We start from the raw sequence: 49,328 nt of genomic DNA, 5'->3' as shown, positions 1-49,328 counted from the left end.
GCGACCGCCCGTCAGCTCGCCGGCCGGGCGTGCGGTCCATTCGGGAACGCCCAGGATCTCACCGAGGGTGCGGTCGTCGCCTTCCATCACGCAGCCGCCCGCATGGAAGCGCCAAGAGCGCCCGGAGACGGGTCGCGCGGATCGGGCGAGGGATGGGAGCGGATCGAGGCGAGGCCGACCGCGAGGGCGGTACGCGTCACAACCGAGACCTTCACACCAGCGGCGCGGGCCTCACCATCAAGGGCAGCCCGCAGATCGCGCGGGAGACGAAGGGTCAGAAACTCGTTTTAGGTCGAGCGCACGTTGTAACTCCCAGAGAAGCATTCGATGAGTAATGCACGGTCAGACTGGATGTGTCGCAAGTCTATTTCAAGGCGCCGCGCCTGTCGTATCTTGCGTTTTCTGCATCTCTGCTGTTGATCGATCAGGACAACTTGTCGCAGTTATTCGGCCGGCGGCCACGGGCCTTTGTGCCCGAGAGGGGGCAGCGAGACCCCGAGCGCGGCAATAGATCCCGGAGCATCAGCCCCCGCCCGATCCGCACGGGCGGCAGCGAGCCGCTTCCTATGCTCTGTGAAGCTCGGAGGGAGGTTCCTGAAAACCTCGGGCAAGTTGCTGAGAACCCGCTTCTCGGCATCGTGTCGAGTGGCTTCATCCTCTCGGATAGTCTTTCCCGACCGAGCCTCGGCGGCACGTATCTCATAAGAAAGCATATACCAGATCATATAGGCGTCATCGCCGCCGACCATTTCGAGCATGTGGTCTTCGACTAAGCGAACACCGTCGGAGAAGGCAGAAGCCGCTACGGACTTATAGCTCTCCATTGCGGCTTCGATCACCGAAACCAGCTCAAAAGAGCGATCAAGCCGCAATTCTATTTCCTGTGACAGCGATCGTCCCGACTCCGCGGCGGCAGCGTCTAGGCGCTCACGCACCGCAGGCGCAACGCGCACCATCAGCGGCGCGCGGACATTCCCGGCCTCCGGCTTAGCTCTCGTCGCCATCAAAGCTCCTCCTGTCTCTCGCGCGCCTCCTGCCTCCTACCAACGCCGCGACGCGATGTAAACGCTAGCAGTTGCCTGGGCGCCCTAGATACCCCAAGGGCGTGAGGCCCTTGCGGTCTCGGCACAGGCGATTTAGGGTAAAAAATACGCTGGCGTTTACGAATTGATGGAGGCGAGCATGTACGAGCCCTTGAAGACGGCCATCGACAACGGAACAGGCGTCAGCGTCCCGCTTCTGGCGAAAGCCCTCGGGGTGTCTCGGAATGCCATCTATCGCGCGATCGACCGCAAAGAGATCCACGCCACCAGCATCGGCCGGCGCGTCGTGATCCCTGCGGATGTGGCTGCCCAGGTGGCCGGCATGAAGCCCGAGCCGATCGCCGCCTAACCCCGCCCATCCCGGCGGGCGCGTCCCGCTGGATCACCGCGCCGAGCCGTCCGGCCGGCGCTTATCAGCAGGAAACAGAAATGAGAAACCCCGCGACGCGCGGGGCGAACGCAGGGCTCTCGAATGCAGCTGTGGCGGCTTGCGATCAGAGAGATACGGCGGTTCGTCCCCTTCGACAAGACTTATTCATCGCCCGACGCTTCGGCCTCCCGCCTGCCACGGCTGGAGCCCTTGCCGATTTGGCGTTTCCTTCTCGCGACGACTGGCGGTGCCGCGCATGACGGGAACCCCGCGCACGGTCGCCACCATCCAGAAGAATAATTTTGCGGAAGTGCGTGTGCAGCTCGTGCGCCCGGGCGGCGGTCCTCCCTTGGTGGACCTTCGCGTCTTCGATTTGTCAAAGCCTCAGCGCGGCGATCCCTTTCCCACCAAGGCAGGGTTCTGCCTCACGTTGGATCGGGTGCCGGCTTTGATCGAGGCGCTTCACGCAGCCGAGCGGGAGGCATCACGATGAACGCGCTCTCCGCCACGCTCGACCCGGTACTGCCGAACGCCTTCGACTCTGAGCAGGGGCTCCTTGGCGCGATCTTACACCACAACGATGCAATCGATCGGGCTCGGGAGTTCGTCCAGCCGGACGACTTCTCCGACGCGGTGCACCAGCAGATTTTCGCCGCGATGGTCACCCGCAGAGATGCCGGCGAGGCGATCGACCTCGGTCTGATGAAGGCTGTCCTCGGCGATGCCGATCTCGGCGGCATCACGGTCGGCCAGTACCTCATCAACCTGATGCACGGTGCCACCACCGTCAGCAATGCCCCGAGCTACGCCCGTTTGATTACCCAGGCCGCTCGGATGCGGACCGTGATTGAGACGGCGCAGATCGGCATCGCCGCGATGACGGGCAGCACCGTCCACGATCCGGCAGAGACCGCCGGCAACATGATCGAGGCACTGGACGCAGTAGCCAGTGCAGCGCTCGCCGAACACGCGCGCCGCGTCTCATTGGGTGCCAGTGCTGCCAACGTCCTCGCCCGCGCCAATCAGGTTCGGCAAGGGGCTGCGCCTCGCGGAGTCCCCTACGGCGTTCCGAGGCTTGACGGAGCGACCCTGGGGATGCGTGGCGGACAGCTCGTGATCCTCGCCGGGCGGCCGGCAATGGGCAAGACAACGGTAGGCCTGCACGTCGCCATTTCCGCAGCCCGGCATTCCGGCCCGGTCGGCTTCTTCTCCATGGAAATGGATGCCAGCGAACTCAGCGAGCGCGTCATGGCCGCCGTCGCCTACGATCCGCGGGCGCAGGACGTGATCTCCTATCGAGCCATCGCCGACGCCAGCAGTCTCTCGAACGAAGCGATGGAGCGGCTGATCAAGGCACAGCGCACCTGTGCCGGCATCCCGCTCTGGATCGAGCCACAGGCCGGGCTCACCCTCGCGCAGATCGCCGCCAGAGCCCGGCAAATGCGCCTGCAGGCCGAACGCCAGGGCAAACCGCTCGCGGCGATCGTCGTGGACCATATCGGCCTGATCCGCCCCTCCAAGCGCTACTCGGGCAACCGGGTGCAGGAGATGACCGAGATCTCGTCCGGCCTGAAGGGGCTGGCGAAGGAACTCGGCATCCCCGTAGTCGGCCTGTGCCAGCTCAACCGCGAGGTGGAGAAGAGGCCGGACAAGCGCCCCCTTCTGTCCGATCTGCGAGATAGCGGTTCGATCGAGCAGGATGCCGATGTCGTCCTTGGGCTGTTCCGGGAGTCCTACTACCTGGAGCACAAGGTCGGCCGGACGGACGAGGAGGATATCTGCCTCTCTAATTGTCAGAACGAGCTTGAGATCGAGATCCTGAAGCAGCGCTCGGGGCCGACGATCCGGGTCACCTGCTTCTGCGACATCGCCTGCAACGTGTTGGCGGAGGTAACTCGATGAGTTCCTTCCCAACGATGCCGGTAGGCGTGGACCGCTACCTCGCCGACACCGCGCACCTCACCCTTGAGCAGCAGGCCGTGCATTTCCGCCTGCAGATCTATGCTTGGCGCTCGCCCGGCTGCCGGCTGCCCGACGACGACGCCAAGTTGGCCCGTATGCTGGGCATTACCGGGAAGCGCTGGGCCAGTCTCAAGCCCGCAGTCACGGCGCTTTGGACCCTGAGCGAAGGCCTTTGGGCCAACGAACAGGTTACCCGCGAGCACGAATTCGTTGAGGGAAAAATCGAGAAAAGGCGTTCCGCCGGGAAGCTCGGTGGCCGACCTAAGTCATTGCCGGACAACGATCCAGGCAAAGCAAAAGGTTCTGAAAACGAAAAGCAAACGGAAAGCAAAACGAAAGCAGCTACAGCTACAGCTACAATACCCCCTAAGGCCCCCAAGGGGGCGGACCCGGACGGCTTCGCCGAGTTCTGGCAAGCCTATCCGAAACGGGATGGCGACAATCCCCGGAAGACGGCCGTTCGGGCCTACGCCAAGGCGGTCCGTGATGGGGCCGAGCCGGCAGCGATCCTTCGTGCCGTTCGAGCCTATGCCGCCGAGCTTCGGACGAAGGGCAGGATCGGAAGCGAGTTCGTCGCCCAGGCTACGACCTGGCTCAATCAGGGTCGCTTCGAACGCTTCACTCAAGGTCCTGAGGCTCAGGAGGGAGGCGAGGGGCCCGATCAGCGCGCCCGGCTCGCCAAGGTGCCCGATAGCGAATGGCGGAACCGCCTGAGCGTCTGGAAGAGCCGTGGCGGGCACTGGCCCTACCAGCATCTCACCGAGCCGCCCGACGACCCGCGGACGAAGGTGCCGGACCACGTCCTCGCCGAGTTCGACATCCAGCATCTCACTGAGCGGCCGACGCTCGCCCTGATGACGAGGACAGGCTGATGGCCGCCGGCCTTAAACCGTTCGCCAAGCTTCGTGGTCGAGGGCGCACGTAGATGCCGCGCCGCGCTGCCAGCGTCACACAGGCCGATATCGCGCGCGCAATCCGGGCAATGCAGGCGGCCGGGTTGCCGGTGCTCCGCGTGATCGTGCGCGCCGATGGAATTGCCGTGGAAACGGTGGCCGACAGCTCCGAGGCCTCTGTGCCCGAAACTGAGCGGGTTGCGGACAGGGACCGTGTAGTGATCCTATGACCATCGAGATGCCGCGCCCGCGCCCGCCCTTCCTGCTCCGCGAGACGAGCCGCCATGGAAACGTGGTCTGGTACGTGCGGCGCGGTGCTGGTCCGCGGATCAGGCTTAGAGCCGAGTATGGGTCGACCGCGTTCTGGGAAGAGTACCGCGCCGCAGTCGACGGCCGCGCCCTGGTCGAGCCCGCCACGCCTGCCCCGGGTGCCGGCACGCTGAAGTGGCTGATCGAGCGGTACATGCTCCACAGCGCTTGGACGAAGGACCTGTCCATCGCAACGCGCGGCCAGCGCAGCGGCATCCTGAAGGCGACGGTTGCCATCGCCGGGCACGAACCGGTATCGGCGATCAACAAGCGGTCGATCCAGGAAGGCATGGAGCGCCGGCGCGAGAAGCCCCACGGCGCCAACAACTGGCTCAAGACGATGCGAGGGCTCTTCGCATGGGCTGTCGAGCACGGCCACGCTACCAGCGACCCCACGCATGCTGTGAAGCTCCTCGGCGGCCCGAACGACCGCAACGGCTTTCACACGTGGACCGAGGAGGAGGTGGCGCGCTTCGAGGCGCGATGGCCACTCGGCACGCGGGAGCGCGTCGCCCTCGATGTCCTGCTCTACACCGGACTGCGGCGCGGTGATGCCGCACGGATCGGCCGGCCGCACCTACGCAACGGCGTCCTGCGCCTCGCAACGGAGAAGACCAGCCAGGACGTGTCGATCCGGGTGCTACCCGCATTGGCGGCGACGCTCGCGGCAGGCCCTGTCGGCGACCTCACGTTCATCGCCGGCGAGCGCGGCCGTCCCATGACGAAGGAGAGCTTCGGCAACTGGTTCCGCGAGGCGTGCCGGGTGCCGGCGTTCCTGGCACCGCCCACGGCCTGCGCAAGGCGGGCGCGAGGCGCGCGGCGGAGGAGGGCGCCACAGAGGCTGAGCTGAATGCCTGGTTCGGATGGGCAGAGGGCAGTCGGGAAAGCGCGACCTACGTACGCGGCGCCAACAGAGCGAAGCTCGCCGAACGGGTCGCGGAGAGGGCTGCGGCGCGAATGTCTATCCCCGCACCACCTGACCCGGTGCGGGGTTCAGGGCGAAAAGATCAACCTGAAGAATGGCTTGAAAGGGTGATGGCTCCCCGAGCAGGACTCGAACCTGCGACAAGGCGATTAACAGTCGCCTGCTCTACCAACTGAGCTATCGGGGATCACGGGGGGTGCTCTACACAGCGCCGTTGCGGGGCGCAAGGGCCTCGGGCGGATGTTTCGCATTTCGCGGGCGGCGCGCAGGGCGGCGCGCAGGAACCCGCGGCGGCGGCGTTGCGCCCGGGCCACACGGACCCGTGCCGGGGAGGGCGCCAGACCGCGGAACGCGGGCGGACAGCCGCTCGCGGCGCGCGAGACGCATGGCGCAGGCGGTGGATCGCGAAGGGAAGGATCGATCGGGAAACGACGGTCGCGGGGTCGTGCGATGGAGGCCTCGCCCGGAATCGAACCGGGGTGCAAGGATTTGCAGTCCTCTGCGTAACCACTCCGCCACGAGGCCTCGTCGCTCCGGCGCCGCCGTCGAAACGGGGCGCCCGCAAGATCCCGTGCCGGGCGGCCGGCGCGGGGTGAGGGGTCTCTAGCAGACGAGGCGGGCGCTGAGCAACGCCCGCGAGGCGGTATCTCAGGGCAATCGCTCGAAAGCCCTGGCCTTGGTTTCTGACGCCCTCGATCGCTGGCGATCGACAGCTCGCGAACCTCAGGCCTGCCACACCCGCGGCAGCGGGACGCCGCGGTAGCGCACGAGCAGGCGGGCGGCGAGGGCGCGCAGCGGCCCGAGATCGGCGGCGAGCAGCCGGATCGCGAGGTGGCCGTTCCAGGCGCTCGCGCCGGCCTCGACGCCGGCGCCGTCGTTCGCGCCGCCTTCCGCCAGCAGGCCGCGAACCTCGTCCAGGCGCGCCTCCGCCCCGGGGGAAAGGTCGAGCAACGTGGCGCAGGCCCCGGCGCCGCCGCCGATCGCGGGCCGCGCGAGGCGGGCGGCGATCGGGCCGTCGAGGCGGAGGCTGTCGGCGTAGACGAGGCGCCCGGCCCGCCGGATGCGCCAGACGTCCTCGAACAGCCCCGCCTCCACCCGCTCGCCGCGGGCGGCACGGCCGAAGGCCACGGCCTCGAACACCAGTAGCCCGGCATCGGGCGCGAGGTCGGCCTCGAAGCGGCGCCGCAGGCGGGCGCGGTCGAACAGGATCGTCTCCTGCGGCAGCCAGGCGAGCCGGGCGCCCGGGCCGAGGTCGACGCGGTTCGCGATTCCGCTCACCGGCCCGTCCGAGCGGTAGACCTTCTCCGCAGCGGTCGTGGTCATGACGAGGTCGGCGCCGGCCTCCAGCGCGACCGCGACCGCGAAGTCGTCGCCGCAGGCGATGCCGCCGGCGGTGTTGACCAGGATCGCCTCGGGGGTGCCGCCATGCGCGCGCGGGAAGCGCAGGCGCGAGGGGCCGGATTCGGCAAGGTCCGCGACCCGCGTCGCCGTCCCCACCCCGTCGGCCGCGACGCGCAGCATCACCCGGCCGACCGAGCGCTGGCGCAAGGGCGGGCTGGCCGCGCCCGGCGCGGCGGCGCCCGCAGGGTCGGGTCGGGCCTGGCCCTCGCTCATCCGCGCGTCGCGGGCGCCGGCACCGCGGCGATCGGCGGGGTCGGGCGGTCGAGGATGCGGCGGCCGAACAGGCTGGCGACCAGTTCCACCAGCACGCGGGCGCTGCGGCCGCGCTCGTCCAGGAACGGGTTGAGCTCGACCACGTCGAGCGAGCCGACGAGGCCGGAATCGTGCAGCATCTCCATGATCAGGTGCGCCTCGCGGAACGTCGCCCCGCCGGGCACCGTGGTGCCGACGGCCGGCGCGAGGCCGGGATCGAGGAAGTCGATGTCGAAGCTGACATGCAGGTGGCCCGAGGCCGCCGCGACCCGCTCCAGGCTGCGCCGGAGCGGCGCCACCACGCCGAACTCGTCGATGTGGCGCATGTCGGTGACCTCGACGTTCCGCGCGGCCACGAGCGCCCGCTCGCCGGCATCGATCGAGCGCAGGCCGAACAGGTGGACGCGGGTCGGGTCGAGGGCGGGGCGGCCGGGGTCGGCGAACAGGTCGGACAAGCCGGGCTCGCCGCAGAGCGCCGCCAGGGGCATGCCGTGCAGGTTCCCCGACGGCGAGGTCTCGGGGGTGTTGAAGTCGGCATGCGCGTCGAGCCAGAGCACGAAGAGCGGCCGGCCGGTCCGCGCGCAGTGGCGCATCGCCCCCTCCACGGTCCCGAGCGACAGGCTGTGGTCGCCGCCGAGGACCACGGGCAAGTCGCCCGCATAGAGCGCGGCCTCGACCCGCCGGGCGAGCGCGCGGGTCCAGGCGGCGACGGCCGGCCTGCCGACGGCGTCGGCCGGCCCGTCGGGCACCACGTCGCCGTGGTCGGCCACCGCGTGGCCGAGGTCGCGCAGGGTGCGGACGAGGCCGGCGGTGCGCAGGGCGGCCGGGCCCATCACGGAGCCGGGCTCGCTGGTGCCGACCTCGGTCGGCACGCCGAGGATCGCGATACGTTCCGGCCCGTCCATTCCCACCCCGTTCCTGCGGCGTCCTGCCGGTCGCCGCGCCTCATGACAGGCTTCGGCGACGAACCCGTGTCCGGGCACTCGCCAAGGGCTTTAGCCGGGAACGGCCCTCGACACGAAGGCCCACGGGCAAGCCGCGAGCCAGGGGCTGCCGCGGCCGGCGCGGAAACGGGGAAACGCGCCGGGGCGCGGGCGGTTGGGAGGGACGCCGACCGCGACGCATCGAAGGAGATCGCCCATGCGGGACCGTTTACAGGCCTCCCCTCGCCGAACCGCCGCCTGCCGAGCCTTGGCTTCTGCCGCGGCGATCCTGCTCGCGCCCGCGGCCTTCGCGCAGACCACGCCGGTGGCGGGAGCCGCCCGCGTCACCGCGCACATGGAGGTGGTCGGCGCGGACGGGGCGCATGTGGGCACGGTCGACACGGTCGAGGACGGGACCATCGTCCTGGCCGGGACCGACCGGGATGCGGGCGGGCGGCCTCACGTCATCCCGATCGCGTGGATCGGCACGGTGGACGGCAAAGTGCTGCTGACGAAGCCGGCGGCCGAGGCGAAGGCGCAATGGGATCGGGTCGGCAGGCCGGGCGGCGACCCGAAGCGCTGAAGCTCCGCCCTTACTCGGCGACCGCCTCGGTGACCTGGACGCGGCCGGCATCCTCGATGATCGCGGCGGCTGCCGCCTTGGCGAGCATCGCGTAGCCGCGGTCGGCCATGTGGAGGCCGTCGGCGGAGAAGAGCTGGTTGTGGGTCAGCTTGCCGTCGCGGATCCAGCCGCGCATCAGGTCGGCGCGGCGGATCACCGGCACGTCGAGTTCGTCGCCGATCTCGCGCACGGCGTCGCGGAAGCGGTCGGAGCCGGGGGTGGCGTCGAGCTTCGGGCACCATTGCGGCTCCATCAGAACCACGTCGATGCCGGCCTCCTGCATGCGGCGCACGGCGCTCACCGTCGCCTCGCGGAAATGCTCGATGGACACGCCGCGAAGGGGGTCGTTGCTGCCGGTCTGCCAGATCACGAGCTGCGGCTCGGCGGCGATCACGTCGCGGTCGAGGCGGCGCAGCATGTCGTCGACGTGCTCGCCGCCGATGCCGCGGTTCAGCACCGTGATGCTGGCGGCGACGCTCGGCAGGGCGGCGCGCAGGTCCGCCTGCAGGCGGGCGGGGTAGGCGTTGGCCGGCGTGCTGGCGCCGATGCCCTCGGTGGAGGACGAGCCGAAGGCGACGATGCGCAGCGGCGCGCCGATGGCGATCTGCCGGGCGACGTGCGGCAGGTCGATCTCGGCGCCCGCGTCGTGGAAGCCGAAATCGAACGGAGCCGGGAGGAGGTCGGCGTAGGCGAGCACCGCGCTCGGCAGGACGAACAGCCCGGTGAGCAGCGCGACGCCGCGAATCAAGCCCCGCAGGGGTTTCGTGACGCGGCGGGCGGACACGGTGTTCGGCACGGGCACCATCGGAGCGTTCGGGCTAGCAGGGATCGAATACGATCCTACGGGACCGATCGAAAGGTCCCGTCTGCAACACCTGTTGAATTCCGATTGAATTCGTAACGCAAAATTAAGGCTGAATTCCGGTGATGCCGTCTCCGCCCGCCCGCGCCCTGCCGCCCGACTCGGTCAGTTCGCCGGCGGCGTGAGCACGAGCTTGCCCACGAACGGCGCGTTCTTGTTGGCGGTGCTGGTGCAGGCGAAGTCGTGGTTTCCGGCCTCGAGCGTCCGCACGCGCAGGGTGCCCTGGCCGTCGCGCTTGACCAGGTAGCCCTTCTCGCTGGCGACGTGCACGAGGTCGCCGTCGGCGTGGAGCACGTGGCCGTTCTCGAACAGGCCGTCCGCGGTGATCGTCACCGGCGTGTCGGCGTGGCTGACCACGTGCAGGGCGACGTCGGTGTTGGCGGGCAGGCGCAGCTCCGCCGGGGCGCAGACCGGCTTGCCGTTCTCGGCGGTGATCGTCAGCTCGACCGGCGGCATCACGGAGCTCGACGGCGCGGGCAGGGGCTTGCCTTGGGTAAGGGGCTTGCCTTGGGCATGGCCGGAGACGGTCCCGAGGAGGAGGATGGCGGCCGCGGCGAGGTCGCGTCGAAGAAGCTGCATGAAGGTCTATCCGGAGAAGCGTGAGCGGCAGGCGGCGCGCGGTCGCGCCGCCTCGGGATAGGAGTGGAATGGCAGCCGGGGCATGCGAGTTCCGGCACGCGACGCCGCACCGGCGGCTCGCGGAGCGGTCCGGCGGAACCGGCCTCGACCGCGCGGCGGCCGGTGCATCAGCACCGCGTCGCTGCCGTGGACGGCCTCTCCGTCGTCGGCATGCTCCTGCTCTGGACCGGGGCTCGGTCCGCTCCTCCGGCATCGCCCAGGACACCGCATCCCTCGCCGACGCGATCGCCGGACCCGCCGCGGCGCGGCCGCTTCCGATCGCCCGCCGAGACGGCCAAGCCCCGGCGAGGGCCTACCCGACGATCACCCGCCGGTCGCCGGCCCGGCGGGTGAAGCCGGTGGCGTCGAGGTGCTCCAACAGCGGGATCGAGAACTTTCGCGAGATCCCGAGCGCCGCTCCGGCCTCGCGGGCGAGGAAGCCGGATTCCGGGCCGGTCGCCTCGGGGAAGGTGGCGCGGAGCTTGGCCCGCGCCTCCTCCACCGCCGCCTTGTGGAACAGCACGGCGCGGCGCTGCACCCGGTCGACGGCGCGGATCACCGTGCCGGCGCCGACGAGGTAGGTCAGCGCCTCGCGGCGGCGCACGTCGCGCCCGACCGCCTCCGCCTCGTCGGGCGGCGTGAGGCCGGCTTGGCGGAACAGGGCCTCGAGGCGCCGGGCGACCTCGCTCTCGTTGCGGGCCGGGTTGAACCCTGCGCGGCGGAAGAGGGCGGCGCCCTGAGTGCCCCCTGATGCGACGTCGCCGGTGGCGACGAGGTCGCGCAGCGCCGCGGCGGCCACCGGCTCGGCGAGTCCGAGCGCCCTGACGATCCGCTCGACCGGCAGGCCGTGCTCCATCGGCTGGTCGCGATGGTGCCCGTCCAGCACCGCCAGGATCGCGTCGCGAAGGCTCGCGAAGGCCGGTCCGCCGAGGATGCGCTCGCCGACCTCGCGGGCGCCGAGCGACGGCAGCAGCGCCCGCACCCGGTCGGGCGCCGCGCCGCCGACGCGGGCGAGGTCGCCCAAGGCGGCGCCGGCCGCCCCCGCTTGCGCGAGGCGGATCGCCAGAGCCTCGGCCGGCCCGCCTTCGGCAAGCGCCGCGAGGTCGGCGAGCACGCGGGGGTCGTGGCGTTTGCGGCGGCGGCTTTCGGGATCGAGCACCCGCCCGCCGGCCACCGTGGTCGCGGGTGAATCGCGGCGCAGGATGAACGGCTCGCGCGCCGGCACGGTGACGGCGGCGTCGAGGTGGAGCTGCGCCGGCGCCGTCGCGCCGGGCTCCAGCGCGTCGCGGTCGAGGAGGCGCAGGCGCGCGCCGACCTCGCTGGTGCCGAACAGCAGCCGCAGGGCCGTGCCTCCGGGAAGCGGGTCGCCGCCCGGGCTCGCGATGAGCGAAACGTCGAGCCAGCGCGACGACGCCAGGAGGTCCGGCGGCGCGAGTGCCTGCCCCCGGGCGATGTCGGACAGGCCGACGCCGCGCAGGGCCACCGCCGTCCGGCGACCGGGCTCGGCCGTCGTCACGGCGCGGCCGTGGATCTGCAGGCCGCGCACCGTCGCCGTGGCGCCGCCCGGCACGATCGCGACCGCGTCGCCGACGGAGAGGCGCCCGCGCCGGAGCGTGCCGGTGACCACCGTGCCGAAGCCCGCCCGCGAGAACACCCGGTCCACCGGCAGGTAGGGGAAGCCGTCGTCGGCCCGCGGCGGAGCCTCGTCGAGGAGGGCCGCCAGCGCCTCGGACAGGGCGGGCAGGCCGGCGCCGGTCAGCGTCGAGGTCGCGACGACGGCCGGCGCCTCGAGGCCCGCCCGCGTGGCCGCCGCCGCGACCTCGGCCGCGCGCTCCGCCAGCCGCTCCGGCGCGACGAGGTCGGACTTGGTGAGCGCGACGACCCCGCGGCGCACGCCGATCAGCCGGGCGATCTCGAGGTGTTCGAGGGTCTGGGGCTTGATGCCCTCGTTGGCGTCGACCGCCAGCAGCACCGCGCCCATGCCGGTGGCGCCCGAGATCATCGCGCGGACGAAGCGCTCGTGGCCGGGCAGGTCGACGAGGTCGATCTCGCCGTCACGCCCCTCGGGCGCGAGGAGGGCGAAACCCGGCACGATCGAGACGCCGCGGGCCTTCTCTTCCTTCAACCGGTCGGTCTCGATGCCGGTGAGCGCCCGGACCAGCGCGGTCTTGCCGTGATCGACATGTCCGATCACGCCGACGAGGAGTGTCTTCATCGCTTGCTCGTCACCGTCCCGACCGGGCGTGCTTCCAAAATCGCTGCCGCCGCGCGGCGTTCGTCCGACGACATGGCCGCGCACGCACCGGACATGCAAGCCGTTCCCATGAACGGCCACGTCGCGCCACCTGATCCCGCGACGCGCCCGCCGGGCAGGACCCCACCGCAGTCGATTGCGCACGATAGGTTATCGCATCAGGCTTTTGCACGAAGCGCAGGCGCCACCAAGGGCGAACTTCGCGGATGCGGCGCGGGGTGCGGCACCCTGGCCCCGCGCGTGCTACAGGGCTGCGGACCGCGACGGATCGGAGGAGAGTCCGGTGCGTTCTCGCGGTGACGGGGCTACGGCCCGAAACCAACGGACGACACGCTACATGGACACGCCGCGCGAGATCGAGCTGAAGCTGGACTGCACGGGCCCCGACCTCGCCGCCCTCGGCGCGCACCCGCTCCTGCAGGGGCACGGTGAAGGGCAAGCTGACGGGCACGGCGAAGCCGGAGCCTCCGAGCCGAAGCTTCTCGCGGCGACCTATTACGACACCGAGGACGGGGCGCTGCGCGCCGCCGACCTGACGCTTCGGGTGCGGCGGACGGGGGACACCTTCGTCCAGACGGTGAAGGCGGGCTCGGGCGCGGCCGGACTGTTCGACCGGGCGGAATGGGAGAGCCCGGTCGCCGGCGAGGCGCCCGATCCGTCGGCCTTCGCCGGCACGCCGGTGGCCGACCTCATCGCCGAGGCGAAGGCGCCGGCGCTGGTGGCGCAGTTCCGAACCGTGGTGATGCGCTCGGTCCGGCCGGTGACCTACGGCGCCTCGCGGATCGCGGCGACCCTCGACGAGGGCCGGGTCGAGACGGAAAAGGGCGACGCGCCCCTGTGCGAGCTCGAGCTGGAGCTCGAATCCGGCAACCCCGCCGACCTGTTCGCGCTGGCCCAGGCGCTCGCCGAGACGGTGCCGCTGCGCGTCGGCGTGCTGTCCAAGAGCGCCCGCGGCTTCGCCCTGCGCGACGGCAAGGCCGCACGGCCGAGCAAGTCCGACATGTCGCCGCTGCCGAAGGACGCGACCGGCGGCGAGGCCTTCCGCCACATCGCGCTCGGGTGCCTGCGGCACCTGCGCCTGAACGAGGACGTCTGGCGGCACGCCCGCGACCCGGAGGCGCTGCACCAGATGCGGGTGGCCCTGCGGCGGCTGCGCACCGCGCTCTGGCTGTTCCGGCCGATGCTGGCGGGCGACGACCGCGCGACCGCGCTCGGCGACGAGATCAAGCGCGTCACCGAGCCGTTCGGCCGGGCGCGCAACCTCGACGTGTTCCTCGAGAGCACCCTGCCCGAGGAGATCGCCCGGCGGCCGGACGAGCCGGGGCTCGTCGCCCTGCGCGAGCGCCTGGAGACCGAGCGCGACCGGGCGCACGACGCCGTCGGCGCGATCCTGGCCTCGCCCGAATGGCGCGGCCTGCTCCTCGACCTGCTCGCCTGGATCGAGGTCGGCCCGTGGCGGGAGGGCGCGGGCAAGCTCCGCGACGCGCCTGCCCGCGAGCTCGCCACGGAGGTGCTGGAGCGCCTGCGCCGGCGGATCGCCAAGCGCGGCCGGCACATCGAACGGCTCGACCCGGAGGCGCGCCATCGCGTGCGCATCGCCGGCAAGAAGCTGCGCTACGGTGCCGAGTTCTTCGCGGGCCTCTACGGCGGCCGGAAGGCGCGTCGGCGCCACAAGGCGTTCGCCGCCGCGCTGTCCGACCTTCAGGACCACCTCGGCGGCCTCAACGACCTCGCCACCGCGCACGCGGTGATGGCCGGCCTCGCCGACGAGTCCGGCCCCAAGCCGGACGCCCTCGACGGCCAGGCCCTGTTCGCCGCGGGCCTCGCCACCGCCGACGCCGAGGCGAAGGCAGGCGACCTGCTCGCGGGCGCGGCCGAGGCCCACGGCGCTCTGACCGACCTCAAGCCGTTCTGGCGCTGAAGCGGCCGGCCCACGGCACCTCGACGAGGCCGGACCATGCGGGCCGGGCGCGCCCGTTGGGGGTAGGCGCGCCCGGCCCGACGGTCGGCCGGCATCCGGACCGGGAGGCCGGGCGACGGGGCATCATCGCGCCTGCGTTTTTCTCGATCATGTCCGTTCGACGCGGGCCGTCATCGGTGCAACACGGACCGCCCGGGTTCTGTTATCCCCCCGACGCATCGGCGACCCCAAAGACCCGGTTCCCATGAGCTTCCTGAAAGACATCTTCGGCCGCCTGACCCAGGCGGTGACGGCCTATGCCGGCGACAAGGGCTTGATGCTGGCGGCGGTCTCGGCCGCCGCCAACGTCATCGTCGCCGACGGCGAGGTGGCCGGCGCCGAGTTCGAGACGGCTTTGGCCGGCCTCAAGGCCAACCCGATCCTCGAGAAGGGCTACGACACCCTGATGCTCGAGGCCGAGCTCTACGACGGGATCGCCCGCGCCCGGACGCGGGCGGGCCGGGCGGAGAACCTGCGCCACGCGTCGGCGCTCGCCGACCGGGCGCAAGCGCTTCGCGAAAACGTCTTCCTGATCGCGGCCGACGTCGCCGACCAGGACGGGATCAGCGGCATCGAGGCGGTGGCGCTGGCCGAGATCGCCGCCGCGCTCGGCGTCGACGGCGACGCGCTGCTCGGCGCCTCGCCGGTGCGCCGCCCGGTGCCGTGATCCCGGGCGGCGGCCGGACGGGCACGATCCTTGCCGGCCGCCGGGCCGTCACGCGGGCATCGTGACACGAGACACACACGCGAACACGGAGGCCAGGATGGCCGGCACGGCGAAGACCCATAACCTGCGCGTCGACGGCTCGCGCCTGTGGGCGACGATCGCGGAGACGGCGCGGTTCGGCGCGACGCCGGCCGGCGGGCTCAACCGCCTCACCCTGTCGCCGGAGGACGGCCAGGTCCGCGACTGGTTCCGGGACGCCTGCCAGGCTGCAGGGCTCACGGTGCGGGTCGACGCCCTCGGCACCCAGTACGCCCTGCGGCCCGGGCGCGACGCGAGCCGCCTGCCCGTCGCCTTCGGCTCGCACCTCGACACCCAGCCGACCGGTGGCCGCTTCGACGGCATCCTCGGCGTGCTGGCCGGGCTGGAGGCGATGCGCGCCCTGAACGACGCCGGCATCGAGACCGAGGCGCCGCTGCTGCTGGTCAACTGGACCAACGAGGAGGGCTCGCGCTTCGCCCCCGCGATGATGGCGTCCGCCGCCTATGCCGGCGACTTCACCACCGACGAGATCCTGGACAAGACCGACGCGGCCGGCATCACCGTCGGCGATGCGCTCGACGCGATCGGCTATCGCGGGACCGACGCCGTGGGCGACCAGGCGATCGGCGCCTTCGTCGAACTGCACATCGAGCAGGGGCCGATCCTGGAGGCCGAGGGCCTGACCGTCGGCGTGGTCGAGGGCGGGCAGGGCATCGCCTGGTTCGACGGCACGATCACCGGCTTCGAGGCGCATGCCGGCACCACGCCGATGCCGCGCCGCCGCGACGCGCTGCTCGGGCTGGCCGAGATCGCGCTCGCGGTCGAGCGGATCGCACGCGCGCACGCGCCCACCGCCGTCGCGACCGTCGGCGAGGCCGTGATCGGCGCCCCCTCCCGCAACGTGGTGCCGGGGCTGGTGCGCTTCACCCTCGACGTGCGCGACCCGAAATCGGAGGTCCTCGACGCGATCGAGGCGGAGCTGCGCGCGAGCCTCCCCGCGATCGCCGAACGGCGAAACCTCGCCGTCGACCTCGCGCGGATCTGGCGCAAGGAGCCGGTGCCGTTCGATCCGGGCGTGATCGCGGCGGTGGATGCCGCGGCCGAAAGCCTGGGCCTTTCGCGCCGCCGCATGGTCTCGGGCGCCGGGCACGACGCCTGCAACCTCGCGGGCCGGGTCCCGACCGCGATGATCTTCGTGCCGTGCAAGGACGGCGTCAGCCACAACGAGTCGGAGTCGGCGACGCCGGCCGACTGCGCCGCCGGCGCCGACGTGCTGCTGCAGACGGTGCTGACCCTCGCCAACGCGCCGAAGGCCTGATCCGTGGAGGCCCCGACCCGGCAGGCGTTCGCCCCCCGCATCCAGCGGCGGCTCGACGCGCTGGCCCAAATCAGCGCCGAGCCCGGCGCGATCACCCGCCTCTACCTCACCCCCGAGCAGGCGCGGGCCGAGGCCCTGGTCGCCGGCTGGATGCAGGAGGCCGGGATGCGGGTGCACCGCGACGCCGTCGGCAACCTGATCGGCCGCGTCGAGGGCCGCGAGCCCGGCGGCCCGGCCCTGGTGATCGGCTCGCACCTCGACACCGTGCGCAACGCCGGCCGCTACGACGGGCCGCTCGGCGTCGTCGCCGGGATCGCTTGCGTCGCGGCGCTGCTGCGCGAAGGCCCTCCGCCGGTCGCGATCGAGGTGGTGGGCTTCGCCGACGAGGAGGGCGTGCGCTTCGCCGCCACCCTCACCGGCAGCCGGGCCTTCGCCGGCCATCTCGACCCGGCGGCGCTCCGCACCCTCGATTCCGCCGGCACGACGCTCGCCGCCGCGATGCGCGAATACGGCCTCGACCCGAAGGCGGTGCCGGGCGCGGCGCGGCGCCCGGACGAGATCCTCGGCTACGTCGAGCTCCACATCGAGCAGGGGCCGATGCTGGAGCGCGAGGGGCTGCCCGTCGGCCTCGTCACAGCGATCAGCGGGGCGAGCCGCCTGGAGATCACCCTGTCGGGCGAAGCCGGCCACGCCGGCACCGTCGCCATGACCGAACGCCGCGACGCGCTCGCGGGCGCCGCCGAATGCATCCTGGCGATCGAGGCGCGCTGCCGCGGCGAGGAACACCTCGTCGGCACCGTCGGGCGCATCCAGGCGCTGCCCGGCGCGGTCAACACCATCCCGGGCCAGGCCAAGTTCAGCCTGGACCTGCGCGCGCCCGACGACGCGCAGCGGCACGCCGCCCTCGCGGACATCGACGGCGCCTGCAAGCGCATCGCGCTCCGCCGCCGGCTCGGCTTCGGCATCGCCCTCCTGCACGAGGCGGAGGCGGTGCCCTGCGACCCGGGCATGACGGCGCTGGTCGAGGCGGCGATCGTCGCCGAGGGCCATCCCGTCCTGTCGCTGCCGAGCGGGGCCGGCCACGACGGCATGGCGGTGGCGGCGATCGCGCCGATCGCCATGGTCTTCGTGCGCTGCCGCGGCGGCGTCAGCCACAACCCGGCCGAGTTCGCGAGCCTGCCCGACATCGAGGCCGGGACCCGGGTGCTGCTCGGGACGGTTCGCGGGTTCCTGGCGCAGCGGGCGGGATAGCGCCGCGGATCAGACCAGCCCGAGGTCGGCCGGCGCCGCGTCCGCGAACACCCGCCGGAGGCTCGCCGGATCGAGCCCGTAGAGGCGCCGCAGCAGCCCGGCGAGCAGGCTGCGGTAGTCGGTGAGCACCGGGTGATCCCGGTTCTGGAACAGGTGCGCCTCGTCGGACCGCACCTGCGGCCCGGCGATGCGGCCGCCGCGAACCCCGCCGCCCAGCACCCAGTAGACGCTGCCGTGCCCGTGATCGGTGCCGCGGTTGCCGTTCTCGCGGAAGGTGCGGCCGAACTCGGAGAGCACGACCACCACCGTGTCGGTCCAGACGGGGCCGACCTCCTCGACGAAGCCCGACAGGCCGCGGCCGAGCTCGCCGATCCGGTCGGCGAGGTAGCCGGTGGCCGCGCCCTGGTTCACGTGCGTGTCCCAGCCGCCGACGTCGACGAAGCCGAGGTTGAACTGTTCGCGCATCAGCCGGCCGATGCGCCGGGCCGAGAGCTCGAAGCCCTTCGGCGAGACGGCGCCGCGATCCGCCTCGGCCTGATGCTCCGAGACCGACTGGTAGACCGCGTCGCGCACGCGGAACCCCTCGGCCACCGCCGCGCCAAGCGGCGTGTCGCGGTACATCGCCGTGATCAGCCCGGCCTGGCGCGCGTCGACGCCGGGCTTGGCGACCCCGTTGATCGCGATGTTGGGCACCGTCTCAGGCCCGCGGAAGATCAGCGGGATCTGCTCGGTGAAGGCGATCGGCCGCACCCGCGTCAGCTCGGCGGCGAGCCGCGCCATGAAGCCCGAATTGTAGTCGCGGGCGGCGCCGACCGTCTGCCCGAGCTCGATCGTGTCCTGGGTCTCGAAATGGCTGCGCGTGAGGTCGTCGGTGCCCGAAAACGGCACGAAGGCGGCCTGCCCCTTCGCGTAGAGCGGCAGGATCGTGTCGCGCAAGCTCGGGTGCAGGCTCCAGTCGGCGTCGAGCGCCAGGGCCGCCGCGGGGTTGGCCGGGTTTGGCCGCGCCACCGCGAGGGTCGGCCGGGCGCGGTAGTAGAAGTCGCCGCCCGTCGGGATCACGACGTTGGCCGCGTCGTAGGCGCCCCGCAGGAACACCACGAGCAGGCGCGCATCCGCCTTCGGCGCGGCCCAGACCCGGCCGGCGACGGTCGCGAGCCCGAGCGCGAGGGAGGCTCGGATCAGGTGGCGGCGGTGCGGGTCGCGCGGGTCCATGGGCGGCCTTCAGCGCATGAATTCGGGGGCGGACAGGAACAGGGTGTTCCAGTCCTGCGGGGAGACGGCGCGGGCGAGGGCGTCCCGGGTCGGGGCGCCCAGCGTCGCCGACAGGGTCGAGAAGTACAGCCCGTTCTGGAGGAGCGGGAAGGCCGGCTCATCGGGCAGGCCGGGGGCCGGCTTGAACAGGCCGGCGGAGCCCGACCCGATCTGCCGGGCGATCTCGAAGCGCGTCGTCATCTGCCCCGGCCCGTTCCAGGCGGCGGCGCCGAGCGGGTAGCCGTCCGGCGTCGAGCGGTTGAACAGGCCCTCGCCGAGGCGGTTGAGCCAGCCCTGGACCGGCAGGGTGTTGCGGATCGTCCGGTCGTCGTAGGCGAGGCGCACGGCCGAGAGCACGTACCGGACCGGGTCCTTGAACCCGCCCCCGAGGGAGGCCGCGAACTCGGGCGCGTGGACCAGCGCGTCGAGCACGGCGGCGATGTCGCCGTCGCTGCGGGTGAAGACCTGCGCCAGCCGCGCCACCAGGGCGTCCGGGGGCGGGGCCCCCAGGACATAGGTCGCGAGCGCCGCCGACACGGCCCGCGCGGTGGCGGGCGCGCGGGCGATCAGGTCGAGGGCCTCGACGACCTCCGGCCAGCCGCGGCCGCGGATCGCGTGGCCGAGGAAGACCTTGTCACCGTAATCGTGGCGGTTCGGGTTGAATTCGAACAGGCCGGCGCGGACGAGGTCGGCCTGCCGTTCCGGCTTCAGCTTCGGGTCCTCGGGGCGGGCGTCGATGCCGACGCCCGTGAGGATGCGGGCCAGCGCCTCGACGTCGCCCTGCGTGTAGCCGGAGCCGACGCCCATTGTGTGCAGCTCCATCAGCTCGCGGGCGTAGTTCTCGTTGAGATGGCCGGCGGCGTTGTCGGCGTTGTCGAGGTAGCGCAGCATCGCCGGGTGCCGCAGGGTCGCCTCCAGCAGGTCGCGGAAGCGGCCCAGCGCGTGCGGGCGGATCGCCGCGTCGACGTAGTCGCCGACCATCGCCCGCAGGTTCGCCTTGCCCTGGTGGACGTTGAAGCGGTTGAGCCAGAACCAGGTCATGCGCTCGCGCAGCTGGTCGGGGCTCGCCAGCGCCCGCAGGATCGTCGCCGCGGCGGCGTCCCGGGCCGTGGCCGACAGCGCCGCCTGGTAGGCCTGCTGCGCGGCCTTGCGCGCCTCCGGGTCGGGCTCGGCGTTGGCGGCCTTCGCCTGCGCGTCGAAGGCGGAGATCCGCTCGATCAGCGTGCCCTTCGGCGCGAGCGCGTCGACCTGCGCCTGGGCGGCCTCCGGCAGGCGCGGGCTTACGAGGGGATGAAGCTGCTCCTTGAGCCAGCGCTCGCGGCCCTTGGCGCGCAGCTCCGCATGGCTCGCGGGCGAGACGCCCCAGGTCAGGGCATCGAGGAAGGCGGCGTCGCGAAGTGCGGCGTCGGTCGCCGGCGCCGCGCGGGCTGCGACCGGCGCGACGGCCAGGAGCGTCGCGAGCGTCAGACAGGACGCGCCAAGGGCAGGGCGCACGATCGAATCCCCCTCGTTCCCGCCCGATCCAGCGACCCGATTGTGGCGCCGATGCGGTCGCGGGCCGCGGGGCCTATTCCAGCGGGCCGACCGCGGCCTCCACCGCCGCGACCACCGCCCCCGAGCGCACCAGAGCGAGCGCGGCCTCCATCTCGCTCTGGTACCAGCGGTCGCCGGACAGGGCCGGGGCGATGACCTTGCGCACCGCGTCCAGCGCCGCCTGGGTGCCGGAGCCGAGGGGATGCTCCCGGGCCACGTCGGCAACGAGGGAGAGCGCCTGGCAGGCCATCAGGATCTCGCCGGCGACGATGGTCTCGACGTTGGCGACGATGGTGCGGGCCTTGCGCGCGCACCAGGTCGAGTTCGAGACGTGGTCCTCGGCGTTCGACTTGCCGGGGATCGAGTCGACCGAGCCGGGCATCGACAGGGTCCGGTTCTCCATGACGAGGGCCGACATCGTGCATTGCACGGTGGCGAAGCCCGTGTTGAGGCCCTTCTTGCCGGCGAGCAGGTTGCGCGGCAGGCCGTAGCTCATGGTCGGGTCGACGAGGCGCGCGAGCCGCCGCTCCGAGATCGAGCCGAGGTCGGTGGCGGTGATGGCGAGCAGGTCCATCGCCTGCGCCACGTAGGCGCCGTGGAAGTGCCCGGCCGAGATGCAGGTGTAGTGGTCGGCCCCGTCGGCGAAGATCAGCGGGTTGTCGGTGGCCGCGTTGATCTCGGTGCCCATGATGCCGTCGACGTAGGCCAGCGCCTCGCGCACCGGCCCGTGCACCTGCGGCGCGCAGCGCAGCGAGTACACGTCCTGCACCCGCGGCGGCGGGGCTTGGCCGGGCGCGCGGGCCTCGTCGGGGAACACCGTGACGCGGGCGCCTTCGGTGCAGCGCTCGGAATCGCCGATCATCCGCAGCACGTTGCGGGCCGAGGCCGCCTGGCCCTTGTGCGGGCGGGCGGCGTGGACGCGGGGATCGAAGGCGGCCTTCTCCGCCCGCAACGCCTCGAGCGTCAGGGCGAGCGCGACCTCGGCGGCCTTCAGCACCCGCTTCATGTCCTCGAGCGCCAGCACGCCGACGGCGAGCGACACGGTGGAGCCGTTGATCAGAGCCGAGGCGTCCTTGGCCTCCAGGGGGAATTCGGCCGGAAGGCCCGCCAGCGTCAGCGCCTCGCGGGCCGGCATGCGGCGGCCCTCGTAATAGGCCTCGGCCTCCGCGAACCCGCAGATCGCCCCGGCCAGGTGTGCCAGCGGCGCGAGGTCGCCCGACGCCCCGACCGAACCCTTGGACGGGATCACCGGCACGATCCCGGCGTTCAGGCAGGCGAGCAGCCGGTCGACGACGGCGACGCGCGGCCCGGAGAAGTTCGAGGCGAAGGCGTTGGCGCGCAGCAGCATGGTGGCGCGCACCGCCTCCGCGTCGAACGGCTCGCCCATGCCGGTGGCGTGGGCGTAGACGGTGAGCCGCTGGTAGGCCTGCATCTCGTCCATGCGCACGCGCTGGTCCTTGAACAGGCCGACGCCGGTGTTGAACGAATACATCAGCGGCGCGTCGTCGGTCATGAAGTGCGCGTCGATGTAGTCCCGCGCGCCGACGAGGTTCTTTCGCGCGCCCTCGTCCAGGACCGCCTCGGCGCGGTGGCCGGCGGCGTCGGGGCGGGCGACCGCGAGCACGTCCGCTGCGGTGAGGGTGCGGCCGTCGATGGTGGTCGTCGTCATGGGCTGTCTCTCGAAGGGGGGCTTTCCCGGCGGGGGAGCACGAACCGGGCCGTCACGGCGCCGGATGGCGGGCGATCCAGTGGCGGGCGACGTCGAGGCGGCGGGCGAGCCAGACGCGGTCGTGGGCGGCGACGTGGTCGAGGAAGCGGGCGAGCGCCGCCATCCGCCCCGGCCGGCCGACGAGGCGGCAATGCAGGCCGACCGACATCATCTTGGGCGCCGTCGCACCCTCGGCGTAGAGCACGTCGAAGCTGTCGCGGAGGTAGGCGAAGAACTGGTCGCCGGAATTGAAGCCCTGGAGGCTGGCGAACCGCATGTCGTTGGCGTCGAGGGTGTAGGGCACCACGAGGCCGTTGCGCCCGGCCTGCGTCAGCCAGTAGGGCAGGTCGTCGGCGTAGGAATCCGACAGGTAGGTGAAGCCGCGCTCCAGGCCGAGCTCCAGGGTGTGGACCGAGGAGCGGCCGGTGTACCAGCCCTCGGGCCTCGTCCCCGTCACCGCCGCGTGGATGCGGATCGCCTCGTCCATCGCCGCCGCCTCGTCCGCGCGGGAGGCGTCGCGCATGTCGATCCACTTGAGGCCGTGGCTGGCGATCTCCCACTCGGCCTCCCGCATCGCCGCGACGGCCTCCGGGTTGCGCATCAGCGCATGCGCCACGCCGAACACGGTGACGGGTATCCCGCGGGCCGTGAACAGCCGCCACAGCCGCCAGAACCCGGCGCGCGAGCCGTACTCGTAGAGCGATTCCATGTTCATGTGGCGCTGCCCCGGCCAGGGCTGCGCGCCGACGATCTCGGACAGGAACGCCTCGGACGCGGGGTCGCCGTGCAGGATGCAGTTCTCGGCGCCCTCCTCGTAGTTCAGCACGATCTGCACCGCGACGCGGGCCTCGCCCGGCCAGTCGGCCCGAGGCGGGTTGCGGCCGTAGCCGACGAGGTCGCGGGGGTAGGCAGGGTCGCGGGAATCGGTCAACGGATCTGCTCGGGTGGTCGCCAGGCTCCCTCGACGCAAGGACGCGGCCGGGGCCGCCGTCAACCCCGCCCGCGGGATCCGGCCCGAATCCCGCTTGAAGCCGGCGCCCGCCGTGCCCCCTCGGCGCGGCGCCGGAAAGCCGTGAAACCAGGACCGCCGATGCGCACGATCCCGATCGAACCGGTGGACGAGGCCGCCCTTCGGCCCTTCGCCGACCTGCTGGTCGCACCGGACAGCGGGCCGCGGCAGGACCATGCGAGCCCGATCGAGAACTTTCGCGTGGGCGTGGCCGCCAACCTCGCCCTGATCCGCAGCGAGCCGTTCGCCGGCCTGATGCCCCTGACCCGCCTGGAGCGGCATCCCCATTCGAGCCAGGCCTTCCTGCCGCTGGCGGTGGAGGCCTACCTCGTCGTCGTGGCGCCCGACCGCGACGGGCGGCCCGACGAATCCGCGATCCGCGCCTTCCGGGTCCCGGGGCATGCCGGCGTCAACTACCGCGCCGGGGCCTGGCACGCGCACCTGACGACGCTCTCGACCCCCGGCACCTTCGCGATGCTCGTGCACGAGGACGGCACGCCGGAGGATTGCGTGTTCGCCGCCATCGGGCCGGTGACCCTCGGCCCCGATTGATCGATCTGCGCCCGCATGATGCGCAGCGTCAGCCAAATGATTATAAAATAGGCAAATCCGCTCGATCGGATCATGCCTGCGAAATGGGCAGGCGCGATACTAAGCCCCTTACGCGCCGGGTTTGGCGCAACCCTTGCCCGCCGACCCTGCCCCGCTCGGCCCACGCCCTTTCGATGAGGATGCCCGATGACGACCCGCGACGCACCGCTGCCGGATCTCGATGCCTTCGCCTCCGCCAGCGCCGCACTTCTCGGCTTGAGCCTCGATCCCGCCTGGGTCGCGCCGGTGACGGCCAACCTCCGGGTGCTGGCCGCCGCAGCCGACCTCGTCGGCGGCTTCCCGCTGCCCGACGAGGCCGAGGCCGCCCCGGTCTTCGAGGCCTGAGGCGATGGAGCAGAGCACCGACTGGAGCCGGGCCGAGGCCGGTTCGATCGCCGCCGGCGTCGGGCAGGGGCGTGTCCGGGCGCGCACCGTGATCGAGGCCGCGCTGGCGCGGATCGCCCGGATCGACCCGGCGATCAACGCCTTCACCGACGTGACCGCCGACCGGGCGCTGGCCGCGGCCGACGCCCTCGATGCGCGGACGGCCGCCGGCACGCCGCCGGGGCCGCTCGCCGGCGTGCCCTTCGCGGTGAAGAACCTGATCGACTGCGCCGGCCTGCCGACGCGGGCGGGCTCGAAGATCAACCGCGAGCGGGCGCCGGCCGGGCGCGACGGCGCCCTGGTGCGCCGCCTGGAGGCGGCGGGCGCGATCCTCGTCGGCGCGCTCAACATGGGCGAGTACGCCTACGACTTCACCGGCGAGAACGTGCACGACGGCGACAGCCGCAACCCGCACGGGGCCGGCCACATGACCGGCGGCTCGTCGAGCGGCTCGGGCGGGGCGATCGCCGCCGGCCTCGTGCCGCTGACGCTGGGCTCCGACACCAACGGCTCGATCCGGGTACCGTCGGCCTTCTGCGGCTGCTTCGGCCTGAAGCCGACCTACGGCCGCCTGACCCGGGCCGGCAGCTTCCCGTTCGTCAACAGCCTCGACCACCTCGGGCCGATGGCGCGCAGCGTCGCCGACCTGGCGCTCGCCTACGACGCGATGCAGGGTCTCGACCCGGACGACGCGGTGGCGACGGCCCGTCCGGCGGAGCCGGTCCTGCCGGGGCTGGATTCCGGCCTCGGCGACCTCCGGATCGCCGTGGCCGGGGGCTACTTCGCGCGCGGCGGCGACCCGGAGGCGTTCGCGGCGGTGCAGGTGGTGGCCCGGGCGCTGTCCGCGACGCGGGTCGTCGAGATCCCGGAAGCCGCCCGCGCCCGGGCGGCGGCCTACCTGATCACCGCGGCGGAGGGCGCGGCGCTCCACCTCGACCGCCTCCGGACCCGGCCGGAGGATTTCGATCCGGCGGTGCGCGACCGCCTCATCGCCGGGGCGATGCTGCCGGCGCCCTTCGTCGAGCGGGCGCAGCGCTTCCGCCGCTGGTACCGCGGCGCGGTGGCCGACCTGTTCGCGGACGTGGACGTGATCCTGGCGCCGTCCACCCCGTGCCGGGCGCCGCCGCGCGGCCAGACGCACTTCACCCTCGACGGCGTCTCGCTGCCGGTGCGGGCCAACATCGGCGTGTTCACGCAGCCGATCTCGTTCATCGGCCTGCCGGTGGCGGCGGTGCCGGTCTGGCTCGACGGCGGGCTGCCCCTCGGGGTGCAGGTGATCGCCGCGCCCTGGCGCGAGGACGTGGCCTTGCGGGTGGCGCGGGTGCTCGAACGGCTCGGCACCGTCCGCGCCCCGATCGCGGAGCTGGTCTGATGGTGATCGACGATTGGGAGGTGAAGGCCGAGGTCGAGGCGGCGTTCCGCGCCTACGAAACCGCGCTGACGACGAACGACGTGCCGGTGCTCGAGGCGCTGTTCCGCGACGACCCCCGCACCATCCGCTACGGCGGGGGCGAGAACCTCTACGGCATGGACGCGATCCGCGCCTTCCGCCGGGCGCGCTCGCCCGTGGGCCTGGAGCGGACCCTGTCCGAGACGGTGATCACCACCTACGGGCGCGATTTCGCCACCGCGATGACCCTGTTCTTCCGTGCGAGCGCGCCGGGGCGGGTCGGCCGGCAGAGCCAGACCTGGGTGCGGTTTCCCGAGGGCTGGCGGGTGGTCGCCGCCCACGTGAGCCTGATCGACGGGTAGGGCGGCCCCGCCCGCCTGAATAAACAATCAGGGCTTCCGGCCGGTCTGGCCGCGCGCTTGCATGGAGCCGGGCGTCCTCTGCGGCGCCCGGTCACGGGTGGCCGCCCCACGGAGCAACCCCGCCCGACATGCCGTTCCGCTCGATGAAGACCTTCACCGCCCGCGCGGCCTTCGCCGGCTCCCTGATGCTGTCGGCCCAGGCCGCGATGGCCCAGGGCACGCTGCGGATCGGCATGACCGCCTCCGACATCCCGCTGACCACCGGCCAAGCCGACAACGGCGGCGAGGGCATGCGCTTCATGGGCTACACGGTCTATGACGGGCTCATCAATTGGGACCTGTCCTCGGCGACCAAGCCCTCCGACCTCGTGCCGGGGCTGGCCGAGAGTTGGGCGGTGGACGCCGCCGACAAGACCAAGTGGACGTTCAAGCTGCGGCCCGGCGTGAAATTCCACGACGGCTCCGACTTCACCGCCGACGCGGTGGTGTGGAACCTCGACAAGCTGCTGAAGAACGACAGCCCGCAATACGATCCGCGCCAGTCGGCGCAGGGGCGCACCCGCATCCCGGCGGTCGCGAGCTACAAGGTCGTCGACCCGACGACCGTGGAGATCGTCACCAAGGCGCCCGACGCGACGCTGCCCTACCAGATCGCCTGGGTGATGATGTCCTCGCCCGCGCAGTGGGAGAAGCTCGGCAAGTCCTGGGACGCCTTCGCCAAGACCCCGTCCGGCACCGGCCCGTGGAAGCTGACCCTGTTCGCCCCCCGCGAGCGCGCCGAGATGGTCCCCTTCAAGGAGTACTGGGACAAGGCTCGGGTCCCGAAGCTCGACAAGCTCGTGCTGGTGCCGCTGCCGGAGGCCAACGCCCGCGTCGCGGCGCTCCGCTCCGGCCAGGTCGACTGGATCGAGGCGCCCGCGCCCGACGCCGTCGCCTCGCTGAAGGGCGCCGGCTTCACCATCGTCACCAACACCTATCCCCACAATTGGACCTGGCACCTGTCCCGCGTCGAGGGCTCGCCCTGGAACGACGTCCGCGTGCGCAAGGCCGCCAACCTCGCCATCGACCGGGACGGCCTGAAGGAGCTGCTCGGCGGCCTCGCGGTGCCGGCGACCGGCTTCTTCCCGCCCGGCCACCAGTGGTTCGGCCACCCGACCTTCCAGGTGAAGTACGATCCGGCCGCCGCCAAGAAGCTGCTGGCGGAGGCCGGCTACGGCCCGAACAAGCCGCTCAAGACCAAGATCGCGATCTCGGCCTCGGGCTCGGGCCAGATGCAGCCGCTGCCGATGAACGAGTTCGTGCAGCAGAACCTCGCCGAGGTCGGCATCCAGGTCGACTACGAGGTGGTCGAGTGGAACACGCTGATCAACATCTGGCGCGCCGGCGCCAAGGCCGACATCTCGCGCGGCGTGACGGGCATCAACTACTCGTACTTCATCCAGGACCCCTTCACCGGCTTCATCCGGCACCTGCAGTGCAACTTCGCCCCGCCGAACGGCACCAACTGGGGCTACTACTGCGATCCGGCGATGGACAAGCTGTTCGACCAGGTCCGCAACACCTTCGACAAGGCCGAGCAGACGGCCGTGCTGGAGAAGGTCCACGAGAAGTTCGTCGACGACGCGCTGTTCATCATGATCACCCACGACGTGAACCCGCGGGCGATGAGCCCGAAGGTGAAGGGCTTCGTCCAGGCGCAGAACTGGTTCCAGGATTTTTCGAACATCACCATGGCGACGGGGAAGTGAACCACGGCTCTTCCCTCCCCTGAAGCGGGGGAGGGCGCTTCGCGCATCATGACCTGGGATCGGAACAAGGAAACCCGAATCCGATGCTGCTCTACATCCTCAAGCGCCTCGTCGCCGTGACGCCGGTGGCGTTCGGAGTGAGCCTCGTCTGCTTCCTCCTGGTCCACCTCGCGCCGGGCGATCCCTTGAGCGCGATCCTGCCGGCGGACGCGACGCAGGCGACCATCGACGAGATGCGCGCCGCCTACGGCTTCGACAAGCCGCTGCCGGTGCAGTACGCGATCTGGCTCTGGCACGTGCTGCACGGCGACCTCGGCGTCTCGATCGCCACCGGCCGGCCGGTGCTCGGCGAGGTCACCCGCGCGGTGGTCAACAGCCTGATCCTCGCCTCGGTGGCGACGCTGATCGGCTTCACCTTCGGCACCCTGTTCGGGTTCGTCGCCGGCTATCACCGCAACTCGATCCTCGACCGGGTCGCCTCCGCGATCTCGGTCTTCGGCGTCTCGGTGCCTCATTACTGGCTCGGCATGGTGATGGTGATCGTGTTCTCGGCCAACCTCGGCTGGCTGCCGCCGACCGGGGCGGGGCCGGACGGCTCCGGCAACTGGCGGCCCGACTTCGAGCACCTGCGCTTCATCATCCTGCCCGCCGTGACGATGTCGGTGATCCCGATGGGCATCATCGCCCGCACCGTGCGCGCGCTCGTCGCCGACATCCTCGCCCAGGACTTCGTCGAGGCCCTGCGCGCCAAGGGCCTCGACGAGGTCGGGGTGTTCAAGCACGTGGTCCGCAACGCGGCGCCGACCGCGCTCGCGATCATGGGCCTGCAGCTCGGCTACCTGCTCGGCGGCTCGATCCTGATCGAGACGGTGTTCGCCTGGCCCGGCACCGGCTTCCTGCTCAACGCCGCGATCTTCCAGCGCGACCTCCCCCTGCTCCAGGGCTCGATCCTCGTGCTGGCGATGTTCTTCGTCGCCCTCAACCTCCTCGTGGACGTGATGCAGACCGCACTCGATCCGCGCATCGAGCGGGCCTGATCCGATGACAGCACCCGTCACCGCCGCCACCATGGCCCTCGACGGGGGCATCGCCCCCGCGGCGTCCGAAGTCGAGCCCGACGCCTTCGTCGCCTCCCGCGGCTACTGGGGCCATGTTGGCCACCGCCTGGTGCGCGACCCGGTGGCGATCACCGCCGGCGCGGTGATCCTCGCCATCGTGGTCGTCGCGATCCTGTCGCCGTGGATCACGCCGATGGACCCGTATCGCGGCTCGATGCTGCGCCGCCTGAAGCCCGTCGGCGACGCGACCTACTGGCTCGGCTCGGACGAGCTCGGCCGCGACATGCTGAGCCGCCTGATGGTCGGCGCGCGGCTGTCGCTGTTCATGGGCGTGACGCCGGTGCTGATCGCCTTCGTGATCGGCTCGTCGATCGGGATCGTGGCCGGCTACGTCGGCGGCTGGACCAACACGATCCTGATGCGCACCATCGACGTGTTCTTCGCCTTCCCCTCGGTGCTGCTCGCCATCGCGCTGTCGGGGGCGCTCGGGGCCGGCATCTTCAACGCCATCGTCTCGCTGACCTGCGTGTTCGTCCCCCAGATCGCGCGGATCTCCGAGAGCGTCACCACCGGCATCCGGGCGCGCGACTACATCGACGCCGCCCGGCTGTCCGGCGCCTCGGCGCTCACGATCATGCGGGTGCAGGTGCTCGGCAACGTGGTCGGGCCGATCTTCGTCTACTCCACCGGCCTGATCTCGGTCTCGATGATCCTGGCCTCGGGCCTGTCCTTCCTCGGCCTCGGGGTGCGCCCGCCCGAGCCCGAATGGGGCCTGATGCTCAACACGCTCCGCACCGCGATCTACGTGAACCCGACGGTGGCGGCGCTGCCGGGGCTGGCGATCTTCATCGTCTCGATCTCGTTCAACCTGTTCTCGGACGGCCTGCGCAGCGCCATGGAGATCCGCCAGTGACGGGCCTCGTCAGGGACGGAAACCGGGCGAAGCGCGGGTCCCTTCTCCCAGGGGGAGAAGGACAGGATGAGGGGCGTGACCTCTCCGGACGGCGCACGCCCCTCACCCCGACCCTCTCCCCAACCCTCCCCCCCCGGGAGAGGGAGCAGCACCGCCCATACGGCGGGTCGCCTTGGCCGCGTCATCAAGGGCAGCCGACATGAGCGTCATCGTCCAGCCCGCCGACCTCGCGATCGCGGCCCTGCGCGACCGCGGCGGCCCGGCCCAGCCGCTCCTGTCGGTCTCGGGCCTCGTCAAGCACTTCCCCGTGCGCAAGGGCGTCGGGGGCAAGAAGTCGGTCGTGCGCGCCGTCGACGGCGTCGACTTCCAGGCCTTGAAGGGCGAGACCCTCGGGATCGTCGGCGAATCCGGCTGCGGCAAGTCGACGACGGCCAAGCTCCTGATGGGGCTGATCGAGCGCGACCAGGGCGAGATGCTGTTCGACGGCGAGGCGGTGGGCTCCCGCGCGATGCCGTGGCGGACCTATCGCCGCCAGGTGCAGATGGTGTTCCAGGACAGCTACGCCTCGCTCAACCCGCGGATGACGGTGGAGGCCTCGATCGCCTTCGGGCCGACGGTCAACGGGGTCGGCAGCCGCGAGGCGATCGAGCGCGCCCGCGGGCTCCTCGCCCGCGTCGGCCTGGAGCCGAAACGCTTCGCCGGGCGCTACCCGCACGAGCTGTCCGGCGGCCAGCGCCAGCGGGTCAACATCGCCCGCGCCCTGGCGCTCGAGCCGCGGCTGATCCTCCTCGACGAGGCGGTCTCGGCCCTCGACAAGTCGGTGGAGGCGCAGGTGCTCAACCTGCTCCTCGACCTCAAGGCGGAGTTCGGGCTGACCTACCTGTTCATCAGCCACGACCTCAACGTGGTGCGCTTCATCTGCGACCGGGTGATGGTGATGTATCTCGGACGCGTCGCGGAGCTCGGCCCCTCGGACACGGTGCTGGCCGAGCCCGCCCACCCCTACACCCAGGCGCTGCTCGCCTCGATGCCGTCGCTCGATCCCGACAACCGTACGCAGGCCGCCCTGCTCACCGGCGACCCGCCGAACCCGATCGACCCGCCCGACGGCTGCCGCTTCCATCCGCGCTGCCGCCTCGCCGAGCCGGTCTGCTCCCAGGCGACGCCGCCGCTCGCCCCGATCGCGCCGCTGCACCAGGCCGCCTGCCTCGCGCGTCAGCCGGGCTCGGGCCATTCCCTCGCGCCCGCCGCCGAGCAGGTGGCGGCATGAGCGGACCCATGAGCGCGAATCCGAACGCCCCCGCCGTCGAGCTCGTCGACCTCAAGGTCGGCTTCGGCAAGGTCGAGGTGGTCGACGGCGTCGACCTCCGGCTCGAGCGCGGCCAGGCCATGGCGCTGATCGGCGAGTCGGGCTCGGGCAAGAGCGTGACCCTGCGCGCGATCCTGCGCCTCTTCCCGGAAGGCCGCAGCCGCACCCGCGGCAAGATCGCGGTGGCGGGCCGCGACGTGCTCGCCCTGTCGAAGCGCGAGCTGGCGGATTTCCGCGGGCACGTCGCCGCGATGATCTTCCAGGAGCCGCTGCTCGCCTTCGACCCGGTCTACACCGTCGGGCGACAGATCACGGAAGCGATCCGCCGGCACGAGAAGATCGACGCGGCCGGCGCCCGGCAGCGGGCGCTCGCGCTGTTCGAGCGCGTCCGCATCCCGAGCCCGGAACGGCGCCTCGACGCCTACCCGCACGAGATGTCGGGCGGCATGCGCCAGCGCGCGATGATCGCGCTCGCGCTCGCCTGCCGGCCGCAGGTGCTGCTCGCCGACGAGCCGACCACCGCGCTCGACGCCACGGTGCAGATCCAGATCCTGCTGCTGCTGCGCGAGCTGCAGCGCGACCTCGGCCTGTCGATCATCTTGGTGACGCACGACCTCGGCGCGGCGGTCGAGGTCGCCGACCGGATCTCGGTGATGTATGCCGGCCGCATCGTCGAGACCGGCACCGCGCACCAAGTGGTGCTCGATCCCCACCACCCCTACACGATCGGCCTGCTGCGCAGCCGCGCGGAGGGGGCGCTGGCCAAGGAAGTCGACGGAAAGCGCGCACGGCTGCAGACGATCCCGGGGAGCCCGCCGGACCTCGCCAACCGCCCCGCCGGCTGCCCGTTCGCCCCGCGCTGCTTCCTCGCGATCGACAAGTGCCGCGAGACCCCGCCCTCGGTCGAAGTCGGCGGCGGGCACCTGGCCGCCTGCTGGCGCACGGAGGAGGCGTCCGCCGCCTACCGCGCCGGGCCGCAGCCGGTGAGAGCCGAGGCGGCGGCCTGAGCCGGCGGACCACATCCGTCACTTCAATCGGCTGAAGCCGTCGCCGGCCGGGAAGCCCGATCCCCGGTTTGCAGGATCGTGCTCTGAGCCTCGGCCTTGTGGAACCCGCGCATCAGCCCCCGCCGGCGGCCCGCAAGGTCGTCGCCATGCGCGTCACCGCCGGCGCGATGGCGCGCTCGGGCACGGCGGCGTAGCCGAGGAGGAGGCCCGGGGCGGCGTTGCCCGGGTCGGCATGGTAGGCCGAGAGCGCCACGGCCGCGATGCCGGCCTGCGCCAGGGCGGCCACGGCCGCGACATCGCCGAGGCGGGACGGCCAGTCCGGCCCCGGGCGGGCGACGAGGTGCATCCCGCCCTCCAGCGGCGCGACGTCGAGCAGGCCGGCGGCCCGGTCGCGGGCGGCCGCCAGCAGGGCGGCCTGCCGCCCGGCATGGAGCTTTCGCGTGCGGCGCAGGTGGCGGCCGAGATGGCCCTCGTCGATGAAGCGGGCGAGCGCCCCCTGGCCGAGGCCGGAGGGCGCCGGGCCGGTCTCCGCCAGCGCCCGCTGGACCGGTCCGGCGAGCCCCTGCGGCAGCACGAGGTAGCTCAGCTGCAGCGCCGGCAGCAGCACCTTGGAGAAGCTGCCGGCGTAGATCACCCGTCCGGTCCGGTCGAGGGCGCGCAGCGGCGGCAGCGGCCGGCCGGCATAGCGGTACTCGCCGCCGTAATCGTCCTCGACGATCCAGGCGTTCGCCGCCTCGGCCCAGGCGAGCAGCGCCAGCCGGTTCTCCAGGCTCATGGCGTGGCCCAGCGGATAGTGATGCGCCGGCGTCACCACGGCGAGGCGCGCGCCCAGTGCGGCCCCGGCCCGGTCGATCGCGAGGCCGCCGGGTCCGACCGGCACGGGCACAGGGCGCAGGCCCGCTTCCGCCAGCGCCAGGGCGATGCCGGGAAACCCCGGATCTTCGACCAGCGCCGTCTCGCCCGGATCGAGCAGCAGTTGCGCCAGCAGCCGCAAGCTCTGGCGGATGCCGGCGGTGACGATCACCGCGTCGGCCGTGCAGGCGACGCCGCGTGTGGCGGCGAGGTAGGCGGCGGTGGCGGCGCGCAGCCGCGGATCGCCGAGGGGATAAGGCGGCGGGGCGCCGTCGCGCCACTCGGTCTGGAGCAGGCGCCCGAAGGTCGCGTAGGGGAACGCGTCGGCGGCCGGGCGCCCGAGGGCGAAGGCGTTCGGCGCCACCGGCGCCGAGAACCAAACCCGCGCCGACGACGCCATCAGGGCCGTCCCGCGTCGCGACAGGGCCGGCGGAGGCGGAGAGGGCGCCGAAGCTGTAGGCGCGGCGTCGGGGGCTTTCGCGACGGCCAGCGTGTCGTCGGGCAGGGTGGCGGCCACGCGGGTGCCGGAGCCGCGATGTGCCGTGAGATAGCCCTCGGCGACCAGTTGCTCCAAGGCGGTCAACACCGTGCCGCGGGCGCAGCCGAGGTCCTCGGCCAACGCCCGCGAGCCGGGGAGGCGGGCGCCGCGGGCGATGCGACGCTCCAGGATCGCGCGGCGCAGCGCGTCGCCGATCCGCACGTGCAGGGGCGTCGCCGCCCCGTGGGCGAGATCGAGGACGAGGGGCAGGCCGCCCTCTCCGCGTGGGTGGGTCTCGACGGGCCTGGCACCGTGGGCTTCGGGCACGAAGTGGTCCAGTCGTTTGCGTGAAACCGGATCTTTTGCCTGGACCGGCGATCGGTCAAGCCCAGGCCTCCACTGGTCGGGAGCGCCGCGATGTACCAGCCGCCGCATTTCAGGGAGGACGACCTCGGGGCGCAGCACGCCCTGATCCGCGCCCACCCCCTCGGGCTCCTCGTCACCGCCGGGCCGGGGGGCCTGATGGCGAACCCGATCCCGTTCCTGATCGACGGGCAGGCCTCCGAGCGGGGGACGCTGCGCGCGCACCTGGCGCGGGCCAACCCGCACTGGCGCGAGCTGGCGCAGGTCGCGGAATGCCTCGTGGTGTTCCAGGGTCCGCAGGGCTACGTCACACCGTCCTGGTACGCGACCAAGCGCGAGACCGGGAAGGTGGTGCCGACCTGGAACTACGCCACGGTCCACGCTCGGGGGCGACCGCGGGTGATCGAGGATGCGGCCTGGCTCCGGCGCCAGATCGCCGACCTCACGGACCTGCGCGAGGCGGGACGGCCCGAACCCTGGGCGGTCGACGACGCACCGCGGGCCTTCACCGACGCGCAGCTCAAGGGCATCGTCGGGATCGAGATTCCCGTGGCGCAGATCGTGGGCAAGTGGAAGGTCAGCCAGAACCGGCCGGCGGCCGACCGCGATGGCGTGGTCGCGGGATTTCGCGCCGCGGGCGACGGGGACGGCATGGCTGAAGAGATGGCGGCCCTGGTGCAGGCACGGAGCGGACGATGAGCGCGCGCGAGAACGACTTCGGCCAGCCGATCGGGCCGGCCCTGCCGGATTGGCGCCCGCGCCCGCTTCCGCCGCGCACGGCGATGCAGGGACGCACCTGCCGTGTCGAGCCGCTGGATGCGGAGCGCCATGCGGCCGACCTGTTTTCCGCCTTCTCGGCGGCCCCCGACCGGCGGAGCTGGACCTATCTCGGCGGCACCCTGCCGGAGACGGAAGGCGCCTACCGGGCCGAGCTGGCGGCGATGGCGGCCGGCGCCGACCCGCTGTTCCAAGCGATCGTCGACGGGCAGACCGGCCGGGCGGTCGGCCTCGCATCGTACCTGCGCATCGATCCGGCCAACGGCGTCATCGAGGTCGGGCACCTGCACTTCTCGCCCGCCCTGGCGCGGCGGCCGGCCGCGACCGAGGCGATGGCCCTGATGATGGCCCGCGCCTTCGACGAGCTCGGCTACCGCCGCTACGAGTGGAAGTGCGACGCCCTCAACGCGCCCTCGCGCGCGGCGGCCCTGCGCTACGGCTTCACCTTCGAGGGCGTCTTCCGCAACGCCGTCGTGGTGAAGGGGCGCTCCCGCGACACCGCCTGGTTCTCGGTCACCGAGGCCGAATGGCCGCGGGTGAGGGCGGCGTTCCGGGCCTGGCTCGCCCCGGAGAACTTCTTCGAAGACGGGCGGCAGCGGCGAGCCCTCGCCGACCTGCGAACGGGCTGACCCGGCCTCCGCTTGCTCAAAGCGGAGGCCGGGTCAGGCAAGCCCGCGCGGCGCCTGAGCGAAGCCCAAATCCGCCATCCCGAAGGGATCGACCGGATTTGGTATGACCCGGCTCAGCCGGCGGCGCGGGCCGCCCTGACGAAGGCGGCGATGCGGTCCGGGTCCTTCACGCCCGGCGCCGACTCGACGCCCGAGGAGACGTCGACCGCGGTCGCCCCGGTGCGGGCGAGCGCCGCGGCGACGCTCAACGGGTCGAGGCCGCCCGACAGCATCCAGCCGGAGGGGAGGTCCGCGCCGTCGAGCAGGGTCCAGTCGAAGGGGCGGCCGTTGCCGCCGGGAAGCACGGCGCCGGAGGGCGGCTTGGCGTCGAGGAGCAGGCGGTCGGCGGCGGCGAAGGCCGAAATCCGGTCGAGGTCGGCCCGGCTCGCGACGCCCAGCGCCTTCATCACCGGGCGGCCGGCGCGCCGGCGGATCGCGGCGACGCGCTCCGGCGTCTCGACGCCGTGCAGCTGGATCAGGTCGGGATCGATCGCCTCCAGCGCGGCGTCGAGCGCGGCGTCGTCGGGGTCGACCAGCAGGACGACCCGCTCGGCCCGGCCGCGCGCCTGAGCGGACAGGGTGCGGGCCGCGTCGAGGTCGACATGGCGCGGACTTTTGGGAAACCGCACGAGGCCGATCCAGTCGGCGCCGGCCTCCAGGGCGGCGGCCATGGTCTCGGGCGTGCTCAGGCCGCAAATCTTGACGCGAATCGACATGGCTGGCGCTTCGAGACCCGGTCGCGTCAGCGCGGGGCCGGCAGCGCGGTCCGTCCCGGCAGCGTCAGGCCGGTGCCGGGCTCCGGCGGGGCGTAGGCCTTGAGCCGCTCGGTCTCGCCTTCGAGGCGGCGGATCTCGCGGCCGCGGTGGCGGACCTGGCGGCGGGCCTTGCCCTGCCCGAGCCAGGTGAAGATGCCGCCGACGACGATGCCGAGCGCCACCGCCCCGAACAGGATGGCGTAGAGCGGCAGCATCACGCTGAACACCGGATCGGGCGAGAACGGGTCCAGGGAGAGCCGCACGGGATCACGGTTGGCGACCGCGACCAAGATCACCAGGATCGCGATGGGCAGCAGCACCAAACTCTTGAGGAAGCGGACCATCGATCTCTCCGAACCGTTCTTACTGTGCCGCGGATGGTCCGGGAGGACATCCGCGATCCGCCCCACCGGCGGCGACGCGCCGTCGCGCTTGGCCCGCTTCGCGGAAGACGAACCGGCCGATCCGCCGCGATGTCTCGCGAAGGACCCTACTCGGCCGCGGACTGGCTCTCGCCGATCCCGGCCGCGTTGAGGCGCAGGCGCATCTCCTTGCCGGTCTTGAACACGGGGATGGCCTTTTCCGACACGGCAACGGCCGCACCCGTGCGCGGGTTGCGCCCGCGGCGCGCATCCCGGCGCTTCACCGAGAACGCACCGAAGCCGCGCAGCTCGACCCGGTCGCCCCGTGCCAGCGCGTCGGCGATCGTGTCGAGGATCGCGTTGACCAGCGTCTCGACGTCCCGCTGGTAGAGGTGCGGGTTCTGCTCGGCGATCTTGATGACGAGCTCCGACTTGATCATGGCGTCTGGTCTTCTCGAAGTTCCGGGGTGCGAATCCTGGTGGATCGCACCGAATCAGGGCGCGGCGGACGGGCTCGGGCGCCACAGCACGAGCATGCCGCCCTGGGTGACGGCCCCCGCCTCGGCGCCGGCCTCGGCCAGCCGCGCGGACAGGCCCTCGAACCCGAGGAGGTCGGCCCCGAATCCAAGCGCCGAGAACAGGCCGAAGCCCTGGTTGGAGGCGGGCTTCCAGTCGGTCACCGGCAGGTCCTTGGGCACCTTGCGCGCGGTCTCGAGCCACGCGATCGCCTGCCGCTCGCTACCGAGCTCGTCCACGAGCTTCAGCGGCACGCTCTGGCGGCCGCTGAACACCCGGCCGTCGGAGACCGTGGCGACCTGGGCACCGTCCATCCCGCGCCGCTCGGCCACGAGGTTCTTGAACCAGGCATAGGTGTCGCCGACCACCGCCGCGAGGGCGGCCCGCGCCTCGGGCGAGGTCGGGGTGAAGCCCGACGGCTCGGCCTTGAGCGGCGAGGACTTCACCGACTCGACCTTCACGCCGACCTTGTCGAGCAGCCCCGACACGTCCGGATACTGGAACAGCACGCCGATCGAGCCGACGAGCGACGTCTCGCGCGCGACGATGTGGTCGGCGGCGATCGCGGTGATGTAGGCGCCCGAAGCCGCGGTGCCGTCGACGAAGGCGACGATCGGCTTCTTCTCGGCGAGCGCCCGCAGGTTGCGGAACAGCTCCTCGGAGCCGGTGGTGGTGCCCCCGGGCGAGTTGATCGAGACCACCACGCCCTCGACGGCGGCGGATTCGCCGACCCGCTTCATCAGCTTGGCGGTGGCCTCGCTGCCGGAGATGAAGCCCGAGATCGAGATCCGGGCGATCTGCGGCTTCACCGCGCCGAACAGGCCGCCCTCGGTGCCGGCGCGGACCCGCAGGCCGACCGCGCCGACGGCGACGACGAGGCCGCCGATGCCGACCACGCGCCACACGGACAGCTTGCGGCGCAACCGCCGCCGGTCGATCAGGAGTTCGGCGTCGGCTGCCATGCGCTGGTCTGCTCCCTGGCGGTCCCGGCCTCGCGGCCGGCCGGTTCTCAGCCCACCCGCAGACCGATGTCCGGGGCAGGGCGCACGAGGCCCGCGTGCCGCGGCACGATCCGCACCGCACGCGTCGGTACAGACCAAGTCCTTGGCAGGCTTGAACTCGTGGGCGCCGGGCCGTTGCCCGCGAGCGGTGTTCTAGCCCTGCCGGACACGGACCGGCAAGGGGCGCGGGGAACCAAAACCGCATCGCCTTAAGGTTGCGCTGCACCCGTCATGGCCGACCGAATCCGTGCAGGCCCTGAAAACGGTCACGCTGCCGAGGGCACGAGACCGCCAAAAAGAAAGGCCCGCGCCGGACGGGTGTCCGGCGCGGGCCTCGGATCGAATGGGCCCGCCGGCCGCCCGGGCGGAACCCGGGCGGCCGGCGAGGACCGGACTACTTCTCTTCGACGTCGTCGCTGGTGCGGGCCTTCTTGAAGGCCGCGCCGAGGATGTCGCCGAGCGAGGCACCCGAATCGGCCGAGCCGAACTGGGCCATCGCCTCCTTCTCCTCGGCGACTTCCAGCGCCTTGATCGATAGCTGGACGCGGCGCGCCTTGCGGTCGAACTGGATGACGCGGGCGTCGAACTTCTCGCCGGCGGCGAAGCGCTCGGGGCGCTGGTCGCCGCGGTCGCGGGCGAGCTCGGCGCGACGGATGAAGCTCTGCATGTCGGTGTCGACGATCTTCACCTCGATGCCCGAATCTTTCACCTCGACGACCTCGCAGGTGACGATCTGGCCCTTTTTGACGTCGCCGGCCTCGGCGAAGGGGTCCCCGCCGATCTGCTTGATGCCGAGCGAGATGCGCTCCTTCTCGACGTCGACGTCGAGAACCTGCGCCTTGACCATGTCGCCCTTCTTGAACTCCTCGATCACCTGCTCGCCGGGACGGTTCCAGTCGAGGTCCGACAGGTGGACCATGCCGTCGACGTCGCCTTCCAGGCCGATGAACAGGCCGAACTCGGTCTTGTTCTTGACCTCGCCCTCGACCTCGGAGCCGACGGGGTGCTTCTCGTTGAAGGCCTCCCACGGGTTCTGCAGGGTCTGCTTGAGGCCGAGCGAGATGCGGCGCTTGACGGGGTCGACCTCGAGGATCTGCACTTCCACTTCCTGCGAGGTGGAGACGATCTTGCCGGGGTGGACGTTCTTCTTGGTCCAGCTCATCTCGGAGACGTGGATCAGGCCCTCGATCCCCGGCTCCAGCTCCACGAAGGCGCCGTAGTCGGTGATGTTGGTGACGCGGCCCTTGAGCTTGGCGTCGACCGGGTAGCGCTGGGCGATGCCCTCCCACGGATCGGCGAGCAGCTGCTTGATGCCGAGCGAGATGCGGTGGGTCTCGTGGTTGATCTTGATGATCTTGACCTTGACCGTCTGGCCGATGGTCACGACCTCGGACGGGTGGTTCACGCGGCGCCACGCCATGTCGGTGACGTGGAGCAGGCCGTCGATGCCGCCCAGATCCACGAAGGCGCCGTACTCGGTGATGTTCTTGACGACGCCGTCGATGACCTGACCCTCTTCGAGGTTGGCCACGAGCTCGGAGCGCTGCTCGGCGCGGCTCTCCTCCAGCACCGTGCGGCGCGAGACGACGATGTTGCCGCGGCGGCGATCCATCTTGAGGATCTGGAACGGCTGCGGGGTGCCGAGCAGGGGCGTCACGTCGCGCACCGGGCGGATGTCGACCTGGGAGCGCGGCAGGAACGCCACGGCGCCGTCGAGGTCGACGGTGTAGCCACCCTTGACCTGGTTGAAGATCGTGCCGGAGACGCGCTCGTTGGCCTCGAAGGCCTTCTCGAGCTTGACCCACGACTCCTCGCGGCGCGCCTTGTCGCGCGAGATGACGGCTTCGCCGAGCGCGTTCTCGATGCGGTCGACGTAGACCTCGACCTCGTCGCCGACGGCGAGCTCGCCCTCGCGGCCGGGGCCGTTGAATTCCTTGAGGGCGACGCGACCCTCGGTCTTGGCGCCGATGTCGATGACCGCGACGTCCTTCTCGATCGCGACGACGCGACCCTTGACGACGGAGCCTTCGGTGATCTCGTGTTGGAGGAACGATTCCTCGAGCAGCGCCGCGAAGTCGTCGCGGTAGGTGTCGCGCTGCAGAGCGGTACCAGCAGTCATTCTGTCTCCTGAACGGGCTCCCTCGGGGATGCCCTCACGTCGGCGGCTCGTGTTGCGAACGCCCCCGTTGCCGCTGCCGCTCCGGATCGAGGAGCGACCGATCCGAAAATGGGATCGGCTTGCCGACGCGTTCGTACGGTGTCCGAGGGCGGTCGTCCCGGGGCGGCGCCGCGCAACACTGAAACACGCGCGTGCGGTCGGCCTGGAAGGACGCCGGCTCTCTACAGCAACGGGCCCGGAAGTTCAACAGAAACGGGTGTCGACGCAGAACGGGCCCGCTTCCTTCGAAGCAGGCCCGCAGCGTCGGTCCGAAGACTTGGGAGACCGCGAAGACATCAGTCCTCGTCGTCGTCCGCCGGGCGGACGCCCTTGAGCTTGGCGAACACCGAATCGGCGTTGATCCGCTCCTCGCGACCGCCGTGGCGGTGCTCGTCGGCCTCGGGCGCCTCCTCGCGGGTGGAGACCTCGGTCGGCAGCAGCGAGGCGCCCGAATCGGCGGCCAGCGCCGCGGGACGGTCCTTGGCGGCGCGCTGGACCTCGAAGTCGAGGTCGATCTGGGTGCAGAGCCCCAGCGTCACCGGGTCCATCGGCTGCAGCGAGCCGGAGTTCCAGTGCGAGCGCTCGCGGATCTGCTGGATCGTCGACTTGGTGGTGCCGACGAGCCGGATCACCTGCGCGTCCTTCAGCTCGGGGTGGTTGCGCAGCAGCCAGAGGATCGCGTTCGGTCGGTCCTGGCGGCGCGACAGCGGGGTGTAGCGCGGACCCTTGGTGGTGCGCTTGACCTCGGGCAGCTTCACCTTCGAGACCGCGACCTTGAGCTTGTAGGCCGGCGACTTCTGCGCCTTCTCGATCTCGTCGCGGGTGAGCTGGCCGGCGGTGATCGGGTCGAAGCCCTTGATCCCGGCGGCGACCTCGCCGTCGGCGATGCCCTTCACCTCGAGCGGGTGCAGCTTGCAGAAATCGGCGATCTGCTCGAAGGCGAGCGAGGTGTTCTCGACCAGCCAGACGGCGGTCGCCTTGGGCATCAGCGGACCCTGGGTCATGTTTCGCACGGGCTCCAAAACCGACGCGGGGACGGACGGAGCCGGGCATCGGTCCGCAGGCTCCGGACCGCTCGATCCGAAAGTCCCGTCTCACGCGTTCAAAAGGGGAATGACCTCGTATACGCGGGGGCGCCGGAGGGCGCAATCGACTCGACGGCCTGCGGTGGGCCGATCATCGAACACGCGGCGTCGGAGAATCGACCCTCGGCGCTTCATCCGGCACAGCCATTCGTCCTGTCCGGGGCGCGCGAAGGGTTCCGAGGCTTTCGATCGCCGCGGCCCGAGAAACACAAGTCGATGCTCTTTCGAATTGTAATAAATTAGATTCCACAACTCAGGACTTCTACCGAAAGACTTGACCGCACGCCGTTTCCGTGACGTACCGCCTGCGATGTTTGTCTCCCTCCGCACCGTCCTGTTTCGCCTGCACTGGGCGCTCGGCCTCACCGCCGGGCTCGTCCTCGCCCTGGTCGGCGTCACCGGTGCGATGATGAGCTACGAGGAGGCGATCCTCGACCTCGCCAACGCCGACCGCGCGCAGGTCGCGGTCCAGGATCGGCCGGTTCTCGGGCCGGAGGCGCTGGTGGCGCGGCTTTCCGCGGAGCGGCCGGGCCTGAGGGTCGGCGCGCTGACGTTCTTCGGCGACCCCGCGCTGGCCCCGCGGGCGCGCTTCGCCGACGACGCCAAAGCCGGCGACGTCAAGCCCGGCGGGCGGGCGCCGTCGGTCTACCTCGACCCCTACGACGGCACCCTGCGCGGCGAGGTCCGGGGCGAGGCGACCTTCGCCACGATTCGCGGCCTGCACCGGTGGCTGCTGCTGCCCGGAGAGGGTAGGGGCTGGGGCCGCACCATCACCGGCGCCGCGGCTTTGGCGCTCCTCGTGTTCCTCGCCACCGGCCTGGTTCTGCGCTGGCCCAAGGTCCACGCCTGGCGGATCTGGCTGAAGCCGAGCCTGCGCCGGCCCGGGCGGCCGCGCTACTGGTCGCTGCACGCCGTCGCCGGCACCTGGCTGCTGCCGGTCTACGCGGTGATCGCGCTGACGGGGCTGTGGTGGTCCTACGACGCGTACAAGTCGGCCGCGACGTGGCTCCTCACGGGGGAGGTCGCCGTCAAGGGCGCGAACAAGCCGGCGGAGGCGCGCGCGGACCGGGTGGGCGGGCGCAAGAGCGCGGAGCGGACGGACAAGAGCGCGGAGCGGACGGACAAGGGCGCGGAGCGGACGGACAAGGGCGCGGACGCCCCGCCGGCCCTCGACAAGGCCTGGGCTGCGTTCCGGGCGCAGGAGGGGGCGTCGGCGGCGCTGGCCACCGTGACGCCGCCGGGGCCGGACGCGGCGCGGATCCGCATCCGTTGGATCGCCGAGGCCGACGCCCCGAAGGCGCGCAACGAATCGATCTTCGACGCCGCGACCGGCGCCCGCCTCTCGCTGTCGCGCTTCTCAGACAAGCCGCTCGGCCGACAGATCGCCGATTCCATGCTGGAGGTGCATCGCGGGCGCTTCTTCGGCGCGGCCTTCGCCCTCGTCTTCTGCCTCGCCGCCCTGGCGATGCCGCTGCTCGCGGTCACCGGACTGGTGCTGTACGTCCTGCGGCGCCGCGCCGGCGCCGCACGGGGATCGGCCTTGAGGCGGGCCGGCGGAGGGAGTAGGCCTGACGGCACCGGAGCCATGCCCGGCAACGCGCCGACTTAGCCTTCGCGATCATGCCTTCGGGGGCTGCCCTGGTTTCCGTGAGACCGCCGACCCAGTTGCCGCCCGAGCCGGACGCCGCCGGCCCCCGTCCCCGCGTCAGCGCGCGCGGACGGCTGCGGACCTACTTCCTCACCGGCATCATCGTCGCGGGGCCGCTGGCGATCACCGCCTACATCACGTGGTGGATCATCACGCTGATCGACGGGTTCGTGAAGCCGCTGGTGCCGGCGAGCTACCTGCCCGACCATTACCTGCCGTTCTCGATCCCAGGGCTCGGCATGCTCATCGCCTTCGTCGCGGTGACCCTGCTCGGGTTCCTCACGGCGAACCTCGTGGGGCGCAGCGTGATCGAGTTCGGCGAGGTGCTGCTGGCGCGCACCCCCGTGATCTCGGGGCTGTACAAGGGCCTGCGGCAGATCTTCGAGACGCTGTTCTCCGCCAACGGAACCTCGTTCCGCACGGTCGGCCTCGTCGAGTTCCCGGTGAAGGGAACGTGGTCGGTGGTGTTCCTGTCGGCGCCGGCCGCACCCGACGTCCAGGCGGCGCTGCCCGGCGGCAAGGGAGAGCCAACGGGAAATGGAGGGGGCGAAGCGCGCAACGACTACGTCGGCGTGTTCCTGCCCTGCGCGCCGAACCCGACCACGGGGTTCTTCTTCTACCTGCCGCGCGCCGACATCATCGAGGTCGGGATGAGCGTGGACGACGCGGCCAAGCTGGTGATGTCGGCCGGCGTCATCCAGCCCGACGACCCGCAGGCCCGGCTCCAGGCCATGGCCGCGTCCCTGCGGACGGCACAGGGCGCACCGTCGGCAGGCGCCGCGCCGGTGCGGGAGGAAGCCTGACGGATCAGGACGCGCTGGCGACGACGGTCTTTACCGGGGCGACGGCTTGACCGCCGTTCATCCAGCCCGTCGAGGTCTCGGCGGCGAGGAGCAGCGCCAGGGCGAGGGCGAGGCCGTTGGCGGCGATCCAGAAGGGGCGGGCGGCCCGACGCACGGCGAGCGCCACGTCGGAGGCCTGTGCGGAGGCCGCGTCGGAGATCGGCAGGAGCCAGGGCTCGTGAGCGAGGGACTGCCATCCCTCGGAAGAACCCGGCAGGCGTTGGAACGGTCCGGTCAGCATCGCTGTCCTCCATCTTTCCCGTGACGGCCTGAACGAATCAGCCTTTCGTTCAGGTTCAGTTAAGATTGAAACATGGCCACTGCAAGGCACGCTCGACTACGTGGGGCTCTCAACGGCGGTCGGACCGTTCGCGTTCCGTACCGGATCGACGATTCCTCCAGGACCCGAAACCCTCGCGTCGCGGCCCGTGCGCCGAGACGCCGACAGTCTTTCCCGCCAGGGTGCGAAGCGCCCCCCGCGGAGCGGGCCGTTCAGGACCTTGGTCCTGTACGGCGTCGAGCGAAGCGAAAGCCCACGCCCAAGCCCGCGGACGCGGGCGTCGGCGATTGAGGCCGTCGGAAAAATAGGGCCGGCGCTGTCAAGCGATGGCCCTGCCTGTCCCACGTAGGCCATTGCGCCAAGCGTCCGATCCCTTATCTCGCCGTGAACGATCTCACGCGAGGACGAGACGATGCCGAAGGCGATACGCGTTCAGGATTACGGCGGCCCCGAAGTGATGGCCTACGAGGACGTGCCGACGCCTCAGCCCGGCCCCGGCCAGATCCGCATCCGCGCCGGCGCGATCGGCGTCAACTTCATCGACATCTACTTCCGCTCCGGCGCCTACAAGGCGGCGCAGCTGCCGTTCACGCCGGGCAAGGAGGTCGCCGGGACGGTGACCGCGGTCGGCGAGGGCGTGACCGGGTTCTCGGTCGGCGACCGGGTCGCCACCGGATCGGGGGAGGGCACCTATGCCGAGGAGCCGCTGATCGCGGCCTCGGCCGCCGTGCACGTGCCGGACGGGATCGACGACTCGACCGCCGCCGGCATGATGCTGAAGGGGCTCACCGCCGAGTACCTGCTGCACCGGACCTACGCGGTGAAGCCCGGCGACACGATCCTGTGGCACGCGGCCGCCGGCGGCGTCGGCCTGATCGCCTGCCAGTGGGCGAAGCACCTCGGCGCCACCGTGATCGGCACCGCCGGCTCGGCCGAGAAGGCGGACCTCGCCCGCGCCCACGGCTGCGACCACGTCATCCTCTACCGCGAGGAGGACGTGGCGGCCCGCGTCCGCGAGATCACCGGCGGCAAGGGCGTTCCGGTGGTCTACGACGGCGTCGGCCAGGACACCCTGGCGGGCTCGCTCGATTCGCTGGCGCCGCTCGGCCTGCTCGCGAGCTTCGGCTCGGCCTCCGGTCCGATCAAGGCCCTCGACCTCGGGCTGCTCGCGGCCAAGGGCTCGCTCTACGTCACGCGTCCGACGCTGTTCACCTACGCGAGCCGGCCGGAGATCCTGGCGGAGATGGCCAAGAACCTGTTCTCGGTGGTGCAGAGCGGCGCGGTGAAGATCCCGGTCAACCGCACCTACAAGCTCGCGGAAGCCCAGCAGGTCCACCGGGATCTGGCCGGCCGCGAGACCACGGGCTCGACGGTGATGGTGCCGTGATCCGAGGATCGGCAACGATCCGGGGATCATCGGATCGGAGGATCGCGGTCTCGATCGTTCGTCCCTCGCGCTCCGGAGGCCGCCCGTGAGGGTCGGCGCGGCCGACGCCCTGCTCGTCGTCGACGTGCAGGGCGACTTCCTGCCCGGCGGCGCGCTGGCGGTGCCCGACGGCGACGCCGTCGTGGCGCCGATCCGGGCGCTGGCCGCGCGCTTCGCGACCCTGGTGCTGACGCAGGACTGGCACCCGCCCGGGCACGCCTCGTTCGCGAGCGCGCATCCGGGCCGGGCGCCGTTCGAGACGGTGCGGCTCGCCTACGGCGAGCAGGTGCTGTGGCCGGACCATTGCGTGCAGGGACGCGCCGGCGCGTCGCTCGCCCCCGGCCTCGACCTGCCCGGCGCCGCCCTCGTCCTGCGAAAGGGCCTGAACCCGGGCGTCGACAGCTATTCGGCCTTCGTCGAGGCCGACGGGACGCGGACGGGGCTCGCCGGCTACCTGCGCGAGCGCGGCGTCGGGCGCGTGGTGCTGTGCGGGCTCGCCACCGACTATTGCGTCGCCTGGAGCGCGCTCGACGCGCGCGCGGCGGGGTTCGAGGCCGTGGTGGTCGCGGACGCGACGCGGGCGATCGACCGGGACGGCTCGCTCGCCGCCGCCTGGGCGCGGATGGAGGCGGCCGGAATCGGGCGGAGCCTGAGCGCCGACGTCACCGGCGCGTAGTCGGCGCGGCCGCCGGAGCAGTCGCAACGCCAAGTGGCAAAGGATCAGTTCGCGGTGCGGTCGCGCATCCGGTAGGTGCCGCCGGGGTCGCGCTCGAACATCTCGGGGATGCCGGCGTGGCGCAGGCTCTCCCCCGAGGTGTCGGGCACCAGGTTCTGCTCGGACACGTAGGCGACGTACTCGGTCTCGGCGTTCTCGGCGAGCAGGTGGTAGAACGGCTGGTCCTTGCGCGGACGCGCCTCCTCGGGAATCGCCAGCCACCAATCCTCGGTGTTGTCGAACACCGGGTCGACATCGAAGACGATGCCGCGGAACGGGTAGATCCGGTGGCGCACCACGGCGCCGATCCCGAATTTCGCGATGCGCAGTCTCGTTTCGGTCGGTCGCGCGTCGGTCATGGCCTGATCCATCATGACGGACCAGATAGGCGCGGATGACGGGCTTGTCACCGGGTTCCGGCGCGCGAGCGAAGCGTCCGCGTCCGGCTCCTAGCCGGCGGGCAAAGCGATCCCGAGGTCGGCGGCGATCCCGCGCGCGGTGGCCTCCCGCCGCGCGGTGATCTCGGCGACGGCGGAGCGCGCCCGCTCCAGGATCGCGGCCGGGGCGGTCCGCGGCGTGCCGCTGTCGAAGGGCGGCTCGGGGGCGTATTCCATGCCGAGCTGGATCGCCTGGGCGACCTCGATGCCGCGCAATTCGGCCGCAAGCCGCAGCGCGCCGTCGATCCCGGCGGTGACGCCGGCCGCGAACACCCAGGTCCCGTCGACCACGACACGCCGGTCGACGGGCTGCGCGCCGAAATACGGCAGCAGCGCGAAGGCGCTCCAGTGCGTCGTCGCCCGGCGCCCCCTGAGCAGCGCGGCGCCGCCGAGGAGGAGCGCGCCGGTGCACACCGAGAAGACGTGCCCGGCCCCCTCCGCCTGCCTGCGGATCCAGCCGAGCACGGCCTCGTCGCGCATCAGGGCCTCCTGGCCGAAGCCGCCGGGCACGTGCAGCACGTCGAGCTGGGGCGCGTCGGCCAGGGCCGCGTCGGGGGTGAGCCGCAGGCCGCTGATGTCGCGCACGCTCTCGGCGGTCGGCGCGTAGATCCGGTAGGTCGCGTTCGGGATGCGGGACAGCACCTCGAAGGGGCCGGTGAGGTCGATCTGGTCCAGCCCCTCGAACAGGAGGGAACCGATCTGCAGGTGGGTCTCGGGCGGGATCATGGCGGGTCTCCGTGGTGGACAGGCGAGCCTTAATCCCGCACGATCTGGCCAGGATGCCAGATGACCCTCGTTTCCAGCCAAACTCTTCCGGCAAGTCTGCGCCGACGGGGGCGCCCCGCATCGTCGAGGTGCTGGCCTTCCCGTCGGTGCAGCTCCTCGACGTGGCCGGGCCGCTGCAGGTCTTCGCGACCGCCAACGAGCAGGCGCGGGGCGCGAGGCCCTACGCGCCGCGGGTGGTCGGCTGGGGCGATTGCGCGCCGACCTCGTCGGCGGGCCTGCGGCTCGCGGTCGACCCGCCGCCCGACCGCGACGCCCCCCTCGACACGCTGATCGTGGCCGGCGGCCCCGGCGTCGTGGCGGCCTGCGCCGACGCGGACCTCGTCGACTGGATGCGGGCGCGGGCGGCGCGGGCGCGCCGGGTCGCCTCGGTCTGCACCGGCGCCTTCCTGCTCGGGGCCGCGGGGCTCCTCGACGGGCGCCGGGCGGCAACGCACTGGGCCCATTGCGCGCGGCTCGCGAAACGCTATCCGCTGGCACGCGTCGAGCCGGACCCGATCTTCGTGCAGGACGGCCCGGTCTGGTCCTCGGCGGGGATCACCGCGGGCATCGACCTGGCGCTGGCGCTGGTGGAACAGGACCTCGGCCGCCCCCTGGCGCTCGGGGTCGCGCGCCATCTCGTGATGTTCCTCAAGCGGCCGGGCGGGCAGGCGCAGTTCAGCGCGGCGCTCGCGCTCCAGGCCGGCGACGACCGCTTCGACGCCCTCCATGCCTGGATCCGGGAGAACCTGGCCGGCGACCTCTCGCTGCCGGCGCTCGCGGCGGCGGCGGGCATGAGCGAGCGCAGCCTCGGGCGCCACTACCGTGCGGCGACCGGGCTGACGCCGGCCAAGGGGGTCGAGCGGCTGCGGGTGGAGGCGGCGCAGCGGGCGTTGTCCGAGACGCGGCGCCCGGTGAAGCGCATCGCGCAGGCCTGCGGCTTCGGTTCGGAGGAAACGATGCGCCGCAGCTTCCTGCGGCTCGTCGCTACGCTGCCGCAGGATTACCGCACCCGGTTCGGATCGTGACGGCGCCCACCAGGCCTCATGGGTGAACCGATGAGGTCCGGCGGAGAGCCGCCGCGCCGCCGAAGCGGTGGCCGGGCTCGGGCGGCGCCCGGGATCAGCCGAGCTTGTAGACCGCGGCCAGCTCCGGGTCCTTGGCCGCCACGAGCTTGGCCAGGTCGACGATGACCTTGGCCTGCTTCCAGGTGGCGTCGTCCTGCATCTTGCCGTCGAGCATCACCGCGCCGGTGCCGTCGGGCATCGCCGCGACGATGCGGGCGGCGAAGGCCACCTCGTCCGGATCGGGGGCGAAGACGCGCTTGGCGATGGCGACCTGGTTCGGGTGCAGCGTCCAGGCGCCGGCGCAGCCCATGAGGAAGGCGTTGCGGAACTGGACCTCGCAGGCCGGGCCGTCGGAGAAGTCGCCGAACGGGCCGTAGAAGGCCTTGATGCCGTTGGCCATGCAGGCGTCGACCATTTTCGCGATGGTGTAGTGCCAGAGATCCTGCTGCGCGCTGGCGCGGGCGACGCCCTCAGCCGTCGGGTCGGCGATCACCCGGTATTCCGGATGGCCGCCGCCGACGCGGGTGGTCTTCATGCCGCGGGACGCCGCCAGGTCGGCGGGGCCGAGGCTCATTCCGTGCATGCGGGGCGACGCGCAGGCGATGGCGTCGACGTTTGCGACGCCTTCGGCCGTCTCGAGGATCGCGTGGATCAGGATCGGCTTCGTCACGCCGTGGCGCGCCTCGAGCTGGGCGAGGAGCTGGTCGACGTAGTGGATGTCCCACGGGCCCTCGACCTTGGGGATCATCACCACGTCGAGCTTCGAGCCGACTTCGGCCACGAGCTCGAACAGGTCGTCGAGAAACCACGGCGAGTTCAACGCATTGATGCGGCTCCACAGCCCGGTGCCGGTCGCCGCGAAGTCGGTCGCCTGCGCCATCTGGACGAAGCCCTTCCGGGCCGCCTCCTTCTGGTCCATCGGCACCGCGTCCTCCAAGTTGCCGAGCACGACGTCGACGGTCGGCGCGAGCTCCGGCACGCGGGCGCGGACCTTGTCGTTGTGGGGCGGCACGAAGTGGATCATCCGCTCCAGCCGCACCGGCAGCTCGCGGAAGGGCTCGGGCGCGCCGGCGGCGAGCGGCTGGAAGAAGCGGCGCGGCAGTTTCATGTCAAAACCTCGTTGCGGGTCGGCGTGACCGAGCGGTTCGTCCGGTTAGTGCAAGCACAGGCCCGGCGTAAAGCGATGGCGATTATATCGTTGACA

47 protein-coding genes, 2 tRNA genes and 1 pseudogene are annotated in these 49,328 nt (G+C 71.9%); 27 read left to right on the top strand and 23 right to left on the bottom strand.

All coding sequences use genetic code 11. The features are described from left to right. Positions 1-443: 443 nt before the first annotated feature. Positions 444-1,004 (bottom strand): hypothetical protein, encoded by a 561-nt coding sequence (locus MFF13_RS13540; protein ID WP_238272313.1) that lies wholly within the window; start codon positions 1,002-1,004, stop codon positions 444-446. Between the two features lie 178 nt (positions 1,005-1,182). On the opposite strand from MFF13_RS13540, the gene MFF13_RS13535 reads away from it, so the two are divergent. From MFF13_RS13535 to MFF13_RS13510, 6 genes are all read left to right on the top strand, one after another. Beyond that, positions 1,183-1,392, top strand: a complete 210-nt coding sequence (locus MFF13_RS13535; RefSeq protein WP_238272312.1) for a helix-turn-helix domain-containing protein — start codon at positions 1,183-1,185, stop codon at positions 1,390-1,392. Between the two features lie 277 nt (positions 1,393-1,669). Next, positions 1,670-1,906 (top strand): hypothetical protein, encoded by a 237-nt coding sequence (locus tag MFF13_RS13530; RefSeq protein ID WP_238272311.1) that lies wholly within the window; start codon positions 1,670-1,672, stop codon positions 1,904-1,906. Then, positions 1,903-3,315 carry a replicative DNA helicase gene (locus MFF13_RS13525; RefSeq protein ID WP_238272310.1) on the top strand — a complete coding sequence of 471 codons (1,413 nt, stop codon included), beginning with the start codon at positions 1,903-1,905 and terminating at the stop codon, positions 3,313-3,315. The genes MFF13_RS13530 and MFF13_RS13525 overlap by 4 nt, the downstream gene beginning before the upstream one ends. A 26-nt stretch (positions 3,316-3,341) precedes the next feature. Next, positions 3,342-4,247: an LvrA C-terminal domain-related protein gene (locus tag MFF13_RS13520; protein ID WP_238272309.1), complete on the top strand. Its 906-nt coding sequence runs from the start codon at positions 3,342-3,344 to the stop codon at positions 4,245-4,247. A gap of 53 nt (positions 4,248-4,300) precedes the next feature. Then, positions 4,301-4,498 carry a hypothetical protein gene (locus MFF13_RS13515; protein WP_238272308.1) on the top strand — a complete coding sequence of 66 codons (198 nt, stop codon included), beginning with the start codon at positions 4,301-4,303 and terminating at the stop codon, positions 4,496-4,498. Then, entirely contained in the window at positions 4,495-5,427 is a 933-nt protein-coding gene (locus MFF13_RS13510) for a tyrosine-type recombinase/integrase (protein WP_238272307.1), read from the top strand. The genes MFF13_RS13515 and MFF13_RS13510 overlap by 4 nt, the downstream gene beginning before the upstream one ends. 186 nt (positions 5,428-5,613) lie before the next feature. On the opposite strand, the gene MFF13_RS13505 is transcribed toward MFF13_RS13510, so the two are convergent. The 4 genes from MFF13_RS13505 to rocF all read right to left on the bottom strand — a co-directional run bounded on the left by MFF13_RS13505 (position 5,614) and on the right by rocF (position 8,060). Further along, positions 5,614-5,689: transfer RNA gene (locus MFF13_RS13505), tRNA-Asn, on the bottom strand. Positions 5,690-5,953: 264 nt separating this feature from the next. Continuing rightward, positions 5,954-6,027, bottom strand: a tRNA-Cys gene (locus tag MFF13_RS13500). A 198-nt stretch (positions 6,028-6,225) separates the two neighbouring features. Beyond that, on the bottom strand, positions 6,226-7,116 hold the full coding sequence (locus MFF13_RS13495) for an urease accessory protein UreD (RefSeq protein ID WP_147831355.1): 891 nt from the start codon (positions 7,114-7,116) through the stop codon (positions 6,226-6,228). After that, positions 7,113-8,060, bottom strand: coding sequence for an arginase (gene rocF / locus MFF13_RS13490; protein WP_147754563.1), 948 nt, complete (start codon positions 8,058-8,060; stop codon positions 7,113-7,115). Before rocF ends, MFF13_RS13495 begins: the two co-directional genes overlap by 4 nt. Before the next feature lie 235 nt (positions 8,061-8,295). Between rocF and MFF13_RS13485 the strand changes: the two genes are divergently transcribed. Then, positions 8,296-8,661 carry a DUF2171 domain-containing protein gene (locus tag MFF13_RS13485; RefSeq protein WP_147831357.1) on the top strand — a complete coding sequence of 122 codons (366 nt, stop codon included), beginning with the start codon at positions 8,296-8,298 and terminating at the stop codon, positions 8,659-8,661. Positions 8,662-8,671: 10 nt separating this feature from the next. Here the strand turns inward: MFF13_RS13485 and MFF13_RS13480 are convergent, their stop codons facing one another. The 3 genes from MFF13_RS13480 to selB all read right to left on the bottom strand — a co-directional run bounded on the left by MFF13_RS13480 (position 8,672) and on the right by selB (position 12,395). Continuing rightward, positions 8,672-9,496 carry an SGNH/GDSL hydrolase family protein gene (locus tag MFF13_RS13480; RefSeq protein ID WP_373322534.1) on the bottom strand — a complete coding sequence of 275 codons (825 nt, stop codon included), beginning with the start codon at positions 9,494-9,496 and terminating at the stop codon, positions 8,672-8,674. A 171-nt stretch (positions 9,497-9,667) separates the two neighbouring features. Continuing rightward, positions 9,668-10,141, bottom strand: coding sequence for a cupredoxin domain-containing protein (locus MFF13_RS13475; RefSeq protein ID WP_147754561.1), 474 nt, complete (start codon positions 10,139-10,141; stop codon positions 9,668-9,670). Between the two features lie 352 nt (positions 10,142-10,493). Next, complete coding sequence (gene selB, locus MFF13_RS13470; protein ID WP_147831359.1) at positions 10,494-12,395, bottom strand: selenocysteine-specific translation elongation factor; 1,902 nt, start codon at positions 12,393-12,395, stop codon at positions 10,494-10,496. Positions 12,396-12,771: 376 nt separating this feature from the next. On the opposite strand from selB, the gene MFF13_RS13465 reads away from it, so the two are divergent. The 4 genes from MFF13_RS13465 (at position 12,772) to MFF13_RS13450 (ending at position 17,669) form a co-directional block, all read left to right on the top strand. Continuing rightward, positions 12,772-14,355, top strand: coding sequence for a CYTH and CHAD domain-containing protein (locus MFF13_RS13465; RefSeq protein WP_147831361.1), 1,584 nt, complete (start codon positions 12,772-12,774; stop codon positions 14,353-14,355). Between the two features lie 244 nt (positions 14,356-14,599). After that, on the top strand, positions 14,600-15,061 hold the full coding sequence (locus MFF13_RS13460; protein ID WP_147831363.1) for a tellurite resistance TerB family protein: 462 nt from the start codon (positions 14,600-14,602) through the stop codon (positions 15,059-15,061). 97 nt (positions 15,062-15,158) lie between these two features. After that, positions 15,159-16,418, top strand: coding sequence for a Zn-dependent hydrolase (locus MFF13_RS13455; RefSeq protein WP_147831365.1), 1,260 nt, complete (start codon positions 15,159-15,161; stop codon positions 16,416-16,418). Between the two features lie 3 nt (positions 16,419-16,421). Then, positions 16,422-17,669 carry an allantoate amidohydrolase gene (locus MFF13_RS13450; protein WP_238272306.1) on the top strand — a complete coding sequence of 416 codons (1,248 nt, stop codon included), beginning with the start codon at positions 16,422-16,424 and terminating at the stop codon, positions 17,667-17,669. 9 nt (positions 17,670-17,678) lie between these two features. Here MFF13_RS13450 and MFF13_RS13445 read toward each other — a convergent pair whose 3' ends face one another. From MFF13_RS13445 to puuE, 4 genes and pseudogenes are all read right to left on the bottom strand, one after another. Then, positions 17,679-18,881: a DUF1501 domain-containing protein gene (locus MFF13_RS13445; RefSeq protein ID WP_147831369.1), complete on the bottom strand. Its 1,203-nt coding sequence runs from the start codon at positions 18,879-18,881 to the stop codon at positions 17,679-17,681. Positions 18,882-18,890: 9 nt separating this feature from the next. Then, positions 18,891-20,414, bottom strand: a complete 1,524-nt coding sequence (locus tag MFF13_RS13440) for a DUF1800 domain-containing protein (RefSeq protein ID WP_373322533.1) — start codon at positions 20,412-20,414, stop codon at positions 18,891-18,893. A 73-nt stretch (positions 20,415-20,487) separates the two neighbouring features. Continuing rightward, on the bottom strand, positions 20,488-22,122 hold the full coding sequence (locus MFF13_RS13435; protein ID WP_147753850.1) for an HAL/PAL/TAL family ammonia-lyase: 1,635 nt from the start codon (positions 22,120-22,122) through the stop codon (positions 20,488-20,490). Positions 22,123-22,180: 58 nt separating this feature from the next. Continuing rightward, positions 22,181-23,092, bottom strand: a pseudogene (gene puuE / locus MFF13_RS13430) (allantoinase PuuE); the annotation flags it as partial. 159 nt (positions 23,093-23,251) lie between these two features. Here puuE and MFF13_RS13425 point away from each other — a divergent pair. From MFF13_RS13425 to MFF13_RS13385, 9 genes are all read left to right on the top strand, one after another. Next, entirely contained in the window at positions 23,252-23,722 is a 471-nt protein-coding gene (locus MFF13_RS13425) for an ureidoglycolate lyase (RefSeq protein WP_238272305.1), read from the top strand. A gap of 186 nt (positions 23,723-23,908) precedes the next feature. Then, on the top strand, positions 23,909-24,106 hold the full coding sequence (locus MFF13_RS13420) for a DUF4089 domain-containing protein (RefSeq protein WP_147753853.1): 198 nt from the start codon (positions 23,909-23,911) through the stop codon (positions 24,104-24,106). A 4-nt stretch (positions 24,107-24,110) separates the two neighbouring features. After that, positions 24,111-25,517, top strand: a complete 1,407-nt coding sequence (locus MFF13_RS13415) for an AtzE family amidohydrolase (protein WP_147831377.1) — start codon at positions 24,111-24,113, stop codon at positions 25,515-25,517. Next, complete coding sequence (gene hpxZ / locus MFF13_RS13410; RefSeq protein WP_147764366.1) at positions 25,517-25,897, top strand: oxalurate catabolism protein HpxZ; 381 nt, start codon at positions 25,517-25,519, stop codon at positions 25,895-25,897. Before MFF13_RS13415 ends, hpxZ begins: the two co-directional genes overlap by 1 nt. Before the next feature lie 143 nt (positions 25,898-26,040). Next, complete coding sequence (locus MFF13_RS13405; RefSeq protein WP_373322535.1) at positions 26,041-27,645, top strand: ABC transporter substrate-binding protein; 1,605 nt, start codon at positions 26,041-26,043, stop codon at positions 27,643-27,645. Between the two features lie 83 nt (positions 27,646-27,728). Further along, a complete protein-coding gene (locus MFF13_RS13400) occupies positions 27,729-28,682 on the top strand; it encodes an ABC transporter permease (RefSeq protein ID WP_147754528.1) in 954 nt (317 codons plus the stop codon). Positions 28,683-28,686: 4 nt separating this feature from the next. Then, entirely contained in the window at positions 28,687-29,616 is a 930-nt protein-coding gene (locus tag MFF13_RS13395) for an ABC transporter permease (RefSeq protein WP_147754529.1), read from the top strand. Positions 29,617-29,815: 199 nt separating this feature from the next. Then, complete coding sequence (locus MFF13_RS13390) at positions 29,816-30,886, top strand: ABC transporter ATP-binding protein (protein WP_147754746.1); 1,071 nt, start codon at positions 29,816-29,818, stop codon at positions 30,884-30,886. A gap of 8 nt (positions 30,887-30,894) precedes the next feature. Next, on the top strand, positions 30,895-31,932 hold the full coding sequence (locus tag MFF13_RS13385; RefSeq protein ID WP_147829528.1) for an ABC transporter ATP-binding protein: 1,038 nt from the start codon (positions 30,895-30,897) through the stop codon (positions 31,930-31,932). A gap of 112 nt (positions 31,933-32,044) precedes the next feature. Here MFF13_RS13385 and pdxR read toward each other — a convergent pair whose 3' ends face one another. Further along, positions 32,045-33,589, bottom strand: coding sequence for a MocR-like pyridoxine biosynthesis transcription factor PdxR (pdxR, locus tag MFF13_RS13380; RefSeq protein ID WP_238272304.1), 1,545 nt, complete (start codon positions 33,587-33,589; stop codon positions 32,045-32,047). 90 nt (positions 33,590-33,679) lie between these two features. On the opposite strand from pdxR, the gene MFF13_RS13375 reads away from it, so the two are divergent. Together MFF13_RS13375 and MFF13_RS13370 are read left to right on the top strand one after the other, a co-directional pair. Then, complete coding sequence (locus tag MFF13_RS13375; protein ID WP_147829526.1) at positions 33,680-34,324, top strand: FMN-binding negative transcriptional regulator; 645 nt, start codon at positions 33,680-33,682, stop codon at positions 34,322-34,324. Further along, a complete protein-coding gene (locus tag MFF13_RS13370; protein ID WP_238272303.1) occupies positions 34,321-35,031 on the top strand; it encodes a GNAT family N-acetyltransferase in 711 nt (236 codons plus the stop codon). The genes MFF13_RS13375 and MFF13_RS13370 overlap by 4 nt, the downstream gene beginning before the upstream one ends. A gap of 113 nt (positions 35,032-35,144) precedes the next feature. Here MFF13_RS13370 and MFF13_RS13365 read toward each other — a convergent pair whose 3' ends face one another. The 6 genes from MFF13_RS13365 to MFF13_RS13340 form a co-directional block, all read right to left on the bottom strand. Further along, positions 35,145-35,786: a phosphoribosylanthranilate isomerase gene (locus tag MFF13_RS13365; protein WP_147829522.1), complete on the bottom strand. Its 642-nt coding sequence runs from the start codon at positions 35,784-35,786 to the stop codon at positions 35,145-35,147. A gap of 26 nt (positions 35,787-35,812) precedes the next feature. After that, a complete protein-coding gene (locus tag MFF13_RS13360) occupies positions 35,813-36,169 on the bottom strand; it encodes a lipopolysaccharide assembly protein LapA domain-containing protein (RefSeq protein WP_147753554.1) in 357 nt (118 codons plus the stop codon). A gap of 146 nt (positions 36,170-36,315) precedes the next feature. Beyond that, positions 36,316-36,627, bottom strand: a complete 312-nt coding sequence (gene ihfB / locus MFF13_RS13355) for an integration host factor subunit beta (protein ID WP_147753553.1) — start codon at positions 36,625-36,627, stop codon at positions 36,316-36,318. A gap of 54 nt (positions 36,628-36,681) precedes the next feature. Then, entirely contained in the window at positions 36,682-37,665 is a 984-nt protein-coding gene (gene sppA, locus MFF13_RS13350) for a signal peptide peptidase SppA (RefSeq protein ID WP_147763098.1), read from the bottom strand. Positions 37,666-38,098: 433 nt separating this feature from the next. Then, the gene (rpsA, locus tag MFF13_RS13345) at positions 38,099-39,823 is read right to left on the bottom strand and encodes a 30S ribosomal protein S1 (RefSeq protein WP_147753551.1); all 1,725 of its coding nucleotides are present in this window, start codon (positions 39,821-39,823) and stop codon (positions 38,099-38,101) included. 335 nt (positions 39,824-40,158) lie between these two features. Then, positions 40,159-40,866, bottom strand: coding sequence for a DUF1013 domain-containing protein (locus tag MFF13_RS13340; RefSeq protein ID WP_147753550.1), 708 nt, complete (start codon positions 40,864-40,866; stop codon positions 40,159-40,161). Positions 40,867-41,257: 391 nt separating this feature from the next. Here MFF13_RS13340 and MFF13_RS13335 point away from each other — a divergent pair, with 391 nt between their 5' ends. Together MFF13_RS13335 and MFF13_RS13330 are read left to right on the top strand one after the other, a co-directional pair. Beyond that, positions 41,258-42,556 carry a PepSY-associated TM helix domain-containing protein gene (locus MFF13_RS13335; RefSeq protein WP_238272302.1) on the top strand — a complete coding sequence of 433 codons (1,299 nt, stop codon included), beginning with the start codon at positions 41,258-41,260 and terminating at the stop codon, positions 42,554-42,556. Between the two features lie 29 nt (positions 42,557-42,585). Next, positions 42,586-43,398 carry a DUF502 domain-containing protein gene (locus MFF13_RS13330; protein WP_238272314.1) on the top strand — a complete coding sequence of 271 codons (813 nt, stop codon included), beginning with the start codon at positions 42,586-42,588 and terminating at the stop codon, positions 43,396-43,398. Positions 43,399-43,402: 4 nt separating this feature from the next. On the opposite strand, the gene MFF13_RS13325 is transcribed toward MFF13_RS13330, so the two are convergent. Then, on the bottom strand, positions 43,403-43,678 hold the full coding sequence (locus MFF13_RS13325) for a hypothetical protein (RefSeq protein ID WP_147753547.1): 276 nt from the start codon (positions 43,676-43,678) through the stop codon (positions 43,403-43,405). A gap of 451 nt (positions 43,679-44,129) precedes the next feature. Here MFF13_RS13325 and MFF13_RS13320 point away from each other — a divergent pair, with 451 nt between their 5' ends. Next, positions 44,130-45,104: a quinone oxidoreductase family protein gene (locus tag MFF13_RS13320; protein WP_147763094.1), complete on the top strand. Its 975-nt coding sequence runs from the start codon at positions 44,130-44,132 to the stop codon at positions 45,102-45,104. A gap of 85 nt (positions 45,105-45,189) precedes the next feature. Further along, positions 45,190-45,819 carry a nicotinamidase gene (locus MFF13_RS13315; protein WP_147829518.1) on the top strand — a complete coding sequence of 210 codons (630 nt, stop codon included), beginning with the start codon at positions 45,190-45,192 and terminating at the stop codon, positions 45,817-45,819. A gap of 44 nt (positions 45,820-45,863) precedes the next feature. On the opposite strand, the gene hspQ is transcribed toward MFF13_RS13315, so the two are convergent. Together hspQ and MFF13_RS13305 are read right to left on the bottom strand one after the other, a co-directional pair. Continuing rightward, entirely contained in the window at positions 45,864-46,217 is a 354-nt protein-coding gene (gene hspQ / locus MFF13_RS13310) for a heat shock protein HspQ (RefSeq protein ID WP_147753544.1), read from the bottom strand. Positions 46,218-46,307: 90 nt separating this feature from the next. Beyond that, the gene (locus MFF13_RS13305) at positions 46,308-47,021 is read right to left on the bottom strand and encodes a DJ-1/PfpI family protein (protein WP_238272301.1); all 714 of its coding nucleotides are present in this window, start codon (positions 47,019-47,021) and stop codon (positions 46,308-46,310) included. 53 nt (positions 47,022-47,074) lie between these two features. On the opposite strand from MFF13_RS13305, the gene MFF13_RS13300 reads away from it, so the two are divergent. After that, positions 47,075-48,085, top strand: a complete 1,011-nt coding sequence (locus MFF13_RS13300; RefSeq protein ID WP_147829516.1) for a GlxA family transcriptional regulator — start codon at positions 47,075-47,077, stop codon at positions 48,083-48,085. A 94-nt stretch (positions 48,086-48,179) separates the two neighbouring features. On the opposite strand, the gene MFF13_RS13295 is transcribed toward MFF13_RS13300, so the two are convergent. Beyond that, positions 48,180-49,232 (bottom strand): HpcH/HpaI aldolase/citrate lyase family protein, encoded by a 1,053-nt coding sequence (locus MFF13_RS13295; protein ID WP_147753390.1) that lies wholly within the window; start codon positions 49,230-49,232, stop codon positions 48,180-48,182. Positions 49,233-49,328: the final 96 nt, after the last annotated feature.

The sequence above is a fragment of the Methylobacterium cerastii genome, assembly GCF_022179125.1.
Taxonomy (GTDB): Bacteria; Pseudomonadota; Alphaproteobacteria; order Rhizobiales; family Beijerinckiaceae; genus Methylobacterium; species Methylobacterium cerastii.
Note: the sequence above shows the minus strand (reverse complement) of the source record. Positions and strands in the feature narration are given on the sequence as shown.

Bases quoted from the DNA above. Each gene is read 5' to 3' on its own strand.
- selB (WP_147831359.1), bottom strand. From the start codon at position 12,395: ATGAAGACACTCCTCGTCGGCGTGATCGGACATGTCGATCACGGCAAG.
- MFF13_RS13420 (WP_147753853.1), top strand. From the start codon at position 23,909: ATGACGACCCGCGACGCACCGCTGCCGGATCTCGATGCCTTCGCCTCC.
- MFF13_RS13395 (WP_147754529.1), top strand. From the start codon at position 28,687: ATGACAGCACCCGTCACCGCCGCCACCATGGCCCTCGACGGGGGCATC.
- MFF13_RS13305 (WP_238272301.1), bottom strand. From the start codon at position 47,021: ATGATCCCGCCCGAGACCCACCTGCAGATCGGTTCCCTCCTGTTCGAG.
- MFF13_RS13320 (WP_147763094.1), top strand. From the start codon at position 44,130: ATGCCGAAGGCGATACGCGTTCAGGATTACGGCGGCCCCGAAGTGATG.
- MFF13_RS13455 (WP_147831365.1), top strand. From the start codon at position 15,159: ATGGCCGGCACGGCGAAGACCCATAACCTGCGCGTCGACGGCTCGCGC.
- MFF13_RS13510 (WP_238272307.1), top strand. From the start codon at position 4,495: ATGACCATCGAGATGCCGCGCCCGCGCCCGCCCTTCCTGCTCCGCGAG.
- MFF13_RS13485 (WP_147831357.1), top strand. From the start codon at position 8,296: ATGCGGGACCGTTTACAGGCCTCCCCTCGCCGAACCGCCGCCTGCCGA.
- MFF13_RS13495 (WP_147831355.1), bottom strand. From the start codon at position 7,116: ATGAGCGAGGGCCAGGCCCGACCCGACCCTGCGGGCGCCGCCGCGCCG.
- MFF13_RS13515 (WP_238272308.1), top strand. From the start codon at position 4,301: ATGCCGCGCCGCGCTGCCAGCGTCACACAGGCCGATATCGCGCGCGCA.
- MFF13_RS13415 (WP_147831377.1), top strand. From the start codon at position 24,111: ATGGAGCAGAGCACCGACTGGAGCCGGGCCGAGGCCGGTTCGATCGCC.
- MFF13_RS13460 (WP_147831363.1), top strand. From the start codon at position 14,600: ATGAGCTTCCTGAAAGACATCTTCGGCCGCCTGACCCAGGCGGTGACG.
- MFF13_RS13435 (WP_147753850.1), bottom strand. From the start codon at position 22,122: ATGACGACGACCACCATCGACGGCCGCACCCTCACCGCAGCGGACGTG.
- MFF13_RS13300 (WP_147829516.1), top strand. From the start codon at position 47,075: ATGCCAGATGACCCTCGTTTCCAGCCAAACTCTTCCGGCAAGTCTGCG.
- MFF13_RS13295 (WP_147753390.1), bottom strand. From the start codon at position 49,232: ATGAAACTGCCGCGCCGCTTCTTCCAGCCGCTCGCCGCCGGCGCGCCC.
- sppA (WP_147763098.1), bottom strand. From the start codon at position 37,665: ATGGCAGCCGACGCCGAACTCCTGATCGACCGGCGGCGGTTGCGCCGC.
- rpsA (WP_147753551.1), bottom strand. From the start codon at position 39,823: ATGACTGCTGGTACCGCTCTGCAGCGCGACACCTACCGCGACGACTTC.
- MFF13_RS13530 (WP_238272311.1), top strand. From the start codon at position 1,670: ATGACGGGAACCCCGCGCACGGTCGCCACCATCCAGAAGAATAATTTT.
- MFF13_RS13445 (WP_147831369.1), bottom strand. From the start codon at position 18,881: ATGGACCCGCGCGACCCGCACCGCCGCCACCTGATCCGAGCCTCCCTC.
- MFF13_RS13525 (WP_238272310.1), top strand. From the start codon at position 1,903: ATGAACGCGCTCTCCGCCACGCTCGACCCGGTACTGCCGAACGCCTTC.
- MFF13_RS13340 (WP_147753550.1), bottom strand. From the start codon at position 40,866: ATGACCCAGGGTCCGCTGATGCCCAAGGCGACCGCCGTCTGGCTGGTC.
- MFF13_RS13425 (WP_238272305.1), top strand. From the start codon at position 23,252: ATGCGCACGATCCCGATCGAACCGGTGGACGAGGCCGCCCTTCGGCCC.
- MFF13_RS13325 (WP_147753547.1), bottom strand. From the start codon at position 43,678: ATGCTGACCGGACCGTTCCAACGCCTGCCGGGTTCTTCCGAGGGATGG.
- MFF13_RS13365 (WP_147829522.1), bottom strand. From the start codon at position 35,786: ATGTCGATTCGCGTCAAGATTTGCGGCCTGAGCACGCCCGAGACCATG.
- MFF13_RS13375 (WP_147829526.1), top strand. From the start codon at position 33,680: ATGTACCAGCCGCCGCATTTCAGGGAGGACGACCTCGGGGCGCAGCAC.
- ihfB (WP_147753553.1), bottom strand. From the start codon at position 36,627: ATGATCAAGTCGGAGCTCGTCATCAAGATCGCCGAGCAGAACCCGCAC.
- MFF13_RS13540 (WP_238272313.1), bottom strand. From the start codon at position 1,004: ATGGCGACGAGAGCTAAGCCGGAGGCCGGGAATGTCCGCGCGCCGCTG.
- MFF13_RS13335 (WP_238272302.1), top strand. From the start codon at position 41,258: ATGTTTGTCTCCCTCCGCACCGTCCTGTTTCGCCTGCACTGGGCGCTC.
- hpxZ (WP_147764366.1), top strand. From the start codon at position 25,517: ATGGTGATCGACGATTGGGAGGTGAAGGCCGAGGTCGAGGCGGCGTTC.
- MFF13_RS13370 (WP_238272303.1), top strand. From the start codon at position 34,321: ATGAGCGCGCGCGAGAACGACTTCGGCCAGCCGATCGGGCCGGCCCTG.
- MFF13_RS13390 (WP_147754746.1), top strand. From the start codon at position 29,816: ATGAGCGTCATCGTCCAGCCCGCCGACCTCGCGATCGCGGCCCTGCGC.
- MFF13_RS13360 (WP_147753554.1), bottom strand. From the start codon at position 36,169: ATGGTCCGCTTCCTCAAGAGTTTGGTGCTGCTGCCCATCGCGATCCTG.
- rocF (WP_147754563.1), bottom strand. From the start codon at position 8,060: ATGGACGGGCCGGAACGTATCGCGATCCTCGGCGTGCCGACCGAGGTC.
- MFF13_RS13475 (WP_147754561.1), bottom strand. From the start codon at position 10,141: ATGCAGCTTCTTCGACGCGACCTCGCCGCGGCCGCCATCCTCCTCCTC.
- hspQ (WP_147753544.1), bottom strand. From the start codon at position 46,217: ATGACCGACGCGCGACCGACCGAAACGAGACTGCGCATCGCGAAATTC.
- MFF13_RS13385 (WP_147829528.1), top strand. From the start codon at position 30,895: ATGAGCGCGAATCCGAACGCCCCCGCCGTCGAGCTCGTCGACCTCAAG.
- MFF13_RS13400 (WP_147754528.1), top strand. From the start codon at position 27,729: ATGCTGCTCTACATCCTCAAGCGCCTCGTCGCCGTGACGCCGGTGGCG.
- MFF13_RS13405 (WP_373322535.1), top strand. From the start codon at position 26,041: ATGAAGACCTTCACCGCCCGCGCGGCCTTCGCCGGCTCCCTGATGCTG.
- MFF13_RS13535 (WP_238272312.1), top strand. From the start codon at position 1,183: ATGTACGAGCCCTTGAAGACGGCCATCGACAACGGAACAGGCGTCAGC.
- MFF13_RS13465 (WP_147831361.1), top strand. From the start codon at position 12,772: ATGGACACGCCGCGCGAGATCGAGCTGAAGCTGGACTGCACGGGCCCC.